General features: G+C 55.8%; 46 protein-coding genes, 1 tRNA gene and 3 pseudogenes (1 of these 50 running past the window's edge). 17 read left to right on the top strand and 33 right to left on the bottom strand.

Annotated features, from left to right (window positions below; all coding sequences use genetic code 11):
• The 5 genes and pseudogenes from AC2A1E_RS10915 to AC2A1E_RS10935 all read right to left on the bottom strand — a co-directional run.
• Positions 1-1,460: T6SS effector BTH_I2691 family protein (locus tag AC2A1E_RS10915; protein ID WP_484383764.1), on the bottom strand; the 1,460-nt coding region annotated here is incomplete at its 3' end.
• The gene (locus tag AC2A1E_RS10920) at positions 1,450-2,382 is read right to left on the bottom strand and encodes a hypothetical protein (RefSeq protein WP_484383765.1); all 933 of its coding nucleotides are present in this window, start codon (positions 2,380-2,382) and stop codon (positions 1,450-1,452) included. The genes AC2A1E_RS10915 and AC2A1E_RS10920, both read right to left, overlap by 11 nt.
• Positions 2,383-2,393: 11 nt before the next feature.
• A complete protein-coding gene (locus AC2A1E_RS10925; RefSeq protein WP_484383766.1) occupies positions 2,394-4,733 on the bottom strand; it encodes a type VI secretion system Vgr family protein in 2,340 nt (779 codons plus the stop codon).
• Between the two features lie 567 nt (positions 4,734-5,300).
• Entirely contained in the window at positions 5,301-5,639 is a 339-nt protein-coding gene (locus AC2A1E_RS10930) for a hypothetical protein (protein ID WP_484383767.1), read from the bottom strand.
• 148 nt (positions 5,640-5,787) lie between these two features.
• Positions 5,788-6,087, bottom strand: a pseudogene (locus AC2A1E_RS10935) (alpha/beta hydrolase); the annotation flags it as partial.
• Between the two features lie 312 nt (positions 6,088-6,399).
• Between AC2A1E_RS10935 and AC2A1E_RS10940 the strand changes: the two are divergent.
• Together AC2A1E_RS10940 and AC2A1E_RS10945 are read left to right on the top strand one after the other, a co-directional pair.
• A complete protein-coding gene (locus AC2A1E_RS10940; protein ID WP_484383768.1) occupies positions 6,400-7,566 on the top strand; it encodes an aldo/keto reductase in 1,167 nt (388 codons plus the stop codon).
• Positions 7,567-7,600: 34 nt separating this feature from the next.
• A pseudogene (locus AC2A1E_RS10945) lies at positions 7,601-8,334 on the top strand (tyrosine-type recombinase/integrase); the annotation flags it as partial.
• 21 nt (positions 8,335-8,355) lie between these two features.
• Here the strand turns inward: AC2A1E_RS10945 and AC2A1E_RS10950 are convergent.
• Positions 8,356-8,432 (bottom strand) — tRNA-Arg (locus AC2A1E_RS10950).
• Between the two features lie 198 nt (positions 8,433-8,630).
• Entirely contained in the window at positions 8,631-8,843 is a 213-nt protein-coding gene (locus tag AC2A1E_RS10955; protein ID WP_484383769.1) for a hypothetical protein, read from the bottom strand.
• A gap of 241 nt (positions 8,844-9,084) precedes the next feature.
• Between AC2A1E_RS10955 and folD the strand changes: the two genes are divergently transcribed.
• Complete coding sequence (gene folD / locus AC2A1E_RS10960; protein WP_484383770.1) at positions 9,085-9,951, top strand: bifunctional methylenetetrahydrofolate dehydrogenase/methenyltetrahydrofolate cyclohydrolase FolD; 867 nt, start codon at positions 9,085-9,087, stop codon at positions 9,949-9,951.
• 11 nt (positions 9,952-9,962) lie between these two features.
• Positions 9,963-10,175, top strand: a complete 213-nt coding sequence (gene ybcJ / locus AC2A1E_RS10965; protein ID WP_024913949.1) for a ribosome-associated protein YbcJ — start codon at positions 9,963-9,965, stop codon at positions 10,173-10,175.
• 70 nt (positions 10,176-10,245) lie between these two features.
• On the opposite strand, the gene cysS is transcribed toward ybcJ, so the two are convergent.
• Complete coding sequence (cysS, locus tag AC2A1E_RS10970; RefSeq protein WP_484383771.1) at positions 10,246-11,631, bottom strand: cysteine--tRNA ligase; 1,386 nt, start codon at positions 11,629-11,631, stop codon at positions 10,246-10,248.
• A gap of 358 nt (positions 11,632-11,989) precedes the next feature.
• On the opposite strand from cysS, the gene ppiB reads away from it, so the two are divergent.
• From ppiB to AC2A1E_RS10995, 5 genes are all read left to right on the top strand, one after another.
• Positions 11,990-12,484 carry a peptidylprolyl isomerase B gene (gene ppiB, locus AC2A1E_RS10975; protein WP_484383772.1) on the top strand — a complete coding sequence of 165 codons (495 nt, stop codon included), beginning with the start codon at positions 11,990-11,992 and terminating at the stop codon, positions 12,482-12,484.
• A 10-nt stretch (positions 12,485-12,494) separates the two neighbouring features.
• Complete coding sequence (locus AC2A1E_RS10980; RefSeq protein ID WP_484383773.1) at positions 12,495-13,217, top strand: UDP-2,3-diacylglucosamine diphosphatase; 723 nt, start codon at positions 12,495-12,497, stop codon at positions 13,215-13,217.
• 129 nt (positions 13,218-13,346) lie between these two features.
• Positions 13,347-13,871 (top strand): 5-(carboxyamino)imidazole ribonucleotide mutase, encoded by a 525-nt coding sequence (purE, locus tag AC2A1E_RS10985; protein WP_484383774.1) that lies wholly within the window; start codon positions 13,347-13,349, stop codon positions 13,869-13,871.
• A complete protein-coding gene (purK, locus tag AC2A1E_RS10990; protein ID WP_484383775.1) occupies positions 13,868-14,935 on the top strand; it encodes a 5-(carboxyamino)imidazole ribonucleotide synthase in 1,068 nt (355 codons plus the stop codon). Before purE ends, purK begins: the two co-directional genes overlap by 4 nt.
• 287 nt (positions 14,936-15,222) lie before the next feature.
• Entirely contained in the window at positions 15,223-15,924 is a 702-nt protein-coding gene (locus tag AC2A1E_RS10995) for a fimbrial biogenesis chaperone (RefSeq protein ID WP_484383776.1), read from the top strand.
• Here the strand turns inward: AC2A1E_RS10995 and AC2A1E_RS11000 are convergent.
• The 24 genes from AC2A1E_RS11000 to ybbA form a co-directional block, all read right to left on the bottom strand.
• The gene (locus tag AC2A1E_RS11000) at positions 15,917-16,849 is read right to left on the bottom strand and encodes a serine/threonine protein kinase (protein WP_484383777.1); all 933 of its coding nucleotides are present in this window, start codon (positions 16,847-16,849) and stop codon (positions 15,917-15,919) included. The genes AC2A1E_RS10995 and AC2A1E_RS11000 overlap by 8 nt on opposite strands.
• A gap of 18 nt (positions 16,850-16,867) precedes the next feature.
• Entirely contained in the window at positions 16,868-19,495 is a 2,628-nt protein-coding gene (gene tssH / locus AC2A1E_RS11005; protein ID WP_484383778.1) for a type VI secretion system ATPase TssH, read from the bottom strand.
• Positions 19,496-19,527: 32 nt separating this feature from the next.
• Positions 19,528-20,565, bottom strand: a complete 1,038-nt coding sequence (tssG, locus tag AC2A1E_RS11010) for a type VI secretion system baseplate subunit TssG (protein ID WP_484383779.1) — start codon at positions 20,563-20,565, stop codon at positions 19,528-19,530.
• Complete coding sequence (tssF, locus tag AC2A1E_RS11015) at positions 20,562-22,448, bottom strand: type VI secretion system baseplate subunit TssF (protein WP_484383780.1); 1,887 nt, start codon at positions 22,446-22,448, stop codon at positions 20,562-20,564. Before tssF ends, tssG begins: the two co-directional genes overlap by 4 nt.
• A gap of 4 nt (positions 22,449-22,452) precedes the next feature.
• A complete protein-coding gene (gene tssE, locus AC2A1E_RS11020; protein ID WP_484383781.1) occupies positions 22,453-23,034 on the bottom strand; it encodes a type VI secretion system baseplate subunit TssE in 582 nt (193 codons plus the stop codon).
• Entirely contained in the window at positions 23,034-23,849 is an 816-nt protein-coding gene (locus AC2A1E_RS11025; protein WP_484383782.1) for a type VI secretion system accessory protein TagJ, read from the bottom strand. Before AC2A1E_RS11025 ends, tssE begins: the two co-directional genes overlap by 1 nt.
• Positions 23,850-23,852: 3 nt before the next feature.
• On the bottom strand, positions 23,853-24,650 hold the full coding sequence (locus AC2A1E_RS11030; protein WP_484383783.1) for a PP2C family protein-serine/threonine phosphatase: 798 nt from the start codon (positions 24,648-24,650) through the stop codon (positions 23,853-23,855).
• The gene (gene tagH / locus AC2A1E_RS11035) at positions 24,650-26,440 is read right to left on the bottom strand and encodes a type VI secretion system-associated FHA domain protein TagH (RefSeq protein ID WP_484383784.1); all 1,791 of its coding nucleotides are present in this window, start codon (positions 26,438-26,440) and stop codon (positions 24,650-24,652) included. Before tagH ends, AC2A1E_RS11030 begins: the two co-directional genes overlap by 1 nt.
• Positions 26,441-26,719: 279 nt before the next feature.
• Entirely contained in the window at positions 26,720-27,202 is a 483-nt protein-coding gene (locus AC2A1E_RS11040) for an Hcp family type VI secretion system effector (protein ID WP_459399574.1), read from the bottom strand.
• Positions 27,203-27,390: 188 nt separating this feature from the next.
• Positions 27,391-28,881 carry a type VI secretion system contractile sheath large subunit gene (gene tssC, locus AC2A1E_RS11045; protein ID WP_484383785.1) on the bottom strand — a complete coding sequence of 497 codons (1,491 nt, stop codon included), beginning with the start codon at positions 28,879-28,881 and terminating at the stop codon, positions 27,391-27,393.
• 3 nt (positions 28,882-28,884) lie between these two features.
• Positions 28,885-29,430, bottom strand: coding sequence for a type VI secretion system contractile sheath small subunit (gene tssB, locus AC2A1E_RS11050; protein ID WP_484383786.1), 546 nt, complete (start codon positions 29,428-29,430; stop codon positions 28,885-28,887).
• Between the two features lie 78 nt (positions 29,431-29,508).
• Positions 29,509-30,543: a type VI secretion system protein TssA gene (gene tssA / locus AC2A1E_RS11055; RefSeq protein WP_484383787.1), complete on the bottom strand. Its 1,035-nt coding sequence runs from the start codon at positions 30,541-30,543 to the stop codon at positions 29,509-29,511.
• Positions 30,544-30,554: 11 nt separating this feature from the next.
• Positions 30,555-31,253, bottom strand: coding sequence for a type VI secretion system-associated protein TagF (gene tagF / locus AC2A1E_RS11060; RefSeq protein WP_484383788.1), 699 nt, complete (start codon positions 31,251-31,253; stop codon positions 30,555-30,557).
• 10 nt (positions 31,254-31,263) lie between these two features.
• Entirely contained in the window at positions 31,264-34,893 is a 3,630-nt protein-coding gene (tssM, locus tag AC2A1E_RS11065) for a type VI secretion system membrane subunit TssM (protein ID WP_484383789.1), read from the bottom strand.
• Between the two features lie 11 nt (positions 34,894-34,904).
• Entirely contained in the window at positions 34,905-36,149 is a 1,245-nt protein-coding gene (locus AC2A1E_RS11070; RefSeq protein ID WP_484383790.1) for a DotU family type VI secretion system protein, read from the bottom strand.
• 36 nt (positions 36,150-36,185) lie between these two features.
• Complete coding sequence (tssK, locus tag AC2A1E_RS11075; RefSeq protein WP_484383791.1) at positions 36,186-37,523, bottom strand: type VI secretion system baseplate subunit TssK; 1,338 nt, start codon at positions 37,521-37,523, stop codon at positions 36,186-36,188.
• 178 nt (positions 37,524-37,701) lie between these two features.
• A complete protein-coding gene (gene tssJ / locus AC2A1E_RS11080) occupies positions 37,702-38,259 on the bottom strand; it encodes a type VI secretion system lipoprotein TssJ (RefSeq protein ID WP_484383792.1) in 558 nt (185 codons plus the stop codon).
• A gap of 59 nt (positions 38,260-38,318) precedes the next feature.
• The gene (locus tag AC2A1E_RS11085) at positions 38,319-38,708 is read right to left on the bottom strand and encodes a DUF4150 domain-containing protein (RefSeq protein WP_484383793.1); all 390 of its coding nucleotides are present in this window, start codon (positions 38,706-38,708) and stop codon (positions 38,319-38,321) included.
• A 39-nt stretch (positions 38,709-38,747) separates the two neighbouring features.
• The gene (locus AC2A1E_RS11090; RefSeq protein ID WP_484383794.1) at positions 38,748-39,386 is read right to left on the bottom strand and encodes a DUF3540 domain-containing protein; all 639 of its coding nucleotides are present in this window, start codon (positions 39,384-39,386) and stop codon (positions 38,748-38,750) included.
• Between the two features lie 13 nt (positions 39,387-39,399).
• A complete protein-coding gene (locus tag AC2A1E_RS11095; RefSeq protein WP_484383795.1) occupies positions 39,400-40,467 on the bottom strand; it encodes a pentapeptide repeat-containing protein in 1,068 nt (355 codons plus the stop codon).
• Complete coding sequence (locus AC2A1E_RS11100) at positions 40,467-42,992, bottom strand: DUF2169 family type VI secretion system accessory protein (protein ID WP_484383796.1); 2,526 nt, start codon at positions 42,990-42,992, stop codon at positions 40,467-40,469. The genes AC2A1E_RS11095 and AC2A1E_RS11100 overlap by 1 nt, the downstream gene beginning before the upstream one ends.
• A gap of 161 nt (positions 42,993-43,153) precedes the next feature.
• The gene (locus tag AC2A1E_RS11105) at positions 43,154-45,181 is read right to left on the bottom strand and encodes a type VI secretion system Vgr family protein (RefSeq protein ID WP_484383797.1); all 2,028 of its coding nucleotides are present in this window, start codon (positions 45,179-45,181) and stop codon (positions 43,154-43,156) included.
• Between the two features lie 832 nt (positions 45,182-46,013).
• Positions 46,014-48,446: a putative ABC transporter permease subunit YbbP gene (ybbP, locus tag AC2A1E_RS11110; RefSeq protein WP_484383798.1), complete on the bottom strand. Its 2,433-nt coding sequence runs from the start codon at positions 48,444-48,446 to the stop codon at positions 46,014-46,016.
• Positions 48,443-49,129 carry a putative ABC transporter ATP-binding protein YbbA gene (ybbA, locus tag AC2A1E_RS11115; RefSeq protein ID WP_484383799.1) on the bottom strand — a complete coding sequence of 229 codons (687 nt, stop codon included), beginning with the start codon at positions 49,127-49,129 and terminating at the stop codon, positions 48,443-48,445. The genes ybbP and ybbA overlap by 4 nt, the downstream gene beginning before the upstream one ends.
• Between ybbA and tesA the strand changes: the two genes are divergently transcribed.
• The 5 genes from tesA (at position 49,100) to AC2A1E_RS11140 (ending at position 52,998) form a co-directional block, all read left to right on the top strand.
• Positions 49,100-49,738 (top strand): multifunctional acyl-CoA thioesterase I/protease I/lysophospholipase L1, encoded by a 639-nt coding sequence (tesA, locus tag AC2A1E_RS11120; protein ID WP_459402852.1) that lies wholly within the window; start codon positions 49,100-49,102, stop codon positions 49,736-49,738. The two genes, ybbA and tesA, sit on opposite strands and share 30 nt — an antisense overlap.
• Positions 49,739-49,763: 25 nt before the next feature.
• Entirely contained in the window at positions 49,764-50,540 is a 777-nt protein-coding gene (locus AC2A1E_RS11125; protein WP_484383800.1) for an SDR family oxidoreductase, read from the top strand.
• 66 nt (positions 50,541-50,606) lie between these two features.
• Positions 50,607-51,461: a co-chaperone YbbN gene (locus tag AC2A1E_RS11130; protein ID WP_484383801.1), complete on the top strand. Its 855-nt coding sequence runs from the start codon at positions 50,607-50,609 to the stop codon at positions 51,459-51,461.
• Between the two features lie 167 nt (positions 51,462-51,628).
• Positions 51,629-52,534, top strand: a complete 906-nt coding sequence (locus tag AC2A1E_RS11135) for an SPFH domain-containing protein (RefSeq protein WP_459399593.1) — start codon at positions 51,629-51,631, stop codon at positions 52,532-52,534.
• Positions 52,535-52,536: 2 nt separating this feature from the next.
• A complete protein-coding gene (locus AC2A1E_RS11140; protein ID WP_484383802.1) occupies positions 52,537-52,998 on the top strand; it encodes an NfeD family protein in 462 nt (153 codons plus the stop codon).
• On the opposite strand, the gene cueR is transcribed toward AC2A1E_RS11140, so the two are convergent.
• A complete protein-coding gene (cueR, locus tag AC2A1E_RS11145) occupies positions 52,995-53,396 on the bottom strand; it encodes a Cu(I)-responsive transcriptional regulator (RefSeq protein WP_459399595.1) in 402 nt (133 codons plus the stop codon). The two genes, AC2A1E_RS11140 and cueR, sit on opposite strands and share 4 nt — an antisense overlap.
• 120 nt (positions 53,397-53,516) lie before the next feature.
• On the opposite strand from cueR, the pseudogene copA reads away from it, so the two are divergent.
• The 3 genes and pseudogenes from copA to ybaK form a co-directional block, all read left to right on the top strand.
• A pseudogene (gene copA, locus AC2A1E_RS11150) lies at positions 53,517-56,018 on the top strand (copper-exporting P-type ATPase CopA); the annotation flags it as partial.
• 271 nt (positions 56,019-56,289) lie between these two features.
• The gene (locus AC2A1E_RS11155) at positions 56,290-57,093 is read left to right on the top strand and encodes a TraB/GumN family protein (protein ID WP_484383803.1); all 804 of its coding nucleotides are present in this window, start codon (positions 56,290-56,292) and stop codon (positions 57,091-57,093) included.
• 227 nt (positions 57,094-57,320) lie between these two features.
• A protein-coding gene (gene ybaK, locus AC2A1E_RS11160) for a Cys-tRNA(Pro)/Cys-tRNA(Cys) deacylase YbaK (protein WP_484383804.1) crosses the window boundary here: on the top strand, positions 57,321-57,671 show its 5' portion. It continues 129 nt past the right edge of the window; only the first 351 of its 480 coding nucleotides appear in the window; the start codon lies at positions 57,321-57,323; its stop codon lies beyond the right edge, outside the window.

Below are 57,671 nucleotides of genomic sequence, written 5' to 3' on the forward strand. Positions count from 1 at the left end.
ACCTGAAAGGCCGGGGTCTTCAGATATTCACCGTATTCATCAGAACCAAAACCCGACTTCAGATAAGAATAACCGCTGGTACCTCCAAAAACTGTCCCCAACATGGTGGGAGTCGGCCCCATAAATCCAATATATGCAGGAGAGTCGGCAGTTTTTAGCCACCCATCCCACACGGCATTCATCGCTTGCTCCTGTGAACCTCCCTGAAGGCAGGAGGTTACCGTGGCAAACTGCGCAGCCCAACTTGCCGCGCTCGTTTCAGGCGAATAGTCATGCCTTATGACTGCCAACCACAATAAAGACTGGTACCACGCCGCCAGGTCTTTACCTATTGCCTCAATCCTTTCCTGCCAGCGTTTCATTCGCCCTTCATAATTGGTCGCAAAAGAGGCTCTGGCTTTTTCGTTATAGCTTTTCTGCAAGCGGGTGTATTGCTCAGCCCAGGTTTCTTGAGCTACCTGCTCCTTAGGGATGACTTGGCCCCCCCAGACAGTAGGCATATCGGTAGGGGCTTGATAACGAGGCTGACTGTTATCTTCTATCGCCTTTTTCAGGCTGTTCATATACCCCTCAATAGCTCGGGAGATCAGCGATTTGTGTAACACCCCCGGCGTTTCGTTATACAACTGTCCGGCTTCCACTATTTGCATACGGCTATTATTCAGTTCCTGAACGATGCCGACCGGATCTTCGAGTGCAATAGCAGCTATTTGGCAATGATATTTCATGTTCAGTTGGGAAATGCGTATCCCCAAGGCCATCTCGCTATCCAGACGTGGATAAAAACCGTGTGCGCCGCCCAGAGGTTCACCGGCCACTTTCTCCGTATTCGAAAAAAGTTTGGTAGCAAATTCCGCCACATTGGCTTTCAGCGCAGAAAGCGATGGATCCAGTGCCAACGCCTCTGGCACGCTGGCCGGGTTGGCTCTCAGTGCAGCCAGGGAAATCTGTGTAAAGCGCGTTACAGGGCGTTTGCCGCTTCTATACTCATCCAGAACGTCTGCATTCCACGGATCGCTACTGAACGCCAACCACGCCTGGTGATATTTTTTGTCATCGATGTTGATAAAGCTGGCCGCGATCTCGTGCCCATGCGTCAGACAAGCCTGACTCAGCGGCTTAACGGTGTTGCCTTCCGGCATCGCCAACGGGTTGAACTGGCGCAGATAACCTTCCGCTGTGACCTCGTAGCCCTGCCACACAGTTTTATCCAGCAGTACATACAGATACCCCATACGCAGGGTACGCAGGACGTACTTGAACTCCCCCCCGGTAAGCTCCGCATCCTGTTTAGGAACGGCAGGTTTCCAGTTGGAATTCAGCAGCGCTTTCGGCACCGCCGCCACGCGTAGCGGAAATATTGGCAAGCCACTGCGCTGACAGGCCTTACAACCGGATGGGGTGGATGTTGCCTGCTGGCTGGCCGCAGCGTTCTGGCTGACCTGATCTTTAAGCCCCATGGCGGTCTATTCCTTTATCATTGTACTGTTGCAGCGTTGTCGTATTTTCCAGTTCCTGCCAGACGGCGTCCGGTAACTCGTTTAAAAGCTGCGTGAAACGCTGAGCCGGATCACCAATCGCCTGCTGTAACAAGCGCCTGATGGCGGGATGCTGTTCGATATCCACAGATAATGTCAGGCGATTCAGGGCTAGAAAATGGCGATCGTCATGATCGGTAAGCCCGGTTTTGGCGGTTTCCTGCCAGGCATTTGCCGCCCGCATACCCGCATCATCAGGTAAAGCAGGATTAACCCGTTGCCAGGCAAACAGGAGTTGCCAGATAGACCGGATTTCCTGCTGTACTTTTTCAATACCCCAATTCAAACTCCAGCGCTCTTCACGGGCTTCTCCAGCCTGACAGGTGATATCGCCTGAAGTCTTCACGTACCACCAGTGGCTTACAGGCCAGACAATACCTGCCAGTTGCTCTTGTGAGCTCATGGCCTGCAACAGTTCAAAGCGTAGGGGTTCAAACAACGGAATAAAACTGTGATCTGTCAGTTGATTGCACTGCTCTGCAAGAGCATTTGCCAGTTGCACTGGAGGCAGCGTGCTGCATAACCAGGCACACAGGTAACGTTTTTCATGCCACGCCTCACTGCGGGCATATTCCTCCGAGCCCGCAAGCCACGAAAAATCACAACGCTCACCCGGCGAGGCCAGTAAAACGAGCTGCGGACAATGCTGGGGGGAATACGCCAAATCGCGGCGCAGCACCGGAATGACGGCACGCTCACCCAGCACGCTGCGTAATGTAGGCAAGTACAGAGGGTTGATATCTGAAACGGTTTTCAGTGGGTCCAGCAACAAATAGCGGTACTCCCCCTGTTGCTTTTCCAACCTCTCTATCAGGGTATCACCCTGAGCATTCTGCATTTCCATCGGCACCTCCATCACATGGCCTGCTCAACACATTTCGCTTCAGGCGGTAACGTTGGCGGGGATGCCTGATAACTCTGCGCCCCCAGTTGGTTCAGGCTGGCACACTTGATGTTGACCTCACCCGGCGAGAGGAGCGTCACCCCGGAGCTTTCAATCACCAGGGCGGTCTGCCCGCAGGCCAGGGTGATTTTTTTACTGGCCTGAATATACACCTCATCATCTTTACTGATGATTTTCATGTCCTTGAGTGAGGTGAGCGCCATAGCATCGCCCTGCGCCTGAATGTCGACCTTGCCTTTGTTGGCATACATTTTTATGCCCAGGGTTTTCGCAAACAGGCTGATGATTTCACCAGCCGCCACAGTAAATTTCTTGAAGACGCTGAAATCACTGTTCTCCGCCGATGTCTGGATAAAATTGCTGCCGGTGCTGATTTGAATGCTCTGCGGCGAGACTTGCGCAATCCCCGCCGGGGCACTCATTAACAACACGGACTGCTGAAGGTCTTTGAGCGAAGATTCCAACAGCGCTTTCTGCGCCTGGATTTCAGCCAGTTCTGCCTGGGCAGTCTGTACCGCGTTACTGAGTGATGTGGCCAGCCCCAGCGCCTGCTGCAGAGCGTCCAGCGCCGGTTGCATCTCCAGCACTTTCCCTTGTGCCTTCGCCTGCCCATCGGCGCTCATGAAGATGCCTTTCTCCGCCCGGATGGCCCCAAACAGGTCGGTGCGCAGCTCAAACCCTTCACCGCGCTGCTGCTTCTCGCTGTCTACCAGGTGCCCCAGGTTCAGTTGGCTCTTGCCACCGTACTCGGTACTGAGCTTGATATGCTCCTGATTTCTCGTGTCGTCCAGCCTGAGTTTGTTGTTGGCCGGAGTGCGCAGCACGTTGCGCTTGTAGTTGCGGATGGTCACATGGTCAACGTGCGCCGAATCATGCAGAACGTGCGCGATGTAAGGGCGGTCCGGATTGCCATCTTCGTACGCAATCGCCACTTCCGTTCCTGCCAAAAGTGGAAGATGGAGTCCATAGACGTCTCCCGCATACGGACGGGCCTGCCGCACCCACAGGCTTTCATAACCCGGCTCCCAACTGTCTCGGTCGAACAGCATGTTCACCCGGTAACGTCCGTCTTTGTCGATATGGCCGTAGATATCATTGGCGGTGGTGCTGGTCACCCGTGCCGGTAGCGTGCCTGCCATCTTGGGTTTGGGGAGCAACGCCGGGCGGAAACCGTAATCCTCGGAATAAGGGATGGCCTCAAACGCCACTTCATAACTGCGGTCGCGCCGTGCTGAACTGGTGGTACGCACGATAACCACGCCCTGGGCAAACGCAGCAGGGGCATAACTGCCCGTCACCTTTAGCTCTACACCTGGCACCAATGTTGCGGTGTTGGCCACGCCGGTGAACCGGGCCTGGGCGTTCAGGTAGCGCTCATGGCGCAGACGGGCATAAAAGGCCCCGCTTTCCGGCTCCGGGTCACGCCCTTCGCTGCCTGCGGTCAGATAATTGTCGGCGTAATGATAGGCCTCCCCGTAGGTGGTGGCGTCACCCCGGGTCACATCCACTTGGCTGCTCAGGTCGGCGGTGGCGGTGCGGTAGTTGTAATCGTGGGTGCTGACCGATTTCTCCACCACCTGATGGGCGCTGGACAGGTCCCAGACCGAGTCCGCGCCGCTGTCGTGCATACCGGAAGGCGGCACCGCCTGCAACATCATCCCCTGTTGGTAATGCCGCTGGTCGTCGTAAAACTCCACCACGTCGATATTGAGCTTCGGGTCGGCGGTAAAGCGGAACCAGATACCCACCTCGGCCAGCAGGCGTGAGATAAAGGTCAGGTCATCTTCACCATACTGCATCACCTGTTCGCGGCGCGGATACTCATGAGCCAGCGTGAAGACAAAATCCTGCCCGCGCATGTCGTGGCGCTCACGCAGGATTTTCTCCACAATGCCCGGCACCGAGATGTCCTGATAAATCGCATTCTGATGGCTGCGCGACAGCAACGCCAGGCGCGGTTGCAGGCAGACTTCGTAGTGGCTTTCGTCGCGCGAGGTAGAGAGGCGCTTGAAGCCGGTGACCACCCCTTGAATCACCCGCTGAGGTTGTTGGACGGACACACCAAAGGCCTCCATCACCGGGGCCTGCAGGGTGAAGGCGGCGTCCTGCATCAGCATAGTGTCCGGGGCGATGGCCTTGTCGCGGCTGGTGAACTGGATAGCGTAACGGAACGGGGCGCTCAGCGCGTCCTCACCGGTAAATCCCAGCACATCTATTTGAGCATTGTTGCCGCGGACCGCTAATTTGTGGTGACTGTGGTCGAAAAATAGCGCGGTGGACAGTTCACTCATCTTTTTTCTCCATAAAATTCGAGCGTGACGCCCGCGTCCTTAATCCCAATGCAACATCAGCCTAGCGGAGGTGTAATTCGCCACTCTAAAGCGGAGCAACATGACTGACCTGAGGTAACCCACGCCTGATTGGATGAGTCTGTACACACAGCCAGAGGTTAACACGAACTTTCAGCATCTGAGGTTGCTAGACCCCAAACATAAAATTCCCTGTCTTATGACACAGTGATGAACAATGGCTCGATACTTTCAACCACGGGGTAATAGACCAAACAATCGATTGAAAATCAACGTGAAAACACAAAAGCCTGTCATCAAAATATGGGACTCCCCTTCGACGTGACAAATACCTTTCCTTATACCCGCGGCAACGACAGCGGCTATTCTGTTAATGTTTATATTCCCTGGTTTATAAGGTTGATTGCCCGTTAACGCAGTTCATGAATTGATTGGGCTGACGGCACCCTGTGTTGATGCCACACCGGCTTTAATTCCACAGTTGGATATGTTGCCGTCGCTCCCACCTCCATCCAGGGTGAAGGTTGCCACGCACATCCCCTGATTGGCTCACACCGTATCAGAATGCCACACAATCACTGCCCATGACGGCAGCGACAGGGCAGACAACCCCGCCAGCAGAGCCGTATTCACTAACGCTTTTCTTATCACTGTTTTTTCCTCTTTAGCATGAAACAAGTTGTGGGGCACCTTCATCTCCTTGATTTGGACATGATGATGATGCTCCAGTAACCCGCTAGCAGCCCCAGGGGGATCCTCACAAAGGGGGACGATGGGCTGGATAATTGCGTTGTTTACGGCAGCCAGTGCCCTGATGGCGCTGCCCCTCCAAATAAAAAAATAATCATCAGCTAACGTCCCCCGTTTCGGTTTATGAATTTCATTCATAGCGCCTATTTAATGAGCGTAATTATCTTTCATCACATCTTCGTTAATCTGAGCAAATAAGTACGGGATAAGCCGATACCCCGCAGGGATTATCGACGGATACGGTTTAAATATTCTTATCAAAGAAGACGTCTGATTTTTGCATTGCCTAGTAAACGTATTTAGGAACCCAATACGTCTTGATATGAGTAGCACCATCGATCAGTAAGAGTTCTTTGTCCTTCGTGCCGGTGGCTTTAGCGAACGCATCTTCAGTCATATAGAGCGTATCCGCTTTAGTACTGGCAATCATCAGCAGTGGTTTATTGATGAGATTGATATGGTCCGTCACGTCAAAGCTCATCAAATCTAACAAGCTGCTTGTGATGTATTTAAACGTTGAGTTCGGATGTGCGTGGGTTTTCCAGTAGTACTCGTAGCCCTGTCGATATAAGGCAAAAGGTAATTTATCCTCGATACGATTAGCCGGTTTGCCGTGAGTCGCATTGCACTTATAAGCGTGAATTTCATGGTTTCTCCCGCTGAGTGTCAGCCTGGTTATGCAAGCTCGCAGAATCAAATTTGCAGTCTCAGATTAGGGGGCGAGGGTTGTCAGCATCGTGACAGGAAAATAACATTTTTTTCAGGAAACGGACTGGGATGGATAAGTGTTTCTGACAACGCTGTCAGGTAACCGTCAGCTTTATGTTGGTAATCAGTAGGTAGAATGTTCTCGCTTAGATGAGATTCATGGTCAATTTTCTGAGAAAAGGAGCGATCAATGAAAAGCCAGAATGCCCCAACAATGCCAGAGCGACGCAAGCTATTAGTCACCGGGGCGGGTATTGCCGCCGCCTCGCTGATTCCACACGTATCGGCGGCGAGCCAATCCTCTCGGGGCGATTCATCCAGACAAACCAGCCAACGCCCTGCGGCTCCGGGCAAGCGTAAACTTGGGAAGCTGGAAGTCTCAGCCGTCGGTCTGGGCGTGCAGAACATGAGTCGCAAATACGACACGTCTGTTCCCTGGCGTCCCGAGATGGTCAATGTTATCCACCGGGCATTTGATGAAGGTGTGACATTCTTCGACGCTGCTGAAGCCTACGGCCCCTTTGAAGTAGAAAAAATTCTCGGGGAAGGCGTCGCCCCATTCAGGGACAAAATCGTTATCGCCACTAAGTTTGGCTGGAACATTGATCAGGAGACAGGTAAGCGCCTGCCGGGCCTTAACAGCAGACCGGAGCATATCAGACAGGTCGTCGAAAATATGCTCAAACGCCTGCGTACCGATCGTATCGATTTACTGTATCAACACCGGGTCGATCCACAGATCCCGATCGAAGATGTCGCCGGTGTGGTTAAAGATTTAATGGATCAAGGGAAAGTCCTGCACTGGGGTCTGTCTGAAATGGGCATCAACACGCTGAGACGCGCCCATGCGGCATTACCCATCACTGCCGTACAAAGTGAATACTCCATGCTCTGGCGCGGCCCTGAAAAACATGTGCTCCCTGTATGTGAAGAGCTGGGAATTGGGTTTGTGCCATGGAGTCCACTCGGCGTGCAGTTTTTAACAGGCTGGATTGGTGAGAATACCCGGTTCGCTGCCGGTGATTTCCGCGCGACAGAAACACGCTTCTCGCCTGACAACCTTCCACACAACTTACAACTGGTTGAGCTACTGAAATCCTGGGCAATAAGAAAAAATGCCGCACCGGGCCAGATTGCGCTGGCATGGCTCCTGGCCCGTAAATCCTGGATAGTCCCCATCCCTGGCACCACCAATAAAGACCATATGCTGCTAAACACAGCGGCTACCGGCGTGTCGCTGACTGCCGCAGAGATGACCGAGCTCACCCGCTCACTGGATGCCATCACTATCCAGGGTCAACGTCTGCCGGATGCCGTGCAGCTCTATTCAGATGTTGAAGCACCGTTGAAAAGTTAAGAATGTGATGTTGCCGGGGATGGATGGCTACAGGGTGCTGGCTGCTACGCGCAGTCAGCACCTTTCATTTATACGGGGGTTGCTAAAAATAGCCGCTAATGAATGGAAATGGTTGCGTAAAGTTCCAGTGATAAAAGTGAGAAAGCCGATAAGCAAGCGCGTTCGATGGCTGACGAAGGAAGAGGTCACAACGCTAATTAAGTCCATGCCAGATAGCTTTCGCCATATCGTCGTTTTTTCCCTAGCTACCGGCCTGCGGCGTTCCAACATAATCAATCTGGAATGGTCGCAGGTCGATATGCAGAGAAAGGTAGCGTGGATTCATCCGGAGGATGCAAAGGCGGGAAAGGCAATTGGTGTGGCACTCAACAACACAGCTTGCAAGGTACTGCGGGATCAGATGAGGCGGCACTCCCGCTTTTTTTGTTCACACCAAGGCTAGAAAAATAAAAGAGGGGGATCACCGCGGCAATTAGGAAATTGAGGGTTGATGATAATTCTGCGTGGAATACAGGAAAGCGTCGCGCAGGGATAACAGACTTCCGATTTCATGATCTGCGACATATGTGGGCAAGCTGGCTGGTTCAGGCAGGTGTACCGCTTTCTGCTTTGCAAGAAATGAGTGGATGGGAAAGCATAGAAATGGTTCAACGCTACGCGCACCTCTCCCCTTCTCATTTAACCGAACATGTGAGAAAAATTGACGAAGTCTTGGCGGGCGATGTCACTAATCTGGCACTTTTGGAAAATGTAGCAAATGAAAAATAGAGGTAACTATATGATTCTTAATGGTACGCCCTACAGGGCTCGAACCTGTGACCTACGGCTTAGAAGGCCGTTGCTCTATCCAACTGAGCTAAGGGCGCATTGAAATGCGGATGCGGCAACCGAGGTTGCGGAGTTGGATTATACGGTCAGAGGTTAGCGAGTCAATGCCTTTTCATGATGTGGCAGCGGCTGGCGTACTTTATGGTGATTTTTCGCACACAAAATAGAAAGATCCCGCCTAACGCAATGATATGCCTGCGCTAATCCCTGTTATCACGCGGAGCGCCGTACAAGAGTCAAAATCGGCCCTTTCTGTACCATTGCACCACGCGCCAACTCCAGGAAGGGCGCTCCGGCTTCGCTTTGCCTAGCTGATGCAGCATCTGCAACAACGCCACCGGCGCCGGATGCAGTGACGAATCAAATACCGTTTCACCAATATGCCGTTGTTCATCCTGCTGATGCTCAATGGGTCGATGCAATGGATAAAGCCGAGTAATGGTCATCATGATTCAGGCTCCGTAACGCTGCGGCACAACGAAATACCCTGGGGTGCTAGAGAAAAGGGTAAGGCAGAGAAGATAAAAGAAGCGTAGAGGATCACTCTGTTGATATAAAAAAATTATAAATCGTAACGCAATCGTCGGCCTATTCTCGGCATAACGCTGATTCAACGCCTGACAGCGCGCCTCTCTTCTGACAAAATAGTCACATTCCCCCGCTTTTCTTAAATGATGGATTTCCTCACTGATGTCAGCAAAGATTATTGATGGTAAAACGATTGCGCAGCAGGTTAGAAACGAAGTGGCTGAGCAAGTTAAACAACGTCTGGCAGCAGGCAAACGTGCTCCGGGCTTGGCGGTGGTGCTGGTTGGTGAGAATCCGGCCTCGCAGATTTATGTCGCCAGCAAACGCAAAGCCTGCGAAGAAGTGGGCTTTATCTCCCGTTCTTACGATCTGCCCGCCACCACCACCGAACCTGAACTGCTGGCGTTGATCGATAAGCTGAATGCCGACGGCGAAATTGACGGCATCCTGGTGCAGCTCCCCCTGCCCGCCGGGATCGATAATGTCAAAGTGCTGGAACGCATCCATCCCGATAAGGACGTGGACGGTTTCCACCCTTACAACGTTGGCCGCTTGTGCCAGCGCGCGCCGAAGCTGCGCCCTTGCACCCCACGCGGCATTGTCACGCTGCTGGAGCGCTATAACATCGATGCTTATGGCCTGAACGCCGTAGTGGTTGGCGCTTCCAACATCGTTGGCCGCCCGATGAGCATGGAGCTGTTACTGGCTGGTTGCACTACCACTGTCACCCATCGTTTCACCAAAAACCTGCGCCATCATATCGAACATGCCGATCTGCTGATCGTCGCCGTCGGTAAGCCGGGCTTTATTCCCGGTGAGTGGATCAAACCCGGTGCGATCGTGATCGATGTCGGCATCAACCGCCTGGAAAGTGGTAAAGTGGTCGGCGACGTGGATTTTGAAGCCGCAAGCCAGCGCGCGTCCTACATTACCCCGGTTCCGGGTGGCGTTGGCCCCATGACCGTGGCTACACTGATCCAAAATACCTTGCAAGCCTGCGAGGAATATCACGACGTTCAACCTAAATAAGTTAAGGCAGTATGGAAATTTTTAATCTGGAAAATCACCCTCACGTCGAGCTGTGCGATCTGCTGAAGTTTCAGGGCTGGTGTGAGAGCGGTGGTGCCGCCAAAGAGGCGATCGCCGAAGGGCACGTTAAAGTTAACGGCCAAGTAGAAACGCGTAAGCGCTGCAAGATCGTTGATGGCCAGAAGGTCAGCTATAAAGGCATGAACGTCACGGTTAAAGCCTGATCGTTCAAGCAGCAAAAAGAAAGCCGGGTGGCTCGCGCTCCCCGGCTTTTTAATTATCTTGCTGCTAATGCTACTTACGGCGCCAGGTTGTCCCCTGCGGGCCATCTTCCAGCACGATGTTCATCTCATTCAAACGATCGCGCGCCGCATCGGCCATTGCCCAATCTTTGGCAAGGCGTGCATCTTTACGCTGCTTGATAAGCGCTTCAATTTCGGCCACTTCAGCGTCATCCGTTTGCGCACCGCTTTGCAGGAACTGTTCAGGATCCTGTTGCAGCAGGCCCAACACCTTCGCCAACTTACGCAGTTCTGCCGCCAGCCCGTTCGCCGCCGCCAAATCTTCGCTCTTCAGGCGGTTCACTTCGCGCGCCAGATCAAACAGCGCTGAATAGGCTTCTGGCGTATTGAAGTCATCGTCCATCGCTTCGCGGAAGCGGGCTTCAAAGGCTTCACCGCCGGCTGGCTGCGCATTAACATCGGTGCCGCGTAGTGCGGTGTATAAACGTTCGAGCGAAGCACGCGCCTGCTTCAGGTTATCTTCGCTGTAGTTCAGCTGGCTGCGATAGTGGCCAGACATCAGGAAGTAACGCACGGTTTCCGCATCGTAATAGGCCAGCACGTCGCGAATGGTGAAGAAGTTGTTCAATGATTTGGACATCTTCTCTTTATCGATCATCACCATACCGGAGTGCATCCAGTAATTGACGTACGGGCCGTCATGCGCACAGCTGGACTGCGCAATCTCGTTCTCATGGTGCGGGAACATCAGATCGGAACCGCCACCGTGAATATCGAAATGGGTGCCAAGCTGTTTGCCATTCATCGCCGAGCACTCAATGTGCCAGCCTGGGCGGCCAGCGCCCCATGGGGATTCCCAGCTTGGTTCGCCCGGTTTGGACATTTTCCACAGCACAAAGTCCATTGGGTTGCGTTTCACCTCGTCCACTTCCACACGCGCACCGGCCTGCAACTGTTCCAGATCCTGGCGCGACAGCAAGCCGTAGTCTGGATCGCTGTCGATAGAGAACATCACATCGCCGTTGCTGGCGACATACGCGTGATCGCGCGCGATCAAACGCTGGGTGATCTCGATAATTTCGTGAATATGGTGCGTAGCGCGCGGTTCCAGATCCGGGCGCTCGATCAGCAGCGAATCAAAATCCGCATGCATCTCTGCCAGCATCCGCGTGGTCAGTTGATCGCAGGTTTCGCCGTTCTCTGCGGCGCGGCGGATAATTTTATCGTCTACGTCGGTGACGTTACGCACGTGGTTGAGCGAATAACCGAGATAACGCAGGTAGCGCGCCACCACGTCAAAAGCCACAAAGGTACGCCCGTGGCCGATGTGACACAGGTCATAAATGGTTACCCCGCACACGTACATGCCCACTTTACCGGCATGAATAGGCTTGAATTCCTCTTTTTGACGACTCAGGGTATTGAAGATCTTTAGCATCAGGGCATTCCGTGGTGTGCAATGTTGATCGGGTTAATCAACGTATTGAAACCCGAAAAGCTGAGCTAATGCAAGGTTAAGCCCAAGGATTGCTGATTTCAGCGGCAGAAAATCAGAGTTCCGCCCACGGGGCAAGCGGCAAGCTGCTGACTGATTAATTGAGATATGTTATAAAGCCGGTCTGATCGCTCACGTCTCTATACCCGTCATACTTCAAGTTGCTTGGGTGTTGACTGCCTTCACTCACCCCAGTCACTTACTTGAGTAAGCTCCTGGGGCTTCGTTCAGTTGCCGCCTACAAGCAACTCGAATTATTTTGGGTATATATGACACATCACTTCATTGCTAGGACTAAACTATGGTTACTTTCCACACCAATCACGGCGACATCGTTATCAAAACTTTCGCTGAGCAAGCGCCGGTCACCGTTGAAAACTTCCTGAGTTACTGCCGTGAAGGTTTCTACGACAACACCATCTTCCACCGGGTGATTAATGGTTTCATGGTGCAGGGCGGTGGTTTTGAAGCTGGCATGCGTCAGAAAGACACCAAAGCAACCATCAAAAACGAAGCCAACAACGGCCTGAAAAACACCCGTGGCACCTTGGCGATGGCGCGCACTAACGATCCACACTCTGCTACCGCACAGTTCTTTATCAACGTGGTTGATAACGACTTCCTGAACTTCCGTGCCGAAAATGCCCAGGGTTGGGGTTATTGCGTGTTCGCCGAAGTGGCTGAAGGCCTGGACGTGGTCGACAAAATCAAAGGCGTAAAAACCGGCCGCAGCGGCATGCACCAGGACGTGCCGGTGGAAGATGTAGTGATCACCAGCGTCACCATCAGCGAGTAATCGTCGCCGCATGAGCACGCTGTTTATCGCAGACTTGCATTTATGCGCACAGGAACCGGCAATCACTGCCGGTTTTCTGCGTTTTTTGCAGCGTGAAGCCGTTCACGCCGACGCGTTATACATTCTGGGCGATCTGTTCGAAGCCTGGATTGGTGACGACGACCCTGAGCCGTTGCACGCTGAGATCGCCGCCGCGTTAAACGCGCTGCAATTGGCTGGCACCCCCTGCTATTTTATTCACGGTAATCGCGATTTTCTGCTCGGCGAGCGTTTTGCCCAGGCCAGCGGCATGACCCTGCTGCCGGAACAGCAGGTGATCGATCTGTATGGCCGCAGAATCCTGATCATGCACGGCGATACTTTGTGTACCGACGATCAGGCCTATCAAGAATTCCGCCGTAAAGTGCATAACACCTGGATCCAGAAACTGTTCTTGGCTCTGCCGTTGCGCTGGCGTTTGAAGATCGCCGCCAAAATGCGTGCACGCAGCCAACAGACCAATAAGTACAAATCTGAAGCGATCATGGACGTCAACCCGCAGGCCGTTGAGCAAGCGATGCTGCACAGCAACGTGCACTGGCTGATCCACGGGCACACCCATCGCCCGGCGATCCACCCGCTTATGCTGAGTACCGGCAACGCCCAGCGTGCAGTGCTAGGGGCCTGGCACGTGGAAGGTTCCATGATTAAAGTGACGCCAGAAGCCGTTGAACTGATCGCATTCCCTTTCTGACAATAGAGCGCTTTTGGCAGCAAAAACCAACGACGCAACCGTTTTCCTCGCCATACACTCATGATATGCTCTACGCCCTCATCCGGCCTGCCGGGCCGACCTCTGTACAACGACAGGAGCCATATCCACATGGGAGCCAACGCTGCTTCAGCCACCAATGCTGAGGTTAAAATCGCAATTGTAATGGGATCAAAAAGTGACTGGGCCACCATGCAGTTTGCGGCCGAAGTTCTGACTATGCTCGAAGTCCCGTTCCATGTCGAAGTCGTCTCCGCCCATCGCACGCCAGATAAACTGTTCAGCTTTGCCGAACACGCAAGCGCGATCGGTTTTGACGTGATCATCGCCGGTGCCGGTGGTGCAGCGCACCTGCCGGGCATGCTGGCAGCGAAAACGCTGGTTCCGGTGCTGGGTGTTCCGGTGCAAAGCGCCGCGTTGAGCGGTGTCGACAGCCTGTATTCGATTGTGCAGATGCCGCGCGGTATTCCCGTCGGCACGCTGGCGATTGGTAAAGCCGGTGCGGCAAATGCTGGCCTGTTGGCGGCACAAATTCTGGCGCTGCACGACACGGCGCTGGCACAGCGCTTGGCTGCCTGGCGTCAGGCGCAAACTGACGATGTGCTGAATAACCCAGACCCGCGGGAGGAAGCATGAAGCCGGTTTGCGTACTGGGTAACGGCCAACTGGGGCGCATGCTGCGCCAGGCTGGCGAACCTCTGGGGATTACGGTTTATCCGGTGGGCATCGACGCCGAGCCAGAAGCGGTGCCCTATCAGAACAGCGTGATCACCGCCGAGATAGAACGCTGGCCGGAAACTGCGCTAACGCGTGAACTCGCCACCCACAGCAACTTCGTCAACCGCGATATTTTCCCACGCTTGGCCGATCGCCTGACGCAAAAACAGCTGCTCGATCAACTTAATCTGGCCACCGCCCCGTGGCAACTGCTGGCCAGCCGCGATCAATGGCCACAGGTGTTCGCGAATTTGGGCGAACTTGCGATCGTCAAACGCCGCGTCGGCGGTTACGACGGCCGTGGGCAGTGGCGTTTACGCCCGGGCCAGGAAAGCGAATTACCGGCCGATGCCTACGGCGGATGTATTGTTGAGCAAGGGATCAATTTCTCTGGCGAAGTGTCTTTAGTGGGCGCGCGCGGTCATGATGGCCAGTCGGTGTTCTACCCGTTGACCCACAATCTGCATGAAGAGGGTATTCTGCGTACCAGCGTGGTTCTGCCGCAGCCAAACCCGGCGTTGCAGCAGCAGGCAGAGCAGATGCTGTCGGCTATTTTGAATGAATTGAACTACGTTGGCGTGATGGCGATGGAGTGCTTTATCGTCGGCGATCGCCTGTTGATCAACGAACTGGCACCGCGGGTGCACAACAGCGGGCACTGGACGCAAAATGGCGCGTCGATCAGCCAATTCGAATTGCACTTACGTGCCATTCTTGACCTGCCGCTGCCCACGCCGGTGGTGAATACGCCGTCGGTGATGGTCAACCTGATTGGCACCGCGGTGAATCTGCCATGGCTGGCTCTGCCGCTGGTGCATCTGCACTGGTATGAGAAAGAGGTCCGCGCAGGCCGCAAGGTTGGGCACCTGAACCTTAACGATCCTAATGCCGCCTCGTTACAGCAGGCATTGCAAGCCTTGGCACCCTTGCTGCCAGCCGAATACCAAAGTGGTTTGGCCTGGGCGCAGCAAAAACTGGGTTAATGGTTCCCCTAAAAGGCGAGTAATCCCCCACCTATACCCAAAATAATTCGAGTTGCTTGTAGGCGGCAACGGAGTGAAGCCCTAGGAGCATAGATAACTATGTGACTAGGGTGAACGAAGGCAGCCAACACCCAAGCAACTTGAAGTATGAAGGGTATATTCAGCCTCTTCAATCGCCCCCTTTACGGGGGCAAATACCCCTTCACCGTAGCTTTGCCACATTCAACATCGTCTATGCTATTCAATAGCCAGTCTGTGTATCCCTGCATCTGAGTCAGGAGTGTTCTATGTCACTTTTTTCGCCCAATATTCGTCAGGCTTGTACTTTTGCCATGGTTGCCCTGTTCAGTACCGCTGCCACGGCCGACATCTTGCTTAACGGTACCCGTGTGATTTATCTGTCGGATGCCAAAGACGTCAATCTCCGCGTCCAAAACGTTGGCTCATCCTCCGTACTGCTACAAAACTGGATCGATGACGGCGATGCTTACGCCAGACCGGCCGACAGCAAAGCGCCTTTCTTTTTAAGTCCGCCCATGAACCAGCTCGAGCCGGGTAAAAGCCAGATGTTGCGCATCAACTACACCGGTAACCACCTGCCGATGAACAGAGAGTCGCTGTTCTGGCTGAACGTGCTGGAAGTTCCGCCCAAGGGCCAGGTAGAAGCCGACGCTAAACGCCCGCAAATAGCCTTCCGTAACCGTATAAAACTGTTCTATCGCCCGGCAGGTTTACCAGGCGATGCCAATAGTGCTGTCAAAGCGGTGATCTGGAGCACTCAGGGCCGCCGCGTGCAGGCCAACAACCCTACGCCGTATTACGTCTCTTTCGTAAACATGTCGGTCAATGGTAAAAAGCTCGAAGGGACCCTAATGGCCCCCTATTCCACGCAGGTATTAGCTCTGCCAGCCCAGCCAGGCAACAAGGTTAGCGGCAGCTTTGTGAATGATTACGGGTCCATCAGTTCTTTCGACGCGGTGGTTAAATAGCCTCTCTGCGCAGATCAATAGCCAATAACCGGGCAAAGGCAGCGATATCTGGAGGCCGATCGACCGGATTAACCGCCAGCGCACCGTCGATGGCCTGTAAAAACGGCTGGGAATAGCCGGGCAGTTGACGCTGTGCCAAGGGTTGATAGATGTCTTCAATACAGCGCGTCAGGCTGACCGGCGGCAGGCGGCCGGTGATGAGCGTAGACACCAGCGCGCCAATGGAATAGATATCAGACCAGGGGCCGTGGGCATATCCTCCGGTGTTGCAATAGAGTTCCGCCGGGGAGAAGCCGGGTTTTAACACGATGTTGGTCTTTTTCGCGCCATCCGCTGCCAGGAAGCAGGCGGAGCCGAAATCCAGCAAAATCGGCTGATGGTGCTCCTCAACCTGTATGTTGTCCCATGAAATATCCCGATGCAGGCAGCCCTGCTGATGCACCGCCGCCACGGTATGCAGCAGCGAAGCGAGTAACGTTTTGAGCCAAACTTCGGTCACCATCGCAGGGTTCTGCGCGTAGCGTTTTTTCAGGGTGGTGCCGCCGTACAGCGGCGTACTGATGTAAGCGGTGCCATTCTCCTGCCAGAAATCCAGCAGCGGCGGTATACAGGGGTGAGCAAGGCTGCCGAGTATTTTTGCCTCTTGGCGAAAGTAATCCCGCCCGGCGTTAAACGTCGGCAGCAGGAAAGGGTTACGCGGCATCACCAAGCCATCATCGTTGCGCATCGCGATCGCGGTGGGAATATATTCCTTAACGGCGACAACACGTTGTTGCCGATGGTCGAAGGCCCGATAAACAATGCTGAAGCCACCTTCGCCGATCACCTGCTGAATTTCCAACTGCGCAAAGCGATAGCCCGGAGGCAGCGCCTGAGCGCCGCACCCGAACACCTCCGTGGCTGCCCCTGTATAGGCTGTCAGCACGGTCCGTTCTCCGCTGGGTTACGCACGGAAGTCATAGGCAAAGGCCTTCTCGGCATAGCTGATATGCAGGTGGCGGAACTGCTGCAACTCGGTACTGGCGGTCAGCAAACGGTGGCTGATCTGCGGCAGCAGGGTATTGGTCAGAATGGTATCCACCATTCGCCCGCCGGACTCCACTTCGGTACAGCGGTTGACGATCTGCTGGATCACCTCATCATCAAACGAGCAGGTCATATGGTGGCTTTCCAGCAGGCGCTTGCGGATCCGCTCCAACTGTAGCTTCACGATATCCCCCAACACCGCATCGCTCAGCGGGTAGTAAGGGATCACATTCAACCGGCCGAGCAGCGCGGCAGGGAACGCCCGCAGCAGGGTATCGCGCAGCGCAGCGGTGAGCTGTTCGCATTCCGGCAGCAGGGCCGGATCGGCGCACAGCGCGTTCACCACCTCGCTGCCTACGTTGGAAGTGAGAATGATGATGGTGTTACGGAAATCGATGCGCTGCCCTTCACCATCCTCCATCCAGCCTTTATCGAACACCTGATAGAAGATTTCATGCACGTCGGAGTGCGCTTTCTCGATCTCATCGAGCAGGATCACGCTGTACGGGCGGCGGCGCACCGCCTCGGTCAACACGCCCCCTTCGCCGTAGCCCACGTAGCCCGGAGGCGCGCCTTTCAGGGTAGAGACGGTGTGGGGTTCCTGAAACTCACTCATATTGATGGTGATAACGTTGCGCTCCCCGCCGTAGAAATTTTCTGCCAGCGCGTGGGCGGTTTCGGTTTTGCCCACGCCGGAAGGGCCGCACAGCATAAATACCCCGATCGGCTTGTTCGGATCATCCAGGCTGGCGCGCGAGGTAATCAGGCGGCGGGCGATCAGTTCCAGACCGTGTTTCTGGCCAATCACTCGCTCGTTTAAGCTGTCCGCCAGCTTGAGCACCGCTTCCACTTCATTTTTCATCATGCGGCCCAGCGGAATGCCGGTCCAGTCGGCCACCACCGAGGCGATGGTGTTGGCATCCACCGAGGAAAACAGCAGCGGATCGTCCCCTTGCAAAACAGCCAGCTGTTGCTGTAGTTCATTGAGATCGGAGCGCAACGCGTCCTCGGCTTCTTGATCGGCCACCTCGCCAGGGCGATAGAGTTTGGCGCGCAGTTCAATAATCTCATTCACCAGCACCCGCTCGTCGTTCCAGCGGGCGTTCAGAGCGGCCAACTGCTGCCGGGCCTGCTCCAACTGCTGCCGGATCTGATCCGGGCGCTGCGCGTCACCGGCCCCGATGCGCACATCGCGCACCGCGACCTCCAGTTCGGTTTCCAGCGCTTCGATATGGCGGCGGCAGCTTTCCACCCGGCCCGGCTCGGCGTGCTGGCTGACCGCCACCCTGGCGCAGGCGGTATCCAGCAGGCTGATGGCTTTATCTGGCAATTGGCGGTCAGGAATATAACGGTGGGAGAGGCGCACCGCCGCTTCTACCGCTTCATCCAGCAGGATGATCTGGTGGTGTTTCTCGAGCGTGTGGCGCAAATGGCGCAGCATCAGCACCGCCTTATTCTCATCAGGCTCAAGTACCTGCACCACCTGAAAGCGACGGGTCAGAGCCGGATCTTTTTCGATGTACTTTTTATATTCCGACCAGGTGGTGGCCCCGATAGTGCGCAACTGACCACGGGCCAGAGCGGGTTTCAGCAGGTTGGCCGCATCACCGGTGCCCTGCGCGCCGCCTGCGCCGATCAGGGTATGGATTTCATCAACGAACAGGATGATCGGCGACGGGCTGGACTGCACCTCGTCAATCACCGCGCGCAGGCGCTGTTCAAACTCGCCCTTGGCACCTGCACCAGCCTGCAACATCCCCATATCCAGCTGATACAGCGTAACGTCCCGCAACTTCGGCGGTACATCGCCCGCGGCGATATAGGCCGCCAGCCCTTCCACCACCGCAGTTTTCCCCACGCCTGCCTCGCCGGTCAGCAACGGGTTGTTCTGCCGGCGGCGCATCAGGATATCAACGATTTGCCGGATCTCTTCGTCACGCCCGGTGACCGGATCCAGCTCACCACGGCGCGCTTTTTCCGTCAGGTTGCTGCCGTATTGCTCGAGCATGCTTTCACCGCTGCGGGGTGATGCCGAAGCACTGCTGCTCTGCGCGGCGGCCATCGCGGTTTCAGAAGAAGAGACCAGGATCGCCTCAAACTGCTGCTGCAAATTTTCGCTGCTAATTTGCTTGAAGCAGGGCGAAATCGCCAACAGCTGATTATGCAGATTGGTGGTGTTGAGCATCCCCAACAGCAGATGGCCGCCGCGGATCTGCTGGGCACCGAATTTTAGCGAACTGTAGATCCACGAACGTTCAACGGCGCTGTCGATATGTTCCGACAGATCCGACACCGAGCTGGCACCACGCGGCAGCCGGTCAATGGCGGCGACCACATCCTCACCCAGCTTGCCCGCATTGATGCCGAAGTGGCGGATAATCTGCTGCCAGTCGCCGTCTGGATGCTGTAACAACTGATGGATCCAGTGGGTCAGTTCCACATAGGGGTTGCCCCTGAGTTTGCAAAATGAGGTGGCATTTTCCAGGCTGCTGAGTAACAGGCCGTTTAATTTGCCAAACAGAACTGCGCGGCTGATCTCTCTCATGCTTACACCTTAATGATTTGTTTTAACGAATGTTAATGGCAATACTGACCTTCGAGCGGCTCGGGTGAAAAAATCAGATCGCCCGCATCGTTGTCGCCTTCCGCATCACGTAACCAGCTACTCAACCCAAGGCGCTGCCCGCCGCTCAGCGTTGCTCTGCTGATTTCCTCCTTGCGCAGGATCAGGCGCACATCCCAGATATATTCGATGCCGACGTAGTGCCGCACCCAGTCGCGCAGCGCGATCGCCTGCGGGCCGCCGGGCATAAAACTGTGATACTCCGCCAGCGACATCGGCCCCAGCTCAATGCGGAACTTGTGCTGAACATCGCGCACGGCACGGCCAAGAAACGCATCGCGCCCCAGTTGCAGCGCCTGGCCCGCCCCCAGTTGCGTCTGCTGTTCCGGGGCGATGGCCAACCACACGGGAATGTTCTCGATGATGCGCACCGGCACCTGGAAGTAGTAACGCAGGATCTTGGCCAGCCCTTCCGCATCGCGCCCCTGCCGCACCAAATGCCCCGCCATATAATATTTGGCGTGGGTGGGCAGGCTGTCCCGTGGGCGTAGCGTATCCACGCCCAGGCCCACCAACGAGGAGAGGTAGCGGGTAAAGGACTGATCGTCTTCGCGATCGAGCGAAACGGTAGGCTGGCTGTTGGCCCAGGCGCGATAAAACAGCAGGATCAGGCGATGGTGGAACAGGTTGATAAAGTCGAGCAGCGTCCGATCCTGATTGTGCAGATAACGTTCGCGTACATATTCGGTAAAATGCAGCGGCAGCGGGCCGTTAGGGCCGAACAGCCCGAAGCTGTAGATCAACAACTGGTATGACGGCGAATTATTGGCTGGCCCGGCGCTGGCCAGCGTGGAGGGCGCAAACGACAGCGAAGGCTGCTGCCCCAGGCGGATCGGTTCCTGGCGCGGATGCGGTGCGCGCCCGAGAGGCCAGTCGAGCCCGCCCTGCGCGTCAAGACGCCGCAGGATCTGAAACAGATCGTGCTCATACGGGTGCTCGGTGAGCGAGGTCCAGAAATCCTCCGGCAGGCGCTGATTGCTGCGAGTGTTCAAATCAGGGTTCTCCTGCCAATCCGTGGCGTCCACTGGGCGATCTTACCGCGCTGCGGGGTGCTCAATGAGGTAGTCACAAAGGTGTTCATCGTCACCATGCGGCTGAACAAGCGTTCCAGCACGCAGCCGAGCAGGTAAGGCGTATTGCCGGAAAACGCCTGTTCATCGATGGTCAGCGCAATGGCGACGCCGCGTGAAAACACGATCGGCCCAGGTGCTGGCGCACGGTGATAAGCAGGCGACAGGCGGCAGTGCTGCACCCCTTTGATCTCCTTGGTAATCTGCGGTTCATCCAGCTTGGCGTACAGCGTCAGCAGCTCCCTGAGCGCCCGTGCGCCCTGCTCATCATCCCCTTCCATCAGGTTGAGATAATCCAACTGCAACTGGCTGATCAACCCCCAGGAGATGCGGCCTTCCGCCAGGGCTTCTCGCGGCGGTGACAGCGGCGTTTTCAACGTCACCTGACGCAGCGGGATCGAGTCGGCCACCACAAAAGAGAGCGCCTCCTGCCGTTGCAGCAACAGGGGCAGATCGCGATTGGTGACCAGCACTTCTGCCGTGATGTACTCCAGATCGTTGCGCCAAGGGGTGTGATAGGCATCGACCAGCGACAGAAACACCTCCGATCCGGGATAGCTGCTGCGTGTCCCCTGGCGCTGGCTTTGTACCGAAGGCGGGCGAGGTGAACGGCGCAGGGAGAAATAGGCACCGTAGTTCTGCCCGTCGCGCCCCTGGGTGCAATAAAATGGCCGGAACTCCTGCTCATGCTGGCTGTTGGCCGGGGTGCCCCACAGCCGCTGTACGGAGAACACCTCAAAATCCAGCGGCTGAATATTATCCACCACCAGATGGTATTCGTTAGTTTTGTCATTCAGCGTGATGCGCTCCGCCACCTTGGGGAACAGGTTGATCACCGGCGTGCAGTGCAGCGAAAGGTGGCTGGCGTCAACGCGCTTGGCCAACGACGGGACTTCTTTATCCAGCAGCAGAACGATCTCAAACTCCCGCACGCTGACATTCTGCGTTTTGCCCGCGCCAAACAGCGCGGCCAGCCCAGAAATGCTGAAAAAGCGGAAACGGGCGGGAAAGGCAAAATACTCTTGCAGCAGGCGATAACCGTCGAAGTTGCGCAGATCGTCGGGTAATAGCGCCTGATCGGCGTCGAACCCTTCATGATTCAGCCGCTCTTTCGGCAGATAGTGGCGCTGCTGGGGAACCGCCCCCACCGGCTGGCAGATAATCCCGGTGGTGTGCTGCATCAGCAGTTCCAGCAGTTGCATGGCTTCCAGATCCTGACCACTGAGGTAGAACATCAGCTTATCCAGGCTCAGGCTGTCAAAGGTGACGTTATCGTCCAGCCGCAGGCGGATGTGCAGCGCATGGCGGCTGGCATTGCGGTTGAACTTGGCGGTGCTGACGATATCGGCGGGCAACGCCCCCAACGAAACCTGGCTGATGCTGAGCGGATAAAGCATCACGTCGTGGGCGGTGCGGTACTTGCAGACCACCCCGTTTTTCCTGAAGGTGTCGCAGGTCATCACCGTACCGCGTGGCACCAGGAAACCGGCGTTAATGTTGCCCTTGCGGCCGTCCGGGTGCAGCTCGGCCACCGCCATTGACGGGGTTGGCGAAAGGTAATTGGGGTAAATCACCTCCAGCATCCGCTGCGAGAAACGCGGGAACTCGGCGTCCATCTTCAGTTGAATGCGCGAAGTGAGAAAGGCAAAGCCTTCCATCAGGCGCTCAACGTAAGGATCGCCAACATCAATCCCCTGCATCCCCAGGCGGCCCGCCACTTTCGGGTAGCTTTCGGCGAACTCTGCGCCCATTTCGCGCAGATAGAGCAGCTCACGGTTATAGTACTCAAGCAGTTTACTGTCCATGTACTCACCCTATGTCTTTGAGATTGAAATAACCGTTTTCCAAATCGACGTCAGAACGAAAGCAGAACTCCAGCGGATGGGGGCTACACCACAGCAGCCCACGGATCTCGATCGACAGAACGTTGTGCGTATCCAAATCATCACTGCCGGAAATGCACAGCAGTTTCAACTGCTCCGGAATAATGCGCGGTTCAAAGTTGAGGATGGCCTGAGTGAGGTTTTTCTGGATATCCGGCCACTCGATTTCCGACATCCTTTTCCCCGCCAGCGGCGTAATGCCGTAATTGAGGGTAGAACGCCGGACTTCGGGAAAGGCTTGCAGATCGATCATCGGCTCGTTGTTGTTGCAGTTAAACAGCCACTGCAAGTCACGCAGGATCATTTTCCGCAGCGTGCTGTGCGAAATGGTCTTGTTTCTGTCCGCTTCCCGCTTATTCTGCGGTTCAAAATCCGTCAGCCGATCAAACAGCGCGGGCAGCATCCGATCGCGGGAAGACACGCCATCGCTGTTTCTCCGGCCAACCCGTGCCGCAACGGCGGGCGAACCCACCGGGGCGGCTGTGCGCTCGTTAGTGGTATCGGTCATTACGGCTCATCCGTGGTGAACTGAACCTGCCGCAGCGTCAGCAGCGCGCACTCGTCGTCATCGGTGATCCAGGATTTTTGCCCCTGCCCCGCATAGTGGCCGTTATCGCTCAGGGTCAGCCAGTCGGTTTTACGCCCAAGGCGGTGGGCATCTTCGCTGCCTTCGGTGAGCGGATAACGTGCCGGGATCTGGCACACCTGCTGCTTGCCGGAGCGCCACTTCACCATGGCATGCGCCCAGATCAAATGAACCACATTTTGCGGTGGCTGGAAGGTGATCGACTCAAGCTCATGAAACGGCACCCAGTAGTAACGGTGGTCCACAAACAGTTCACAAACCGGCCCCAGGCGGCTGTCGGCGTCTGCCAGCCAAGCGAAATGGCTGGCGGGGGCTGATTCCTCATCGCTGTTGAGCGAAAGCTGACCGGCATTCTCGGCTGCCAGCTCGAAAGCGCGATCGCGCAGCTGGCTGGCCTGCTGTGGCGCGGCACGCAGCGCTTCCGCCAACAGCAACTGCCATTCCTGCGGCGGCGTAAAGAACGCCGGGGCGATTTCTCCGCTGAACACCTGTTCGCGCTGCATTTCTGCCGCTACGCAGTCAGCCAGTTGCTGCGTGGTAGGGGCAGCCTGTGGCGTCAGTGCCTGCCAGGCTTGCAACTGGGTGTTGGCGCGGTGCCAATCGCCGTGCAGCAACAACAGCTGGACCCATTCGGCGCGTTTGTCCGCGTCTGCGGGAGCCGCTTTGACCGCCGCTTCGCTTTGCTCCAGGGCGGTGGCTAACGGTTGACCTTTCAGAACAGAGAGCAATGATTTCACGGTTTATCTCCTGCTTCTTTGGCAATTCGGTGTCTGGAAGACGACCTTTTCTTCCAGGGGAAGTATCTGCAACAGCGTGGATTCCTGCGGGGAACCGATCCAGACGGCGATCGCGCTGTAGTTATCCTGCTGTGAGAGCGGCGGAGCCAAGTGTTCGATCAGCGTCAGCCACTCGGTGGGTGTATGGGCCAGGCGCAGCGTATATTCCAGTTGCGCCAGGTTATAGCGTTTCCAGAAGCCGTCGCTGCACAGCAAAAACACATCGCCATCGGCCAGAGAGAGCGTCGGGCTGTAAGTGGCATCCTGATGGTTACCGGTGCCGAGAGCGGCGTACAGCAGGTTGTCGGGCAGCCCACCGGTTTGAAAACCGGCATCTTTCATTTTTTGCACCAAGCTATGATCCGTGGTGGACTGGCACAGGTAGCCGTTGCGGAACAGGTAGAGCCGGCTGTCGCCAGCATGTACCCAATGGGCCTGCTGGGTGGCGCGATCGATAAACAGCGCCACCAGCGTGGTGCGCATACGGCTGTAGCACTGATCCTGCTGCTGTGCCTGATGGATCATCTGCTGGAGCTCGGCGATCAGCGCAGGCACCTCATCGGGTTGGCAAGGCTTGCCCTGCCCGGCGTGATCCAGCAGAAACTGGCAGGCCAGCGCGGCGGCTTGCCCCCCGCCCGCATCACCGGCTACGCCGTCACACAGCACAAAACAGGCCGCCTGTTCGCCCAGATACTCGCCGGTTTTATCCTGATTCTGCGCACGGTTACCCTGGTTCGAGCACCAGACGGCTTCAATTTTCATTACGGTGCCTTCTGATTTTGAGACGCTTTGTATTGGCGGATCTCAAGGTCATAAGCGTGGAGAAATGCCTCGCCGAACAGAGTGTGGAAATCATCCTCCACCTCATTGGCCACCCGCTGATAATGGTTTTTCAACGCGTCCCACAGCGCCGCCTTACGGTTACCTGAGAACACCCCTTTGCTTGGCAGCATGCCCTGCTCCGCCGCCATTTTCTCCAGGTTATCGGGGTGGAAGGTTTGCAGCATGGCGGCAATGATCGCGCGCACTCCGGCAATCATGCCCAACTGATGGGCTTGTAGATCGATCATCGCGTCGCGCACGGCGTTTTCCGGCGGAATAAAGCCCGGCATCGGGGTGCTGAACATCTGCAACAGCACGGTTTTACCCGAAGGCAGCATCTTGAACGGGTTGTTCTCCTCTTCCAGGATCATGGTCATTTCGGCTTTCAAACCGCGCTTGAGAATGTTGCGCGACGACAGCAGCGCCACGGTGCCCTGTGAAAACAGGCTGAGCAGCTTGCCAGCAAGGTAGAGCTGTTCTGGCGAGAAGTCCGGTTGCAGCACCGCATCATCCAGCCCCAGCCCGGCCACGAACGCGCTGAACAGCTCACCGTGCAGCTGTTCCTGCGAGGTGGACTTGGTCGGTTTGAACGGCTGATGCCGGACCGGATCAACGCCCAATCGCGTCAACGGGGCCGATGAGCCACCGATCTGTTCTTCGGCATACTCCGCAGGCTCGCTACCGGAGATGGCATTCTCTTGGTCGGCAAAGTCATTCAAGGAAAAGTGATCGGCAGCGCGGATCTGCTCCGCCCAGGCGAGATCTTCATGCTGGGTGAGCGATTCCGGCTTGGTTTCTACCTGCGGCGGCGCGGGCGCATCCACCGGCGAAACTGGGCCAGGTGCGGCAGGCCAGATCGCCAGCGTCGGATCAAAAGCGGCACCATCATCCATGGTTGAGGCGAGTGGCACCGCGTTATCGGCAAACAGGCCGAGCAGCACGTCGTCTTCGCTGCCAATGTCGGCATTCAGCGCCCAGTCTGCCGCCAGTTCATCAGGCAGATGCAAGATCGGTGGTGCATGATCCGTTGCCGGTGGTTGCGCGGTTTCAGGCGCGGCGTGATCTTCTGCGGACCATTTGCGGTTCACCGACAGCACGCTCGGCGTGGTGTCCTTCATAATCGGCGGCAGGGAGAAAGGGTCATCCTGCGCAAACAGGCGGTCTGGATCGATCGTTTTTTCATGTAAAGAGGCCAGATCGGTTTCTTGCGCCATCGCCAACGGATCTTTTCCAGAACGGTTGTCCGGCTCGTTGGCAAACAGGGGGTGGTTCGGATCGTGGGGTAACGGCCTTTTATGCTGCGGCTGATGCAACAGAAACTCGGCTTCCAGGTTGTCCCACACCGCTTCGTCGATATCATTAACCGATGACGCCGCACCTTGAGACTGTAAGAGCGGAGCTAGGGAAACCGGGTGGTCCATCAGGCTCACACTGAACTGGTAACCCGCGATGTCGAGAATGTCGCCTTCAGCCAGCAGTTGCTGAACGTTATGAGGCAGTTCGCCGCCGTTCAGCAGCAGCGCTGTGGTGCTACCCCGTTGCGTAATGTGGGCTTCCCCGTTGGGAGAAATATGCACAACGGCCTGCAAACGGGAAATCGCCCGGTTTTGGTCAGGCAGGATCAGCGTATTGTTGGTATCGCGCCCAATGGTTCCACCCGGTGCCGTGAAGTCACAGTAATTCTGGGGTAACCGCTCATTGTCCCGGTTCCTGATCATCGTTAGCCGCATAGACACTTTCCCTTTTATATTTTCTTGCCAGAGTCGCCGCTTTATTTTTTATACCCAATGGATTTCAAGATGCAGGCAGCGCCCCCCTGCATCTTGAAATACAGCGGATATACCCTTCATACTTCAAGTTACTTGGGTGTTGGCTGCGCTCTGTCGCCCCAGTCACATAGTTATCTATGCTCCTGGGCTCTCCAGTGCTTGCCGCCTACAACCAACTCGAATTATTTTGGGTATAGAAGGGACGATTTCCCAAAAAACCAAGGAAATCGTCCGTATCAGTTACGCTTCGCAGTTCTGTTTAATATCCCAGCCAGCGCTGCTTTCTGCGCCTTTGCCTCCTTGCTCGGTTTGCTCCCAGTATTGCTGCTGAACTTTGGCAGCCTGGAAGGAATAAAGGATACCCACGGTGTCTTCATCATCGGCACCGGTGTATTGAATATTGGTGACCAAAACATCATCCAGCGTGATTCTGGCGTATTCCATCTGCCCGCCACCGGCTTTGCAGACGGATAATTCGACTTTGCCCAGGTGTTTACCGCTAGCGCAATGCTTCAGCAGGGCCGGGGTGGATTTATCGATCAATGCCTTAATATGCAGATCGTTAAAACAGACTTTCCCGGTACCACCGCCACCGCCAACGCCCATATTTCCCGGCTGGGAGGCTCCCCAGGTAAAGGAAATAATGTCGGTCCAACCTTTGTGATTAGCGTCTTTGGATTCACCATTAGCGCCATCAACTTTCATGAACATATCAATTGCCATAGCTAAAGCCTCTTGGGTCTAGAGTTAAGTAAATTCCGTTTTATGAAACAACGGCGGTTCACGGCATTAGAAATCCCAACCTTCCGGGAAACGAAAATTGCGATCTCCATGCTGTTCTTTATGCCCTGAGGTTAAAATTTCGGTATTAATGACCCGCAATCGAAATATCAGGACTCGTTCTTGTTTAATTAACTTTGTTTTAATGACGGCAGTTTCGAAACCAAGCGTAACGAAACGGTCAATCCTTCCAGCTGATAATGGGGACGCAGGAAAAACTTCGCCGAGTAATATCCCGGTGCATCTTCAATTTCCTGCACCTGTACTTCTGCCGCCGCCAGCGGTTTTCTGGCTTTGGTCTCTTGCGACGAGTTGGCCGGATCGCCGTCGACGTAATTCATGATCCAGTTGTTCAGCCACACCTCCATATCGCTGCGCTCACGGAACGAACCTATCTTGTCGCGCACAATGCACTTCAGGTAATGCGCAAAGCGGCAGCAGGCGAACAGATAAGGCAGACGGGCCGCCAGTTGGGCGTTGGCCGTGGCATCGGGATCGTAATATTCCGCCGGTTTTTGCAGCGATTGAGCACCGATAAACGCCGCGAAGTCGGAGTTTTTACGGTGGATCAGCGGCATAAAACCGTTTTTCGCCAGTTCGGCTTCGCGCCGATCGCTGATGGCAATTTCGGTCGGGCACTTCATGTCCACGCCGCCATCATCGCTAGGGAAGGTGTGGCACGGCAGATCGGCTACCGCGCCACCGGATTCGACGCCGCGAATGGCGGTACACCAGCCGTACTCCTTAAACGAGTGGTTGATGTTGGTGGCCATCGCGTAAGCCGCATTGGTCCAGGTATAGTTTTCGTGGTTGGCGCTGTCGGTATCTTCTTCAAAATCAAACTCATCCACCGGGTTGGTTTTGATACCGTAAGGCAAGCGCGAGAGAAAACGCGGCATGGTCAGGCCGATATAGCGTGAATCCTCTGATTCGCGCAGGCTGCGCCACGGGGCGTATTCGGTATTCTGGAAGATCTTGGTCAGATCGCGCGGATTCCCCAGTTCCTGCCAGGACTCCATCTGCATCACGCTGGGCGATGCCCCGGAGATAAACGGGCAGTGCGAAGCCGCACTGATTTTGGCCATTTCACCGAGCAGCTCCACGTCTGGCGGGCTGTGATCGAAATAGTAATCCCCCACCAGGCAACCAAACGGCTCGCCGCCGAACTGACCATATTCCTGTTCGTAGATGCTTTTGAACAGCGGGCTCTGATCCCAACCCACGCCTTTATAGCGCTTCAGCGCCCGGCCCAGCTCGCGTTTGGAGATGCTCATAAAGCGGATTTTCAGCATCTCGTCGGTTTCGGTGTTATTGACCAAGTAGTGCAAACCCTGCCAGGCACCTTCCAGTTTCTGGAATTTCTCGTGGTGGATGATTTTGTTGATCTGCCGCGACAGCTTATTGTCGATCTCCGCGATCAGCGCCTGAATAGTGCGATAGGCATCGGCTGACACGGTGACGGTATTTTCCAACGCCTGCTGTGCCAGCGTTTTTACCGCATTTTCCACCGCTTCTTTCGCCTGATCGGTTCTGGGGCGAAACTCTTTTTGCAGCAGTGAGTTGAACTCATCGCTGGTATAGGCTTTGGCCGCGGGCGCGGTGTATTGCTCAAGTTGGCTCATGGTTTACTCCTCCGCCACCGGGGCTACGCTGGCAGGGCTATCGGTTTCCGGTTTGGGGGCCCGGGTTAGTGACTGCAATAACGCCGGATTGCTCAGTACGCTGGTAATCAGCTCCTCGGCACCGTTTTTGCCGTCCATGTAGGAGAGCAGGTTCGACAGTTGGGTACGGGCTTCCAGCAGGTGGCTCAGCGGTTCGACCTTGCGTGCGATCTCTGCCGGAGAGAAATCGTTCATGTTTTCAAAGACCAGTTCGACGTTCAGGTGGCCGTCACCATTCAGGGTGTTCTCTACCTGGAAAGCGACTCTGGGCTTGAGTGATTTCATGCGGTCGTCGAAGTTATCGATGTCGATCTCGAGAAACTTGCGCTCTTCCAGATTGGGTTGCGGCTCAAGGGGCGTTCCCACCAGATCGGCCATCACCCCCATCACGAAAGGCAACTGGATCTTGCGTTCTGCACCGTAGATCTCGACGTCGTACTCGATCTGTACGCGGGGTGCCCGGTTGCGGGCGATAAATTTCTGCCCGCTGCGAGTTTTGACATTTGCCATTATTTTCTCCATAAATCACTGTTATTAGAGGTTTTTGATAACATCCACTCCGCATTGTGCGGTAACCACTTTGCCTGACTAGTTCTCTCCGTCCTGTCTTTCCCTGGTGCCGAGAATGACCTCCAACTGGCGCAAACCGTCCGGGGCCAGATCGCTGACGATTTGCAGAAAATTCAGATTGATCAGCTTCTGTAGCCGCTCGATCATCAGCGGTGCCGGATGGCTGGGTTCATAGAGTTCGAAGTAGCCCTTCACTTTCTCCAGCAGATGCAGGGCATCGGCACGGGATTGCACCTGCCCGTAACCAAACTCACCCAACGGCAGCGGCAACGGATCGCCGGGCAGGCTTAGCGCCTCCGGCGTCAGGATCAGGTCCGGCTCCGCCTCGCGGCTGCCGTGGCTTTCAGGCTGCTGAATCGCCTGGGCGACGCTATCAAAGGTTTTTTGCAGCAGCGTCATCTCCGGTAACGCGCTCTCGCCAAGATGGAGCTGAATGGCATGGCGCAATTTGGGCAACGTGCGGGTGATGGCCTGCACGGTCTGGATGTTGGCCTGCTGTGGATTGCTCAGTTCACTGCGCAGAAAGCTCAGCCCATTGGGGAAGTTAGGGAGTTCCTGCTTGCTGCCGTCCAGCAGCGCCACGGCGTCGCGCACCGCAAGCTCGCTGCCGCCGTTTTTAATCAGGGTTGTTGCCCGTACCGCATGGGTCAGTTGGGTGTTATCCCCCAGTTCGGCCAGCGCATTGATGCGAAACATTGGATCGCGCACGCCGTCGCTCTCCAGCAGCGGATGGAGCTGATGCCAATAACGTTCGATCGCCAGATAGATCAGCTGCAAGCCGTCCGCATAGCCCTGCAACCCGCGCAGTTGCGTCCAGGCCAGCGTGAGGAAAAACATCACCCGCAGATCTTTGGTGCGGCGCAGCAGGCCGGTGGCCAAGCGCTCTACCGCGCCCCAATCAGGCGCTTCTGCCGGGATAATGGTGTCGCCAAACTGCTGTTCCGGCTTGCCTGCGGCGGTCTGGGTCATGCGCATAAAATCGGCGTCATACTCCAGGTTTTCACCGCAACTGACTTCCGGCGTTACCGGGGTCAGCAAGTGTTCAATCGTCATGACTTCTCTCCCTAGTCAAACATGGGTCCGTAAAGCCCCTGGCGCGCATGCTTTACGTCGCCGCTGGGTTCAAACAGATGGTGAAAAAGCTGCACCGTAAGATTGCCGCTGTGGATATAGGTATCAAAGGGCTTGCCGCCGCCCGGTGCGCTCCACCAGAAACTGCCGTATTGGCGCGGATCAAAGTGCGAAATCGCCAGCGGCCAACCTGGCGTCACGTCGGCGTCACTTTGCGGTGCCAGAGCCGTCGGTAGCGACGGCAGCGCCTGCAAAGCGCGGTCGATACGCTCAACGGAGTGGCACTGATGAACCCCGCGTTGCAGGATCTGCCCGATGCTGTAATAGCGCTCTGCCGCCAACAGCAGATGCTCGTTACGCCAGTGCGCAGGGGAAACCAGCCACATGGCGAACAGCGGGTAGTGACGCCCGACGCGATCCTGCGATGGCAGCAGATACCCCAACTGCGCGAACGGCGTGCCCAGCGTGGCGGGCAGCACAAAATTCCACATCGGCGCGCCGAGCAGCGAATAACGGCCATCGCGCGGGGCGGAAAGCTGCCGGGCCGCCAGACCTGACTGGAACCAGTGCGCCCACTGATTAATCAGCGTGGCAGGCAGGCGACGTTGCACAAAGTCGCCACAGCTGGGGATCTTGCCGTACCAGCCGATACCGTTGTCCTGTAGTGGTGCATAGGTTGCCTGTTGCGTCATGATCCGCCTCCTAAGGACAATTGAAGGCGGTGGGCTGGAAGGGATTACGTATGCTGTCGGGCGTCAGCTCCAACACCACCCGATGCCCTTCCAGGTTAAAGGTTGCCGTCTGGGTCAACGACGCCGCGCTGGATTTCAGCGCTGCCTTGTCGATCAGCCGGTTCAGCGCCCAATCCCCGGTGGTCGCCAGGGTGGCCATTTGCCCGTTGACCAGCGCCAGTTGCAGGCTGACCTGATTGGTGTTGCCGGTGCCGGGCCAACTCACCACCAGCGGAACCAGCGGGCCATGGCTGTAATGGAAAATTTGCCCGTCGATGTCCAGCGTCATGCTGAGAATGTCGGAATCCATGCTGACGGGTTTGATCGTCAGGTGATAAGAGGGTTTCTGATTCTGCCCGCTGAACCAGGTATCGCGGATATCGCGAGCCTGCTGGAAGGAGCGCAGCATGTTACCGCCGCCGGATAGCGTTTTACCGTCGACCCCAGGGTTGAAGCGCCATCCGCCGCGCGAGGTATCTACTTTGCCTTCAAGATTCTGGCGGAAGAAGCTGTCCATAATGCCGCTGTTCGGGGCGAACATGCGCGAGAAGTCACTGCTGGCGATCTCCTGCTGCGCGCTGCGCACTAACGGGTAGCGCCCGCTGATGGCCTGCTTGCAAAAGCTGCCGACCTCAAAGCCGACGCGCTTTTGCAGCCCTTCCAGCTCTTTCATCTGCGAATCGCTGCTGGCACCGACTGCCAGTGAAAGCATCATGTCTTTAAACGGCTGCGGCAAACGGCCCGATTCGGCCTGCAACGCCAGAATAACGTCCCCCGGTGGCGGGGCCATGCCGCTGTTGGCCGCGCTTTGCACCGCGATCAGGTAGTTGTAGAGGCCATCGGCCTGTTTAAGCACCGTATCAAACGGGATGCTTTTAGCCGCTTCATCGCTGCTCTGCGCCAGTTCGATAATCGGCGCAAAATGCTTGATCACCACCTGCTCCGGCAGGGAAGAGATATCGCCAACGTCTTCAGACGATGTGCTGTAAAACAACGTGTCGAGGAAATGGCCGGGACCCGCGCTGTTTTTCTCCCCGCCGCTCAGCTTCAAGCCGTTCTCTTTCTGCTCCTGCTCGTCGGTAAGCTTGATGTTTTTCACTGCGTTGATCAGAAAGTTACGTAACGGCGAATCCCCGGCAGAGAGCAAACGCGCGGTATTGATGCGCTGGCTTAGATTGGCAATGTTCTTCAGCTCAATATCACCCAGCAGCGCATCCCAGGCGCTGATGAAATCCTGCATGTACAGCAGGCGGACGGTTTTCAGCAGATCGGCACGGCTCTCTTTGGCCAACGCGCTTTCGTTGACGTTCATCACCCAGCCGTCTTCGGTCAGCAGCGTTTGTGCTACGTTATCGATGCGTTTATTAAACGCCAGCCAGTAGCCTTTGGGGGTATACAGCCCCGGAATGCCGTCGGCCGCAGGCTTGCCGCTTTTACGCCGGAAAGCCAATTCCGCCTGTGCGCCAGCCAGATCGGTCAGCGAAACGGTTTTCAGCGAAGGTTCCTTCAGCAGGATGCGTTTCAACCGCCCATAGATACGCACCGATAACGGTGCCTGGCTCAGGCGCTGCTGCGCGGACTGCTCCAACAGGCTATCGCGCACATACGGGGAGGACTGAATACGCTCATCCAGCAGCTGTTTCAGATGCCCATCGAGCACTTCCCACGACGCTTTGCTGGTACCCGGCCCAGAGACCCGATGCAGGTTGAACATCACCCAGGCGCGCAGGAATTTGCCATCGTAATGCTCCGGTTCGTACAGCATCCGGTAGGCTTTCAGCGCTTCGAAGCTGAAATCGGCGTCGGCCCCCATATCGTTACGCAAGATGGCGGTCACCTGCCAGGCAACAAAAGGCAACAGCATGTTTTTCAGCGCTTTTTGATACAGCGCCTGGCTGGCGGTTTCGACCTGAGCCCCGCGATACAGCCCCAAGCGGTAGCTGAGCGGCGGCTCGTCCAGCGAAAAGCGTTCACTGCTGCCCAGCAGCTTCAGGCCGTTGAGATAAGGCAGCAGAGTGAAAACATCCTGATAGTTATACAGCTCCATTTCACCGCCCTGCTTTTCCAGCACCGGGATGTGAGTGGTCACTTCTTTCAGGTAGTCGTGGTTATTGATATAGCTGGAGTACCAGAACAGCCCCGCCGTGGCGAAGATCGCCCCGAGCGACAGGTAGCCAACCCAGTGCAGCGTGGTGTTGCGGTAGATCCACCAGCGGTTGTTACTGGCCAGCTCCGACTCGCGGAATACCACTTCTTCCAGGAACTTTTTCAGGAAGTAGCTTTTGCCCTGGGTCTGTTTCTCTTCTTCCGCCTCGCCGCTGTGGCCGGTTTCCTCGGCAGAGCGCGGGGTCAGATTCAGATGCAGCGAACCGTTCATTTCCGACATCATCTTGTCGAAAGGCATCCGGTCTTGCGTGCCGCTGGTGAAATATACCCCGCGTGGCGTGAAGGAGGCCTCAAAGCTGGAGGTGGCAAACAGGGTGTTGAGGTAATCCCCCAGCACCTGGCGCAGCCGGGCAAAGGCCTGTGGGAACAGGTAGCTTTCTGCGCGCGTTTTCTGATCCTGCTCCATCAGCATGGTGTCGGCCAGCCCGAGATTCAGGCGTTGCAGCAGCTGGGTAAAGTGCTGCTCAAACGCCTTCATTAGCTCAAAACCGATTTTCTGCGTGTCGCTGCGGGCAAAGGTAAAGCCCCAGATCTGGCTGCGCTGCTCTTTGTCGTACTGGCCGAAATAGGCGAGGAAGCCCCGCAGCAGGTCAACTTTACTGACCATGATGTAGATCGGGAAGTCGATTTTTAACGACTCGCGCAGCTCCACCAAACGCTTATGCTGCGCCTGAGCCTGTTCCTGGCGCTCTTCTGGGGTGCCATTCATCAGATCGCTCAGGCTGACGGTGACGATCACGCCGTTGATCGGCTGTCGTGGGCGATATTTCTTCAGCAAACCGAGGAAGCTGCCCCACTCCTGCGCGTCGTGCGTCGGGTCGCTTTCCTGCGTGGTATAACGCCCGGCGGTGTCCAGCATCACCGCATTTTCGGTAAACCACCAGTCACAATGGCGAGTGCCGCCGATGCCGCGCAGCGCGGTTTTGCCGAAGCGATCCGCCAGCGGGAAGTTAATGCCGGAATTGACCAACGCGGTGGTTTTCCCGGCACCGGGTGCACCGATCAACACATACCACGGCAGTTGATAGAGATATTGCCGCCCGAAACGGCTCAGCCAACCGGGCATAAAGCGCGACTGCTGGCCGTTGAAACGCGCCTTTTTCAGCAGGCGGGTGGCCTCTTCAAAGCGCTCCACCAATTTAGGATCGTCGCGTTCCGCGTCTTTGCCCGCGTTTTCCGCTGGCGTCTCAGACATCTGCGTCAGCATTTTGCGGTTACGCCTTGCGCGCCAGGCGGCGGCGATCAGCCGGAACAGCAGCCAGACCCCGCAAATAACGGCGATCGCGATCTGCCGGTTGACCGCCGACTCCAGTGGACGATAGTCACCTACGGAAACGTAAGGGCCGATGAACCAGATGATCATCGAAATGGAACCTACGCCCACCATGCCCCATAGGAAACGGCTGGTAATAATGGCAATGATTGAATTCAGCATCTGACCCCCATCTAGAGCGACATCGTCGAGTTTTGGACTGCGCCCGGCGCCAGTTGCAGCGTGATCTCAACCCGGCGGTTGAGTGCCTTATTGGCTTTACTGTCGTTTGGCACCACCGGATCCTGCTCGCCTTTCCCTTCGATCATCAGCCGGTCTGGCTGTACCAGGGACTTCTTCAACAGCGCGCTGACGGAATCCGCACGCGCCAGCGAAAGATCGTAATTGGAGGCAAAGCGTGCTTTACGAATAACATCGCTGTCGGTATATCCCGTAACCATGACTTTCCCGTCGAGCTTGTTAAGGGCTTCTGCCACCCGGTTGAGGATCGGCCGGTAGGCCGCGCGTACCGAGGTGGAGGCCGAGTCGAACAAACCATCGCCGCGCAACACCACAATACTTTTCTGGTCTTCATCATGTACGCTCAGCAAACCTTCATCGATCTCCTGTTGCAGGAAGCCTTTCAGACTGGCAATCGCTGGCGTCGGCGGGGCCGGTATCTCCGCCGAAAGCACCGGCGGCAGTTCGAGCTGATAAATAGAGGCCACCACCGGCGTGGTGGCTTCGCCGAGCCGCCAGTCCAGCGAGATAAACCACAGGCAGGACATCAGCCCCAGAAATGCCGCGCAGGCCCACACCGGCAGCATTGGCCGCCAATTTTTTTTGCCCACGGGCAGATCGGTAGGATGCAGGGATAACGGCACAGGATACTCACCGCGTACCGAGTGGATAATTTGAGCCAGACGCTGTCTCAGCGTTTCCAACTGCGAGTAGCCGTTCTCGATAATGTGATAACGGCCCTCAAAGCCCAGCAGCAGGCAGTAGTTGATCAACTCCAGTAGCAGGATGTTTTTCTGCGGCTGTTTAGACAGCCGGGCCAGCAGTTGGAAGAATTTCTCCCCGCCCCAGGTTTCGTTATGGAAGGTGACCAACAGCCCGCTGGTGGACCACACGGTGCTTTTCCCCCAAGGGGTAAACATCGCGGCTTCGTCCAGCGCGGTGCACAGACAATAACGGGCACCGATCAGCACATCGTACGGCAACCCGGCCTGCTGCCCCTGGACTTCGAAACGGCGGATATCATCAATCAGCGTCTGGCGTAGCTTCACGGGATCGGGACGGCTGGCCAGATTGCGGATGAATGGGATCCGATTAAGCAGCGGGTTTGCCAGCGTCACCAACAGATTATTTGAAGCCTGCATATTCGCCAGAGGCGCTGCAAGATCATCGCCAGCCGCTTTAGCGTGAGTATTTTGCATGGAACATTCCTGTTTCCTGAACCTTATACCGACGGATTACGGATTACGAATCGCCCAAAATTCCATATTCAGGCCAGGGAAATCCCCGGCGAGGTGCAGCGCAAAAGCGCTGGATTTACTCATCTGTTTCCAGAGTTCGCCGCTGTTTTCCAGCTCGAAATAGGTATATCCCGCGTGATAAGGCAGTTGGCGCGGGGCAGCAGGCATACTGCGCAAGCCAATCCCCGGCAGCTGCAACTGCACCAGATCGCGGATGTTGTTGACCGGCGCGACTTTCAGTTGGGCCGGGAAGCGGGTACGAATGGCATCCATCGGTACGTCGGCATTAACGGCAATCACGAAGCCAAACTCGTTGGTCATGTTGGCATACGGGATAGTGGCAATATTCAGGCCGTGTGAACGCTCGATCAGCGGTAGCTGAATGGCGTTCTCTTCGAAGACGATGGACAAACCTTGCCGCAGCCAGTTCATCAGCGCGTTGAAGCTGAACGCCAGCGCGTCGTGGTCATACACCGGCAATGCCTCGCCCGCGATACGCGCCGGGGAGAAGGTCATCAATTCACAGGCCAGCGCCAGCCATTCGGTGAATAACCGCTCCGGGTGGTACTGATTGCAGTGGCGCGCATGATGCGTGATGCCCACGTAGCGGTTGATCAACTGCAACATCATAAAATCCGAGGTTTCCGACACGCCGCCCCGCCCGCTTTGCCCAAGACGCTGCCCCAACTGTTGGCTGCGCTGCTGCAACAGGCCGAGCACATCGCTGATAAAGGTGCTTAGCAACGGATTTTCCTGGCAGGCCAGCATCGGTGGAATGTAGCTCGCGTCGATTTTCAGGCTGTTATCCGCGCTTTTTTCCAACACCCGCAGCACGCCAATGGCGCACCAATCGGCCGTCAGTTCACTCTCTGGGATCAGATGCAGGCGCAACTGGCCGAACTGTAACTCTGCGCTGCCCACCGAAATGGTGTTCATGTCTTCCACTTCGCTTTCATAAGCCACATAACGGGCCAGTGAATCGGGCGAGTCGCTAAACGCCACCTCACGGCTGCTGGCGCGATGCACCGGCAGGGCCAGCATCACGTTAATAATGCCTTTGCCGTCCGCTATTTTGATCGGCAGCGGCGCTTCCTCGGCACCGTAAAAAGAGAAGAAGCTGCCATCGGGCATAATCCCGCTGGCGGAGTTAAGCGCGATATTCCCCAGGCGCAGGGCGCTCTCATCAATATCCAGCGAGATAAACCCCCAGTAATGCTCTTGCTGTGCCATTCCCCATGAACGGATATAGTGTTCAAGGTAGTTTTCAGATTGCTGAAAATGGTGCGGACGCAGAAACATACCTTCCGTCCAGACGACTTTATGTACTCGTTTCATTACCGAGGTCCTTGGAAATAAAAAGCGCTTGGTACACTTATGCCGGTCAATTAAGACTAACCAATCCCCTCTCCTTGGGGAGAGGGGGCGCAACTTTCACTATTGTGCGCAGGGTTACCGGCATTACTTGATACACGCCGTATTTCAGCTTGAAATACGTTGGTTACCGTTTTTGGGCTTATTTTTCTTTATTGCTGTTTTCCGTCACGCGCAGCCCTTGCCCGTTGGCAACAACCTTGATTTCCTGTGGCGGAGGCTGACCGCGCCAGAATTTATAAAACGGCACTTTCTCCGGATCGGGGATCGGAATAATGATGCGCCAGGTTTTATTATTTAAATCCTGAAACTCCCCGGTGACGCCAACGTAATAACGTTCACTCTTTTTCTCTCCGGAAATTTTGACGGTTTCGCCGCCAGGCAATAAAAAGAACTGCTCGGTGCCCAGTAGGTTCTCACCTAACACGGCGGCCGCCTTATTGTGTAAGGCGAAGAAGTCCGCGCTCATAAATCCGGTATCCGAGCGCAGGTAAAACACGCTGATTTTTAACGGCGCCGGATTCTGCTGTTGGTTGATATTGGCTTCTCGGGTCGCGGAGAAGGTGATGCGATAAGACGCCACCACGGGTTCGGCTTTTTTGGTGCTCATGCTTAAGCAACCGCAGAGCAACAGGCCGGTAATGATGACACCCAGCGCTCTCCCCCCACGTTGCACCAAAAAACACACTGCCTGTTTCATTGTTTCTCCCGTTCTCCGTAACACCACAATAGTCTCAAGTTGTCGCCCACCCTGCGGCTTTATAGCCCCAGTAGCCAGATCGTAAGCTGGCAAGGACTGATACTCAGGCCAATAACGTTGGTGAGATTTTGTTGTGTCAGGCTGGTCAACCGAGTCGCCGGAAAGCCCGCGACCAGAAAGGTCACCACGCCAGTGATACTCCGGCATGGGCCCATGACCGTTCCCGAACACACGCCACCGAGCACACCGGGTGAGTCACCGCTGGTGAAGGGAATGATCGTCAACAGATTGTGCGCAGGCACCGCAATAAACAGGATATGCAACACATTTGGGATGGCCGTCACTCTAAGCCCATAATTGGGATAAGGAATCGGCACGACTGGCGGTGTGATGCAGACATCGACGATAGCTAAATCTATTCCGAGCAATTGGCAATTGGCAGTACACATCAGTAAGTTCCTCCTTGTTCGCCCGTGATGGTGGGTGATCTACCCTACGTGAATCTGTTCTGAATCTATTTTGGTGATGGTTTCCGAAGTAATCATCGTGCTGCGCGCATGAAGCCGCGCGTAATCTTCAGCCTGATAATCCAGTTGCCCGACGCGCACATGCTCGGTCTTTCTCACCTGGCGGAAGATCACGTCGCTGAGCTGCGTCAGGGTATGCCAGACGGATTCACAACGTTCCCCAACCCAGCGGCTGAGGGTGACGCGGGCATTGAGTTCGTCACCGCAATATTCCAGGTTGCCGATGCGGCAATCGCCGTGGGCGGATTTCACCTGTAGCCGGTGGCTTTCCAACGCGAGCTGACGTTCACTGTTGAGGGTGAGCGAGCCGCCGCGCGTGGCAATATTCAGATCGCCATCAACGATGATTTGCGCCGCCTGCTGCGGCTTGGCACGCTCCAGCACTGCCAGCAGCCAGAGCTTTTCATCGCTGGAACGGGCGAGCAAAGCGGTATCACCGGCCTCCGGCGTTAACATACAACTGGCCGCCCGGCGGCAGTGCCAGCCACGCCCTTCACTTTCGACGATCATGCTGCCATCGGATAAAATATCCGCTACCTGGCCGCTGAATTGCTGCGGCAAATAGACCGGCAGAGCGTGTGATGTGGTTACGGTGCTCATTGAACTCTCCTCTTTATCCGTGATCCGCATGGTCGAACTGCTCACTCCAGCCTTCGGCAGCGAACAGTTCGGGGTCATTCGCTAACACGCCGGTTTTGTCTCCCCAGCGTGTTTCCTGCTGTACGGCCCGGTGAAATTGCGTTTGGTTAAAATGCGCTCCGCCAAAATCGGCATAGCTGACATCGGCATACGAAAAATTGGCATAGACCAGTTGGCTGTCGGTAAATAACGCCCCCTGCGCCCGGCTTTTGTTGAACTGAGCCTGCGTAAGTTGGCAACCCGCAAAGTTGGTTGAGGACAGGCAGGCGTTAATCCACATCGACTGATTCATCTGGCTGGCGTGGCAGTCAGCATAAGACAGATCGGCATCCACAAACTGGGCACCATCTGCCTGGACGCCGCTCAGGTTAGCCTTCTGCATGGATGCGCCATGAAACAGACAAAGCTTGAGCAATGCCGAGGCGAAATTAACCTTCTCCATCTGATTGCGGGTAAACATGCACTGAATTAATGACTGGCCGCTATAGTCGAGACCCTGCTGTTGGCACTCAAAAAAGTTAACCTGTTCAAAATGCGCACCGGTCGGAATGTACTGGCGTAAATCCGTTTGATAAAACGTGGTTTTTTGTAGTTTGGCCCCGGTGAAGTCGCTTTTTTCCATCGTCGATTCGGAAATCGCACTCTTGTCGAACTGCGCCTGCCGAAACAAACAGTGATCCAGGCGGCAACCGATAAACTGCATTTTCGCCGCCTGGACCTGACTGAAATCCGCGTGTTGCAGATTGCACTCGCTGAAGATCAGGCCAGGCAGCGCAGTGCCGCTAAAGTTGGCGTGGCGTAAGTAAGATTCACTGAAGCGCGCATACTGCAACCGCGCCCGAGTAAAGATCGCCGCCGTTAAGATGCATTCGATGAACAGGCACTGTTCAAGATTGCAATCGGTAAAGTCGACGTTGCTGAAATCCACCTGCCTGAAAATGCCACCGGCCAGATCGCCAGAAACCAGGCTGATGCCGCATAGCGTCAACTCTTCAATCACCTCACCCTGTTTGACTTTTTGCTGTAGCTGAACCGCATCCATTACTCGGCTCCTTGGCTACTGCGCAACGGGTAGACTTTCATCTGTTTTACCCAGGCATCGTGCATCAGGGTGGTGTCATCGATTTCCGCCTGTGAGATATCCGCTCGGAACAGATTGGCAGCGGTAAGATTGCAGCCGATGAGCCGGGATTTCTGTAACCGGCTGCCGATCAGGCTGGCCTGTCTGAGATCGGCCCCCTCCAGGTTGGTGCGGATAAATAGCGAATCGCTGACCTGCGCCCGGTGCAGGCTCACCTGCCGGAGCGTGGCTTCGGACAGATCGCAGCTCTCAAGCGTAGCGAAACTCAGATCGGCCCCGCTAAGCGGCATTTGGCGCAGGTTGCATTGCATCAGCACCGCATGGGTGAAACAGGCGCTTTCCAGCACGGTGCCCGCGACAAAGGCGCAATTCTCCAGCCGGGCGCGGGTGAAATCGATGCCATCGGCCTGGCAATTCGTCATTGAGCAGCGCTTAAGCCGCGCATTTTCAAACACCGCATGCTGTAACTGGCTGTCGATAAAGGTACCTTTGTTAATCCGCACGGCGGAAAAACGCGGATTCTCCAACGTGATCCCGTTGAAAATAACGTTATCTAAAGAAGCTGCGCTAAAGTCACAGTCGGTCAGCGAGGTCTGGGTGAACATCTGATTTGCTATCGTTGTCTGACCAAAGTTGCAGCGCTCAAACTGCGCACCCTCGGTTTCGATATTGTTCAGGCCGGTACCGGTAAAATCACAGTCGCTACAGATAGCCTGCGCCAAGGTTACTTCGTGGAACAGGGTATGGCGTAGCGAAGTGTGGCTCAGGACGCTGCGGGCCAGAATGGTCTGCGTCAACGTGGCGTGATCCAGCACGCTGTGGCTCAGATCTACGCTCTCCATCATGGCGCGGGTCAGGTTGGCACCGCTCAGGTCAAGATGGGAAAGATCGGCACCGGTCAAATCGCAACCGGTGAAGTTACGATCCTGCGCCATTTTACCGATCACCCAGGCTCTCAACTGCGCGGCTCGCTCACCGGTCAGCCGTGGAGCGGCATTCTGGTTTAACACGCCAAGGCGATAAAGCTGATGCAACCCCTCTTCCTGGCCGGGATGCAGGCGGCCCTGCTGCTGTTTCAAGGCCGTGAGCATTTTATTAACGGATTCTGGCCCAGTCGGACGTCGCGAATCATAGCCATCCCGATCCGGCATACGCTGTTCCATCTGCTGCATGGCGTCGCTTTTGGCCTTAGCGGCCATCCCTTCCATTTCCGCCATAAATTCAGTCAGTTGGGAAAGCATGGGCCGTTTGATATCCGGCGTCTCTTTGGCCTCTGCATACAACGTAGTATCCACCGCTTCCAGGCGCTTATCGGCATCCTGGTAGATGGCTTGCTTACGTGCATCAAGGTTTTGCTGCAACGGATGCTCGGCTTCCGGCTCTGGTGTGTTATCAATCCATGGCCCGAGGATCTCTTCCGGCAGCAAGTCACGATCCTGGAACGCGAAGGCGCTGCCTTTTTCCCGATCGCTGCGCTTGATCCACACATCCCGATAATGGTCTAACGAACGTGGCCGATCGGCATGTTCCAGCGCAGGCATCAGCATATGAACGTTGTAACCATCGTCTTCCAGCGCCTCAAGCGGCAGTTCGCCGTGATACACCAGGATCATTTTCTCCAGATGCGGCAGGAACCAGACCGTGGTATGACGCAGTTCAATTTCAGAGAAAGCCTCCTCCCCTTTTTCCGTATGGTGGACAAAGCAGCGCGCTTTCCAGGGGGGAAGTTGTCCTTCCAGCAGGGCATGTTCAGGATGCATATTCTCGATCCGATACGGCGTGCCGCGCGGCAGTTCCGCCAGATCCTGCCACTGCTGATCTTGAGGAGCGATGTTGAACAGCCGGAAATCCGCATCATCGGCCAGGCCAATCGCCCCGCGCTGTATCCAGGCCTCATCGTAGCGGCGGCCAATAAACACCTGCCTGGCAGGCCAGGTGATATCAATAGCATCGAACCCGGCAGGGGTGACCCATTGCGTAGGTGAAGTTATGCGTTCGCCGGGCAATTCGATATTCGGCAACCGCTGGGGAGCGCCGTTGGCCTCCGCCCCGATGCCTAGCGGGTTGGCCGCAATATGCGGGCCGCCATAAGCGTGAGGCCAGTCAATGGGCAGAGAGGAAAAGGGGCGTGGGGAGGTCGGCGTTTCACCTTGCCATTGCCGATCGCCAGAAACAATTAATGATTTTTGCTTTTCACCCAGCGTAATGCTGGCACGGCAAACATTCTCAGCCAAACAGGCGTGCGGATAGGCATGGCCGGTTGCCAGAAACTCGGCGTAATATTTGGGGTAAGCGGTATCCACCACGCCTCCCGTACTGGATAATTCGCTTTGCGCCAGTTGCCATAATTCTGGCTCTGGGCGCAACATCGGTTGTGCCCCCATATCCACCAATGCCAAGACGGCAACGCCCAAATAAGGCTTATGCGCTTTATAAAAACAAGGACGATTCATAATCCCAAGACGCAGCGGTTTGATAATTCTCATTTATAGTTCGCCTTCCAGATGGCAATCAGTAAAAAGCATGCGAAATATCACACTTAAATAGAAAAGTATTATCTTTCTCAATTATCCATTAGCTATTCAATACACCACAGCATTGAGGACGGCGTATTTCCAGGAGGAAGAATCCCTTAATGCCGTTCTAATTAGAGATAAAGCACCAGATCTTTGGCATTTAGCTCCAACTTACCAATATTAATTTGGGCCTTGAATATTTTCAGTACGGTATCATCGGCCAATATTTTAGCTCTGGTGACCCCCAGATAAGTGGGAATAACCTGTGCTTCAAACTGCGTGGAATCAATATGCATCCCACGCACCCGAATATCGGCCCCCACGGCCTGTACTCTCAACCCGGCAGCGAAAACTTTTACTTTGGTCGCTTCCAGATCGTCAGGCGTGATAGAGACTCGATTGGTGGTCGGCTGAATCATCATTACTGGCGCAATGGTGGTCAGCGTTTGTGCCACCGTGGTGGTCAGGCTGCTGGAGAAGGTCTCTACCGCGTCGCCCATCACCGACATGGCGGAAGCCCCCTGGATCATCGAGGTGGCATCGCCCTCAATCAGCGAGTCGCTGAACCCTTGAATGGTGCTGGTCTGATCCGCCTCGACCAGCATGTCCAGGTTGTTTTCCACCGAAATTTTCATATCGCGTTCGGCGTGAATATCGACAAGTTCTGCACCCGGCGTATCATCCAGAAAGATGCTGTTGGCATTCGAGATACTGCCTTCGGTGGTGCGGCTCATAATCCCCATTTTCGTGGCGTTGGCCGGCAAATCCCACGGCGGCATATTGTCTTCGTTATAGACGCGCCCGGTGATCATCGGTCTGTCAGGATCGCCATTGATGAAATCGACCACCACTTCTTCGCCAATCCTTGGAACCTGCACGCCGCCGTATTGCCAGCCGGCCCAGTTACTGGAAACCCTGACCCAGCATGAGCTGGTTTCATCGCCCTGACTGTAGCGATCCCAGCGAAACTTGAGTTTTACCCGGCCATAGCTGTCGGTCCAGATACTCTCCCCCTCTGGGCCAACCACTTCTGCGGTTTGCGGGCCATGGGTTTTCGGCCAGGCGGTCTTGCGTTTTGGCCGCCACTGGGTGCTGGCTGGCAGAACCTCAAAGTCGATGTAATGTTCGGTATCATCTTCATCATTGCTGACGTAACTGTTTTCTTGGAAGAAATAGCGCGCTGCGACGGTCAGGTATTCGCGGGAATCTTCCAGGCGAGGGGCGTTATCCAGCATAAACCGGTATCCGGGTGCCAGGCCAAGCGAAGAGGCACGGCCGCTCATATTCTCATGATTAGCTTCAAACTCCTGCTGCCGAACTCGGGTGTAAAACTGCGCGTGGCTCTGATCGGTATAACACCCCGGCCAGTCGAAAATCTCTGCTTTCTCTTTTGCGTAGGACAACGGATTACGACGATTTTCTAACAAATTTGCCCGCGGTTTGCGGAAATCGTAATCATCCATGCTGTACAAACTGGGGGTGATAATGTCGGAAACATTCCACTCATAAATCGTCGCGTCGTTTTGCGTTAATCCCCCTTCTGTCAGGCGATAAACGATATTGTCATAGCCCGCTAGAACGTTATGCCCCTGAAGCGCATCGGCCAGGATCATGGTGTGCCCGTCAGCCTGATGGGTGAAATAGAAATAGATCCCCTCATGCTCCATCATACGGCAGATAAAATCATAATCACTTTCCTGGTATTGCACCGAATAATCCCAAGAGCGGTAATCATAGCTCAGGCGATTTTCAACTTTGACTTTGTATTCGCTTAATATACCGATGAGGATCTCAGGCACAGTTTTACCCTGGAAAATCCGGCAATCCTGATTTTGTGTCAGATACCAGAGCGTAGGGCGCAGCGTGGCGTGATAAAGATAGTATTTTTCGCCACTCTCTTCACGGCCAGCCAGCGACATGCCGGTGATATTACCGTTTAAATACCGTGGGTTACCAGGTAGATCATTAATTGTAATGGTAAAGGATTTACCGAGCAGTGACTTTAAATCAACGGTATTATTTGGACAGAGCAGTTCAACATCGAATTCATAAATTTCAGACAACCGTTCTTCGCCTGTTAACGTGCGAAAGAGAAGTGGTTCAGAGATATCTGTGATTTGTTGCGCGACGAAATAACGGTTTGGGTTTGGTGTAATCATTGTTTATGCCCGCACTATAGGAATGTAAATATTGTCATACCTACACCCTACGGCGCAGATACACATTCAAACTCCGCATACTAAGGTAAATATTTTCATAACCGCTGTAATAACTCGAACGTAATAGGGCTATTTTTATCCAGTCTTTAAAACGTAGTCAAATAAATGTAACACGCAATTTGAATGTGATAATCTATGTAAATCAAGGTTTCTCTTAGCCCTTTAGGCCGCTTTTTAATTGAATAATCTCGTGTGTGGCTATTTTTTTCGCTACTGGAAATAAATACGATGAGGAGAGATTTTTAGCGCAGGAGGTTCCCTATTATTTAGGGTGCAGGGTTACGCCGCTCAATCAGGCGATTGGCTCCTGCCGCCTAATAATCCTTACATTTTATAAGGATAATGGCTATCTAATGGGTCATAAAGAATTATGCTCTGAGGTATCCCGTCAGTTTACCGGTCTGCTAACTTTTCCTAGGAAAAGGATGTAGCGATAGATAAATTCGTTTGTCGTGAAATAAGCATGAAAAATACCCTTTAATAGGTATTAAATTGGCCTATAAAGATATAGTGAAGACTTATTTGAGAAAAAACCCGGAATTAATGATTGTTTGAAAAATGATTATTGCTATTTTATGCCTGTTTTTACTTTTAATTAAGTCGCTTTTTCTGCACCATAAAGTGGCACTCCACCCAATTCTTAAGCATGCTTTAACATTATGCTTCAATACTGGTCACGCCTCTCCCGCGGGAGAGGCGATTCAGGCCCCAAAAAGGCGAGCCCACCGGGTTGTTAACCGCCTGGCATAGCTCACCTGTTCACCATTTTTACTTAACCTTCGTAACTGCGAAACAGAGCTTGCCCGCGCAGCAAGCGCACACCTAGCCAACCGCCACATAGCGACAGCAGCAAGGCACTCAGTAGCGGCAGCGCCCACCACAGCACCGGCGTCGGCGACCACGGGAAGTCGAACACCTTAGTTTGTAACAGCCAGAGCGCCGCTTCAGCCCCCACTGCCGCCGCGATACCCGCCACCAACCCGAGCAGCGCAAACTCGCACCACAGCGTGCCACGCAGCAGGCGTTTGCCCGCTCCCAACGTGCGGTAAACCACCAGCTCTTGCCGACGTTGGCGCATACCTACCTGCACCTGTGCCAGCAGCAGCAAACCGCCGCAGATCACCACCAGCACCACCATCACTTCCAGCGCTCGGCTCACCTGTTGCAACACGCCGCCAACCTGCTTCAGGATCGAACCAATATCCAGCAGGCTCAAGGTTGGGAACTGGCGGTTGAGCTGGGTCAGCATCTTGCCATCACCGTCGTAACGGAAGCTGGTCAACCAGGTTTGCGGTTGGCCATCCAAGGCACCCGGCGGGAAGATAAAGTAGAAGTTCGGTTTCAGGCTTTCCCAATCCACCTGCCGCAGGCTGGTGACTTTGGCGCTGAACGATTGAGTATCGCCGCTGAAGGTCAGCGTATCGCCCAATTTGATTTTGAGCCGCCCGGCGATGCCTTCATCCATTGACACTTCCCCGCGCTTTGGCGGCCAAGTGCCCGCCGTTAACGGATTGTGATCCGGCAGATCCGTCTGCCAGGTCAGGTTCAGTTCGCGGTTGACCGCTTCGCCACCCGGATCGTCCTCATGCACCCTTTCCGTTGCCACCTGCTGGTTAATCTCGGTCAGGCGCACACGCACGATCGGGTAGAAAGTCTCTTCCTTCAATTGGTGTTGTTGCAGGAAAGCTTTAACCTGTGGCACCTGCGCTTGCGTCATGTTCAGCAGGAAATAGTTCGGGCTACCTGACGGCAACTGCTGCTGCCAGCGATCGAGCAGATCGTTACGCAGCACCAGCAACAGCGCCAACAGCATGAACGACAGCGAAAACGCCGCTAACTGGCTGATCGTCACCCACGGTTGATGCAGCAGGCGGTTCACCGCCAAGCGTAACGCCAGGTTTTTCAGCGTAATGCGCCGCAACAGCAGCAGGCTGCCCCAGCCAATCCCCCCCAGCAACAGTGCCAGCACCACCATCCCGGCGAGGATCGCCCACAGCAGCGTGCTCGCCCCCATCAGCACGGTCAGCAACAGCACCACCATCACCGCCGTAATCGGCAGGAAATAGCGCAGCGGCCAGACGTTAGCCACCACATCGCGGCGCAGCACACGCAGCGGTTGGGTGGCCAGCAATTGCCGGTACGGGCGCAGGCCGACCAGCAACGAAATCATCATCAGTGCCCCCAGCGCCCATACCCACGGCCAGACCCCGGCTGCGGGCAACTCCCCTGGTAACACCGGGGCCAATAGGCGGATCAGCAAGGATTCAAACCCCAGCCCGATCAGGCCGCCGCAGACCCCTGCCAGCAGCAGCACCGCCAGCCACTGGCCAACGATCAGCCTGCTCAGCGCTTTGCGCCCGGCACCCAGGGTTTTCAGCACCGCAATCAGATCGTAACGGCTGCGGCAATAGTGGCTCATCGCCACCGCCACGGCGGCAATCGACAGCAGCAGCGTCAGCAAGGCCGAAAGCAGCAGGAACTGCTGTGAGCGCTGTAGCGATTTCCCCAGCGCACTGCCGGACTCCTCCAGGCCAAACCAGCGTTGATCCGGCTTGAGCTGCGGCTTTAAGCGCTCTTCAAAACGCAGAATATTCTCCGGTGAACCGGCAAACATATAACGATAGGTCAGGCGGCTGCCCGGTTGCACCGCACCGGTTTTATCTACGTCCGCCAGGTTGATAATAATAGTGGGTGCAGTCTGGAACGGGTTAAAGCCGGAGTCCGGCTCTTGGATGATTTCACCGGCGATACGCAAGGTGGTATCACCCACCTCCAGATTATCGCCAACCTTGATATCCAACAGCGCCAACAGACGCGGTGCCACCAGCACCGTACCGGGTTCTGGTTTGATATTCGCCGGGCGGGTTTCCAATTTGCCATACAGCGGGTAAGCCACATCGGTGGCCTTCACATTGGCCAACTGTGGGCGTTCCCCGGCATAAGTCATGGTGGTAAAGCTGAGTTGACGGCTGACCTGTAACCCCTGCTGCTGCGCGTCCAGGATCCAGCCTTCCGGCACCGGGTGCGCGGTGCGCAGCACGCGGTCACCGGCAATAAAATCGCGGCTTTGCTGGCTCAAGCCTTTGTCCATACGATCGCTGATACTGCCGAGCGCCAGCACACAGGCCACTGACAACGTCAGCGCCAGCCAGACAATCAGCAGCGAAGGCGAACGCCATTCACGCCAGAACCAACGCCAGATCATGCTTCCTCCCACAGCTTGCCTTCACGCAAGCGCAGCCGCCGCTGGCAACGCGCCGCCAGCGTTTCGTCGTGAGTGACCAGGATCAGCGTGGTGGAAAAATCACGGTTGAGGGAGAACAGCAGATCGGCGATACGTTCACCGGTCTGGCGATCGAGGTTACCGGTCGGTTCATCGGCAAACAGCACCCGTGGGCGGCCGCTGAAAGCACGCGCCAGCGCCACACGCTGCTGCTCACCGCCGGAAAGCTGCGCGGGCAAGTGGCTAAGGCGTTTGCCCAGGCCGAGCTGCTCCAGCAATTGCACCGCCTGCTCGCGGCTCTGGCGATCGCTTTCACCCCGCAGCAGCGCCGGTAATTGCACGTTCTCCAACGCATTCAGCGTTGGCACCAGCATGAAAGATTGAAACACAAACCCGACGTTTTTCGCCCGCAAGGCCGCGCGCCCCTCTTCATCCAGAGCCGTCAGCGACTCACCCAGCAGGCGCACATCCCCTTCACTGCCGTCGTCCAACCCGGCGAGGATCCCCAGCAGCGTCGACTTACCCGAACCGGACTCGCCAATCAGGGCAATTGTCTGCGCGGGTTTGACAACCAGCTCGACTCCGGTAAGGATGGTGAGCTGATGCTCACCCTGACCAACGTGTTTACTAAGATGATGAACTTCAAGAACGTTTTCCGCTGGCATCTTCCCTTCCTTTTGCTGTTGGGATTATTCAGTTTACGTGCTGCCGCCGCCGATACCTTATTGATCCTTGGCGATAGTTTAAGTGCCGGTTATCGCCTGCCGGTGGCTCAAGCCTGGCCAACGCTGCTGGCCAACCGCTGGCAAAAACAGCCCAGCGGCCCGCAGGTGATCAACGCCAGTATCAGCGGTGACACCGCAGCCCAAGGGCTGGCGCGCCTGCCTGAACTGCTGAAACAGCACCAGCCGCGCTGGGTGATGATCGAGCTGGGCGCTAACGATGGGCTGCGCGGTTTCCCGGCCCAGGATATTCAGCGCGATCTCAGCCAGATTATCACCCAAGTACAGCAGGCGGGTGCACAACCGCTGCTCATGCAAATTCATATTCCGCCAAACTATGGCCGCCGCTACACCGACGCTTTCGGCGCCATCTACCCGGTGCTGGCCAAGCAGTTCAACATTCCGCTATTGCCGTTCTTTATGGAACAAGTGGTGATTAAACCGGAATGGATGCAGGATGACGGATTACATCCTAACAAGGATGCCCAGCCGTTTATCGCCACTTGGATGGCAGAGCGGCTGGAACCTCTAGTAAAACATGAGTCTCACTAAATAGGGCTGCCTACTAGGTAAAGTTATGCAAAAAGCAATATTGATAACCGGCTGTTCCAGCGGAATTGGGTTGATTGCCGCGCAGGATCTGCGTAACCGCGGCTACCGCGTGCTGGCCGCCTGCCGTAAACCACAGGACGTGGAAAACATGCAGCAACTCGGGCTGGAAGGGATTGAGCTGGATCTGGATGACAGCGCCAGCGTAGAACGTGCCGCAGCGCAGGTGATCGCAATGACCAACGGGCGTCTGTATGGCCTGTTCAACAATGGCGGTTACGGTGTTTATGGCAAGCTGAGTGCCATCTCGCGCCAGCAGTTGGAACAGCAGTTCTCAACCAACCTGTTCGGTACCCATCAGCTAACGCAATTGCTGCTGCCCGCTATGCTGCCGCACGGCGAAGGGCGTATCATTCAAACCAGTTCGGTGATGGGGTTGGTCTCCAGCGCTGGGCGCGGAGCCTATGCCGCCAGCAAGTTTGCGCTAGAGGCCTGGTCGGATGCGCTGCGTATGGAGCTGCACGGTACGGGGATTCAGGTCAGCCTGATCGAGCCCGGCCCGCTCACCACGCATTTTACCCAGAACGTTAATCAGACGCAGAGCGATCAGCCAGTGCATAATCCCCGCATCGCCAGACTGCTGACGCTGCCGCCGGAAGCCGTGCTACCGAAACTGCGCCACGCGCTGGAAAGCCCGAAAGCTAAATTACGTTATCCGGTGACACTGCTGGCCCATGCCATGGGTATCCTGCGCCGCCTGCTGCCCGGCCGCGTGCTGGATTGGATGATGCGCAGCAATGGCTAGGGTTGAAGTGCGTCAGTTTGCCCCCATTAAGAATCAAATCGCTCCGCAAGCTCAGAGAGAAAAACTATGCTAGCTCCAGTTGTTGTTGATATTAACGAAACTAACCTGCACCAGACGTTAGAACAGTCCATGTCGATCCCGGTGCTGTTTTACTTCTGGTCCGATCGCAGCCAGCATTGCCTGCAACTCAACCCGGTTCTGGATAAGCTGGCGGCGGAATACGCCGGTCAGTTCATTCTGGCCAAGGTAGACTGCGACGCCGAACAGATGATCGCCTCACAGTTTGGGCTGCGCTCGATCCCAACCGTTTATATGTTCCAAGAGGGTCAACCGGTTGATGGCTTCCAAGGCCCGCAGCCGGAAGAGATGATCCGTGAATTCCTGCAACGTTTCCTGCCCAAAGCCGAAGACTTGAAACTGGCAGAGGCGATGGAACTGCTGCAAGAAGATCGTGCCATCGATGCCCTGCCGCTGCTGAAAGAAGCCTGGCAAGCCAGCAACCAGCGCAGCGATATCGGCCTGACGTTGGCCGAAACGCAAATCGCCCTGAACAAGACGGAAGACGCCGAAGCGGTGCTGGCAACCATTCCATTGCAGGATCGCGATACCCGCTATCAAGGGCTGGTGGCGCAGATTGAATTACTGAAACAGGCTGCCGATACGCCGGAAATCCAACAGTTGCAGCAGCAGGTACAGCAGCAGCCACAGAACGTCGAACTGGCGGTTCAACTCGCCTTGCAACTGCATCAGGTTGGCCGTAACGAAGAAGCGCTGGAACTGCTGATGGGCCATCTGCAAAAAGATCTGGCCGCCGCGAACGGCAATGCACGCAAGACGTTGATGGATATTCTGGCCGCGCTGGGCACCGGTGATGCGCTGGCTGCCAAATATCGCCGTCAGCTTTATTCTTTATTGTATTGATCCTTCGATAATCAGGGTGCGGTCAGCCGCCCCCTGACAAGCGCCCCGCGTTCTTCCCTCCACTTCGCGATTAATTGATTTACAAAAAAATTAAGACTGAGCAGATATTAGGCTTTATCCCACCGTTGACGTAATATCTATTAATACGTCTGTCAGGAGGTTATGCCATGTTTACCGTTATTCCGATTGTGATCGTTGTTGCGTTGATTATCGTCTTCGCCAGCATAAAAATTGTGCCACAAGGCTTCCAATGGACGGTAGAACGTTTTGGCCGTTACACCAAAACCTTGATGCCTGGGTTAAACGTCGTTGTGCCGTTTATGGATCGTATCGGCCGCAAAATCAATATGATGGAGCAAGTGCTGGATATCCCTTCCCAAGAGATTATCTCGCGCGATAACGCCAACGTGGCGATTGATGCCGTGTGCTTTATTCAGGTGGTCGACCCGGCGCGTGCCGCCTATGAGGTCAGCAACCTGGAGCAAGCGATTGTTAACCTCACCATGACCAACTTCCGTACCGTGCTCGGTTCCATGGAACTGGACGAAATGTTGTCACAGCGCGACAGCATCAACAGCCGTTTGCTGCATATCGTCGATGAAGCCACCAATCCTTGGGGCGTGAAAATCACCCGTATCGAAATCCGTGACGTGCGCCCACCGGCCGAACTGATTGTGGCGATGAACGCGCAGATGAAGGCCGAACGTACCAAACGTGCCGATATTCTGGAAGCCGAAGGGGTGCGCCAGGCGGCGATCCTGCGTGCCGAAGGGGATAAGCAGTCGCAGATCCTGAAAGCCGAAGGGGAACGTCAGTCCGCGTTCTTACAGGCCGAAGCCCGTGAACGTGCCGCCGAAGCGGAAGCAAAAGCGACGCAGTTGGTTTCTGACGCTATTGCCAGCGGCAATATTCAAGCAATCAACTACTTCGTGGCGCAAAAGTATACCGATGCGCTGCAAAAAATCGGTTCCGCCAATAACAGCAAAGTCATCATGATGCCGCTGGATGCCAGCAGTCTGTTGGGTTCCATCGGTGGCATCACCGAACTGCTGAAAGACAGTAAAGGCAAGTAATCATGGTTGAGCAGATCGCAGCGAACCCGCAATGGTTCTGGATCTCTCTCGGTGGGTTGCTGCTGGCAGCCGAAATGCTCGGTGCCAGCGGTTATCTGCTGTGGAGCGGCCTGTCGGCAGTGCTGGTCGGGATTGTCGTCTGGTTTTTGCCACAGCTCGACTGGGAGTGGCAGGGTGCCATTTTTGCCGTTATGACCATCGTCGTGGCCTATCTGTGGTGGTACTGGTTGCACCAGCGGCCTGCGGCGGCCACCAGCGGCTCGCAGGTGCTGAACCAGCGTAACCGCCAGTTGATTGGCATCCGTTCCACGTTAACCGAGCCGATGCACAACGGCATGGGCCGCATCAACATCGGCGATGGCAGTTGGCGCGCGCAGGCCAACGAAGATCTGCCGGTCGGTACCGAAGTTGAGGTCGTTGCCGTTGAAGGCGTCACGCTGGTGATCCGCGCCGTTAACCGCTAATGTTTGTGGCAGCAGCCTGCCAGATTGTTAATGATCGGGCAGTCTGCACCTTCATCCCCCGGGCACTGTTCCGCCAGCGCTAACAACCGTTGGCGCATTTCGCCCAATTCACTGATGTGCTTTTCGATCTCGGCCACTTTCTGCAGCGTACGCGCTTTAACATCGGCACTGTGGCGCGCCGGATCGTTGAACAGCGTCACCAGTTCGCGGCACTCATCAAGGTTAAACCCCACCTGCCGCGCCTGACGCAGCAGCGTCAACTCTTCAATATGCTTTGCATCGTAACTGCGGTAGCCGTTTTCCGTACGGATTGGCGCGGTGACCAAGCCTTTCTCTTCGTAAAAACGGATCGCTTTGCTGGTTAAACCGGTTTTTTTGGCAACATCACTGATATTCATTGAAGCCCCTTGACCTTACCCTTGCTGGAAGGTTTAACCTCATTCTTAATGATAATCATCAAGGCGGTCAAGCCTTAAGCAACAGCACGTTCTACGAGGAGATATATTATGTCCCAAACTACGGTCTTAACGCTGCAAGGGCTTTCCTGCATGCATTGCGTTGGCAGCGCCCGCAAGGCGCTGGAAGCGGTGCCGGGGGTGACCAGCGCCAAAGTGACGCTTGAGGCGGCCAACGTGTATGGCGATGCCAACGCAGAGCAGTTGATCGCTGCCATAGAAGATGCAGGCTTTCATGCCAGCTTGGCCGAGGGCACCAGCCACCCAAAAACTGAGCCGCTGACTGTATCTGATCCTACTCTGCCGGAAACTCAGGCAGCGGCACTTTCCTCCCTTCCGGCAACAGACGATGACAGCATACAGCTGTTGCTCAGCGGCATGAGCTGTGCAAGCTGCGTCAGCAAGGTCCAGAATGCGCTGCAAAACGTCCCCGGTGTTGAGCAGGCGCGGGTCAATCTGGCAGAACGCAGTGCGCTGATCACCGGCAGCGCGACACCTCAGGCTCTGGTCGCGGCGGTAGAAAAAGCCGGTTATGGCGCGGAGATGATCCAGGACGAAACCGAACGCCGCGCACGCCAGCAGCAAACCGCCCAAGCCAACATGAAGCGCTTCCGCTGGCAGGCGGCGCTGGGGTTAGCACTGGGGATCCCACTGATGCTGTGGGATTTGTTTGGCGGCAGCATGTCGCTGACGCCGGAAAACCAGCGGCTATGGCTGCTGGTTGGCATGATCACCCTGGCAGTAATGGTGTTTGCCGGTGGACACTTCTACCGCAACGCCTGGCGCGCGCTGCTGAACGGCAGTGCGACCATGGATACGCTGGTGGCGTTGGGCACGGGTGCTGCCTGGCTGTATTCCATCAGCGTCAATATCTGGCCCGATTTCTTCCCGATGGAAGCACGGCATCTGTATTACGAAGCCAGTGCGATCATCATCGGTTTGATTAACCTTGGCCATGCCATTGAACAGCGTGCGCGGCAGCGTTCGTCGCAGGCGCTGGAACGATTGCTCGATCTGACCCCGCCAACCGCCAGGCTGGTGACGGAAAGCGGTGAACGGAATATCCCGCTGGCCGAAGTGCAACTGGGGATGACCCTGCGCCTGACCACCGGCGATCGCATTCCGGTGGATGGCGAAATACTACAGGGCGAAGTGTGGATCGACGAAGCCATGCTGACCGGTGAAGCCGTGCCGCAGCAGAAAGGGAGCGGCGATAAGGTGCATGCCGGTACGGTAGTGGATGACGGCAGCGTGCTGTTCCGCGCGGCGGCTATCGGCAGCCAAACCACGCTGGCACGCATTATCAAACTGGTGCGTCAGGCACAGAGCAGCAAGCCGGAGATCGGCAAACTGGCAGACCGGGTCTCGGCGGTGTTCGTCCCTGCCGTCGTCGCCATCGCCCTGTTCAGCGGCGCTGTCTGGTACTTCTTTGGCCCACAGCCGCAACTGGTCTACACGCTGGTGATCGCCACCACGGTGCTGATCATCGCCTGCCCTTGTGCATTAGGGCTGGCAACGCCGATGTCGATCATCTCCGGCGTTGGCCGTGCGGCAGAGTTTGGCGTGCTGATCCGCGACGCCGATGCGCTGCAACAGGCCAGCGCGCTGGATACCCTGGTATTCGATAAAACCGGTACGCTAACGGAAGGTCAACCACGGGTGGTGGAAATCATCACCTTTAACCAAGTCACCGAACAGCAGGCATTACGCTGGGCGGCCGCGCTGGAACAAGGGGCCAACCACCCGCTGGCACGCGCCATCGTTGAACATGCTGGCGAACAAACCCTGCCGCAGGTGGAGCAGTTTCGCACGCTGCGCGGCTCCGGCGTCAGCGGCGACGTTGAAGGCGTATCATTGTTGCTGGGGAACGCTAAGCTGTTGCAGGAAAACCAGATCGCTACCACCAGCGAACTGGATGCTCAGATGCAGCAACAGGCCGAACGTGGCATCACCCCGGTGTTGCTGGCCGCCAACGGTAAACCGGCGGCGTTGATCGCCATCCGCGATCCTTTGCGCAGCGATAGCGTGAAGGCACTGCAACGCCTGCATCAGCAGGGTTATCAACTGGTGATGCTGACCGGCGACAACCCGATCACCGCCAATGCCATTGCCAAAGAAGCTGGTATCGACCGAGTAATCGCCGGCGTCTTACCTGATGGCAAGGCAGAAGCCATTAAACAGTTGCAGGCGCAGGGCCACCGCGTGGCGATGGTGGGCGACGGTATCAACGACGCCCCAGCGCTGGCACAGGCAGACGTAGGGATCGCCATGGGGGGCGGCAGCGATATCGCGATTGAAACCGCTGCCATTACCCTGATGCGCCACAGCCTGAACGGGGTTGCCGATGCGCTGGCGCTGTCAAAAGCCACCATGCGTAATATGAAGCAGAATCTGCTCGGGGCATTTATCTATAATACGCTCGGCATTCCGATCGCCGCCGGGGTGCTGTATCCGCTGACCGGTACCCTGCTCAGCCCGATGGTGGCCAGTGCAGCGATGGCGCTTTCGTCCATTACCGTAGTCACTAACGCCAACCGGCTGCTGCGCTTTACCCCTAAACAGTAACCCTGGAGCGGAGCGTGGCTTATTGCGCTTCGCTCAGACTGCTGACAAAGTCGGTTATTAGGGGGGTCGTAACGGCGTAAGCCGTTAGAGTGCCCCTCGGTGCGCTAGACCCGGGTATCTCGGGCTAGAAGACGACCTTGTCATCAACCTCAAGCGGAGCGCAACCTCACGCGCTCCGCTTCGCTTTGGGACTATTCCTTTACTGTTCAGCCTTTCTTATGTGGTGGATAGCGTTTAGCATGGGGCAAACGCTAATCTGGAGCCACGCCGTATGGGTCAACTGTTACGCCGTATCGCCGCTTTTCTCGGCATCACATCCTCGGTGGCTCATGCCTATCCGGCACTGGACATCACTCTGCCGGGCAATCGTCAGTTCCATCTGGTGGGCAGCATTCATATGGGTACGGTTAATATGTCGCCGTTGCCCGCACAGCTGATTGCTCGTTTGCAGCAGGCCGACGCACTGATCGTTGAAGCCGATATTACCGGTTCTTCCTCACCCTTTGGTCAAATCAACGAGCAAACCGCACTGGAACAACGCCTCTCCGCCGAGGAGTTTTGCCAGTTACAGACGTTGTGCCAAGAACTGGGAACCGATGTGGCAACCTTCTCTACCCTGCCTGGGTGGCAGGTTGCCCTGATGATGCAAGCGCGACAGGCGCAACAGTTGGGGTTGCGTGCCGAGTACGGTATCGATTATCAGCTGTTGCAGGCCGCCAAAGCGCAGCACAAACCGGTGATTGAACTGGAAGGAGCTGAGGAGCAATTAAGCCTGCTGGAACAACTGCCGGAAGGGGGAATGACGCTGCTGCACGATACGCTGGAACATTGGCATACCAATGCGCGGCTGCTGCAAACCATGGTGAGCTGGTGGCTGGATGCCAAGCCGAACACCACGCTGGAAACCTTGCCCTCCACCTTTAGTGTCGAGCTGTATGACGTGCTGATGCACCGCCGCAACCGCAATTGGCAGCAAAAATTGGAAGCGTTACCGCCGGGTAACTATGTGGTAGCCGTCGGTGCTCTGCACCTGTACGGCAAAGATAATCTGCCCGCTATGCTGCAATCTGGCTAAAAAAGTGGCCAATATCGCTATTGGCCAGTCAAAGAGGAATTTTTCATATTTTAGTTGTACGCATCATAACCCTGTTAGCGGTTACAATCAGCAGAGTAGCAACCCGGTGAACCTGTTGGCAACCGCCTTTACTTAGGCTCGGCACAGGTTGCTTAGCCGGTTATGCTTTTGTCATTTTATGGCCTCAAACTGCAACCTTTCCTTTTCATCGTTTAGGAAAATACCTTATGACGCCCGCAGTGGTACTGCTTGAAAAACAAAAAGTGTCCTTTACCCTTCACCCTTACCATCATGACAGCGAAGAAACCAACTTTGGCGACGAAGTGGTGAAAAAGTTGGGGTTGAATGCCGAACAGGTCTACAAAACCCTGTTGGTTGCACTTAATGGCGATAGCAAAAATCTGGCGGTGGCGGTCACGCCGGTCGCCACCCAGTTGGATTTGAAAAAGGTTGCCAAAGCGCTGGGGGCCAAAAAAGCCGAGATGGCCGACCCGGTGCAGGCACAGCGGGTGACTGGCTATCTGGTCGGTGGCATCAGCCCACTCGGGCAAAAGAAAAGGCTGCCGACGGTGATCGAC

The organism is Serratia sp. HNCC26DJ206 (assembly GCF_057180605.1).

Coding starts and splice junctions, on each gene's coding strand:
- AC2A1E_RS11155 (WP_484383803.1), top strand. CDS start 56,290: ATGGGTCAACTGTTACGCCGTATCGCCGCTTTTCTCGGCATCACATCC.
- AC2A1E_RS11085 (WP_484383793.1), bottom strand. CDS start 38,708: ATGTGTACTGCCAATTGCCAATTGCTCGGAATAGATTTAGCTATCGTC.
- ybbP (WP_484383798.1), bottom strand. CDS start 48,446: ATGATCTGGCGTTGGTTCTGGCGTGAATGGCGTTCGCCTTCGCTGCTG.
- AC2A1E_RS10920 (WP_484383765.1), bottom strand. CDS start 2,382: ATGGAAATGCAGAATGCTCAGGGTGATACCCTGATAGAGAGGTTGGAA.
- tssM (WP_484383789.1), bottom strand. CDS start 34,893: ATGCTGAATTCAATCATTGCCATTATTACCAGCCGTTTCCTATGGGGC.
- tesA (WP_459402852.1), top strand. CDS start 49,100: ATGAACTTCAAGAACGTTTTCCGCTGGCATCTTCCCTTCCTTTTGCTG.
- AC2A1E_RS10925 (WP_484383766.1), bottom strand. CDS start 4,733: ATGAGTGAACTGTCCACCGCGCTATTTTTCGACCACAGTCACCACAAA.
- cysS (WP_484383771.1), bottom strand. CDS start 11,631: ATGCTAAAGATCTTCAATACCCTGAGTCGTCAAAAAGAGGAATTCAAG.
- AC2A1E_RS11090 (WP_484383794.1), bottom strand. CDS start 39,386: ATGAGCACCGTAACCACATCACACGCTCTGCCGGTCTATTTGCCGCAG.
- tssC (WP_484383785.1), bottom strand. CDS start 28,881: ATGAGCCAACTTGAGCAATACACCGCGCCCGCGGCCAAAGCCTATACC.
- ybcJ (WP_024913949.1), top strand. CDS start 9,963: ATGGAAATTTTTAATCTGGAAAATCACCCTCACGTCGAGCTGTGCGAT.
- AC2A1E_RS11100 (WP_484383796.1), bottom strand. CDS start 42,992: ATGAGAATTATCAAACCGCTGCGTCTTGGGATTATGAATCGTCCTTGT.
- tssA (WP_484383787.1), bottom strand. CDS start 30,543: ATGACGATTGAACACTTGCTGACCCCGGTAACGCCGGAAGTCAGTTGC.
- tssJ (WP_484383792.1), bottom strand. CDS start 38,259: ATGAAACAGGCAGTGTGTTTTTTGGTGCAACGTGGGGGGAGAGCGCTG.
- AC2A1E_RS10930 (WP_484383767.1), bottom strand. CDS start 5,639: ATGAATGAAATTCATAAACCGAAACGGGGGACGTTAGCTGATGATTAT.
- AC2A1E_RS11130 (WP_484383801.1), top strand. CDS start 50,607: ATGCTAGCTCCAGTTGTTGTTGATATTAACGAAACTAACCTGCACCAG.
- AC2A1E_RS10995 (WP_484383776.1), top strand. CDS start 15,223: ATGTCACTTTTTTCGCCCAATATTCGTCAGGCTTGTACTTTTGCCATG.
- tssK (WP_484383791.1), bottom strand. CDS start 37,523: ATGAAACGAGTACATAAAGTCGTCTGGACGGAAGGTATGTTTCTGCGT.
- AC2A1E_RS11030 (WP_484383783.1), bottom strand. CDS start 24,650: ATGAAAATTGAAGCCGTCTGGTGCTCGAACCAGGGTAACCGTGCGCAG.
- cueR (WP_459399595.1), bottom strand. CDS start 53,396: ATGAATATCAGTGATGTTGCCAAAAAAACCGGTTTAACCAGCAAAGCG.
- AC2A1E_RS11040 (WP_459399574.1), bottom strand. CDS start 27,202: ATGGCAATTGATATGTTCATGAAAGTTGATGGCGCTAATGGTGAATCC.
- tssF (WP_484383780.1), bottom strand. CDS start 22,448: ATGGACAGTAAACTGCTTGAGTACTATAACCGTGAGCTGCTCTATCTG.
- AC2A1E_RS10940 (WP_484383768.1), top strand. CDS start 6,400: ATGAAAAGCCAGAATGCCCCAACAATGCCAGAGCGACGCAAGCTATTA.
- ppiB (WP_484383772.1), top strand. CDS start 11,990: ATGGTTACTTTCCACACCAATCACGGCGACATCGTTATCAAAACTTTC.
- AC2A1E_RS11125 (WP_484383800.1), top strand. CDS start 49,764: ATGCAAAAAGCAATATTGATAACCGGCTGTTCCAGCGGAATTGGGTTG.
- purE (WP_484383774.1), top strand. CDS start 13,347: ATGGGAGCCAACGCTGCTTCAGCCACCAATGCTGAGGTTAAAATCGCA.
- tssB (WP_484383786.1), bottom strand. CDS start 29,430: ATGGCAAATGTCAAAACTCGCAGCGGGCAGAAATTTATCGCCCGCAAC.
- tssE (WP_484383781.1), bottom strand. CDS start 23,034: ATGACCGATACCACTAACGAGCGCACAGCCGCCCCGGTGGGTTCGCCC.
- AC2A1E_RS11105 (WP_484383797.1), bottom strand. CDS start 45,181: ATGATTACACCAAACCCAAACCGTTATTTCGTCGCGCAACAAATCACA.
- tagF (WP_484383788.1), bottom strand. CDS start 31,253: ATGACGCAACAGGCAACCTATGCACCACTACAGGACAACGGTATCGGC.
- tagH (WP_484383784.1), bottom strand. CDS start 26,440: ATGCGGCTAACGATGATCAGGAACCGGGACAATGAGCGGTTACCCCAG.
- AC2A1E_RS10955 (WP_484383769.1), bottom strand. CDS start 8,843: ATGATGACCATTACTCGGCTTTATCCATTGCATCGACCCATTGAGCAT.
- purK (WP_484383775.1), top strand. CDS start 13,868: ATGAAGCCGGTTTGCGTACTGGGTAACGGCCAACTGGGGCGCATGCTG.
- AC2A1E_RS10980 (WP_484383773.1), top strand. CDS start 12,495: ATGAGCACGCTGTTTATCGCAGACTTGCATTTATGCGCACAGGAACCG.
- AC2A1E_RS11070 (WP_484383790.1), bottom strand. CDS start 36,149: ATGCAAAATACTCACGCTAAAGCGGCTGGCGATGATCTTGCAGCGCCT.
- tssH (WP_484383778.1), bottom strand. CDS start 19,495: ATGAGAGAGATCAGCCGCGCAGTTCTGTTTGGCAAATTAAACGGCCTG.
- ybbA (WP_484383799.1), bottom strand. CDS start 49,129: ATGCCAGCGGAAAACGTTCTTGAAGTTCATCATCTTAGTAAACACGTT.
- AC2A1E_RS11140 (WP_484383802.1), top strand. CDS start 52,537: ATGGTTGAGCAGATCGCAGCGAACCCGCAATGGTTCTGGATCTCTCTC.
- AC2A1E_RS11135 (WP_459399593.1), top strand. CDS start 51,629: ATGTTTACCGTTATTCCGATTGTGATCGTTGTTGCGTTGATTATCGTC.
- AC2A1E_RS11095 (WP_484383795.1), bottom strand. CDS start 40,467: ATGGATGCGGTTCAGCTACAGCAAAAAGTCAAACAGGGTGAGGTGATT.
- folD (WP_484383770.1), top strand. CDS start 9,085: ATGTCAGCAAAGATTATTGATGGTAAAACGATTGCGCAGCAGGTTAGA.